At 70.4% G+C, this 56,179-nt stretch carries 53 protein-coding genes and 2 pseudogenes (1 of these 55 cut by a window edge); 25 read left to right on the top strand and 30 right to left on the bottom strand.

Annotated elements, in window-relative coordinates:
* Both AC07EQ_RS27970 and AC07EQ_RS27965 read right to left on the bottom strand, forming a co-directional pair.
* A protein-coding gene (locus tag AC07EQ_RS27970; protein ID WP_478390848.1) for an SGNH/GDSL hydrolase family protein crosses the window boundary here: on the bottom strand, positions 1 to 682 show its 5' portion. 131 nt of this gene lie to the left of the window's left edge; the window shows 682 of its 813 coding nt (coding positions 1-682); the start codon lies at positions 680 to 682; its stop codon lies beyond the left edge, outside the window.
* A complete protein-coding gene (locus AC07EQ_RS27965) occupies positions 669 to 1,238 on the bottom strand; it encodes a PadR family transcriptional regulator (protein WP_478390847.1) in 570 nt (189 codons plus the stop codon). Before AC07EQ_RS27965 ends, AC07EQ_RS27970 begins: the two co-directional genes overlap by 14 nt.
* Before the next feature lie 84 nt (positions 1,239 to 1,322).
* Here AC07EQ_RS27965 and AC07EQ_RS27960 point away from each other — a divergent pair, with 84 nt between their 5' ends.
* Positions 1,323 to 1,748, top strand: coding sequence for a nuclear transport factor 2 family protein (locus AC07EQ_RS27960; RefSeq protein WP_478390846.1), 426 nt, complete (start codon positions 1,323 to 1,325; stop codon positions 1,746 to 1,748).
* A gap of 313 nt (positions 1,749 to 2,061) precedes the next feature.
* On the opposite strand, the pseudogene AC07EQ_RS27955 reads toward AC07EQ_RS27960, so the two are convergent.
* A pseudogene (locus AC07EQ_RS27955) lies at positions 2,062 to 2,373 on the bottom strand (alcohol dehydrogenase catalytic domain-containing protein); the annotation flags it as partial.
* A gap of 95 nt (positions 2,374 to 2,468) precedes the next feature.
* Here AC07EQ_RS27955 and AC07EQ_RS27950 point away from each other — a divergent pair.
* Positions 2,469 to 2,633, top strand: a pseudogene (locus tag AC07EQ_RS27950) (helix-turn-helix domain-containing protein); the annotation flags it as partial.
* Positions 2,634 to 2,707: 74 nt separating this feature from the next.
* Here AC07EQ_RS27950 and AC07EQ_RS27945 read toward each other — a convergent pair.
* The 4 genes from AC07EQ_RS27945 to AC07EQ_RS27930 form a co-directional block, all read right to left on the bottom strand.
* On the bottom strand, positions 2,708 to 3,181 hold the full coding sequence (locus AC07EQ_RS27945) for a hypothetical protein (protein WP_478390845.1): 474 nt from the start codon (positions 3,179 to 3,181) through the stop codon (positions 2,708 to 2,710).
* A gap of 81 nt (positions 3,182 to 3,262) precedes the next feature.
* Entirely contained in the window at positions 3,263 to 3,529 is a 267-nt protein-coding gene (locus AC07EQ_RS27940; RefSeq protein ID WP_478390844.1) for a hypothetical protein, read from the bottom strand.
* 431 nt (positions 3,530 to 3,960) lie between these two features.
* The gene (locus AC07EQ_RS27935) at positions 3,961 to 4,983 is read right to left on the bottom strand and encodes an LLM class flavin-dependent oxidoreductase (protein ID WP_478390843.1); all 1,023 of its coding nucleotides are present in this window, start codon (positions 4,981 to 4,983) and stop codon (positions 3,961 to 3,963) included.
* A gap of 251 nt (positions 4,984 to 5,234) precedes the next feature.
* Positions 5,235 to 6,041 carry a MerR family transcriptional regulator gene (locus AC07EQ_RS27930; RefSeq protein ID WP_478390842.1) on the bottom strand — a complete coding sequence of 269 codons (807 nt, stop codon included), beginning with the start codon at positions 6,039 to 6,041 and terminating at the stop codon, positions 5,235 to 5,237.
* Positions 6,042 to 6,109: 68 nt separating this feature from the next.
* Here AC07EQ_RS27930 and AC07EQ_RS27925 point away from each other — a divergent pair, with 68 nt between their 5' ends.
* The gene (locus AC07EQ_RS27925) at positions 6,110 to 6,310 is read left to right on the top strand and encodes a hypothetical protein (protein WP_478390841.1); all 201 of its coding nucleotides are present in this window, start codon (positions 6,110 to 6,112) and stop codon (positions 6,308 to 6,310) included.
* 68 nt (positions 6,311 to 6,378) lie between these two features.
* On the opposite strand, the gene rox is transcribed toward AC07EQ_RS27925, so the two are convergent.
* Positions 6,379 to 7,806 carry a rifampin monooxygenase gene (rox, locus tag AC07EQ_RS27920; protein WP_478390840.1) on the bottom strand — a complete coding sequence of 476 codons (1,428 nt, stop codon included), beginning with the start codon at positions 7,804 to 7,806 and terminating at the stop codon, positions 6,379 to 6,381.
* A gap of 408 nt (positions 7,807 to 8,214) precedes the next feature.
* Positions 8,215 to 8,883 (bottom strand): esterase/lipase family protein, encoded by a 669-nt coding sequence (locus tag AC07EQ_RS27915; RefSeq protein ID WP_478390839.1) that lies wholly within the window; start codon positions 8,881 to 8,883, stop codon positions 8,215 to 8,217.
* A 135-nt stretch (positions 8,884 to 9,018) separates the two neighbouring features.
* On the opposite strand from AC07EQ_RS27915, the gene AC07EQ_RS27910 reads away from it, so the two are divergent.
* Complete coding sequence (locus AC07EQ_RS27910; protein ID WP_478390838.1) at positions 9,019 to 11,664, top strand: helix-turn-helix transcriptional regulator; 2,646 nt, start codon at positions 9,019 to 9,021, stop codon at positions 11,662 to 11,664.
* A 230-nt stretch (positions 11,665 to 11,894) separates the two neighbouring features.
* On the opposite strand, the gene AC07EQ_RS27905 is transcribed toward AC07EQ_RS27910, so the two are convergent.
* From AC07EQ_RS27905 to AC07EQ_RS27875, 7 genes are all read right to left on the bottom strand, one after another.
* The gene (locus AC07EQ_RS27905; RefSeq protein WP_478390837.1) at positions 11,895 to 12,272 is read right to left on the bottom strand and encodes a PH domain-containing protein; all 378 of its coding nucleotides are present in this window, start codon (positions 12,270 to 12,272) and stop codon (positions 11,895 to 11,897) included.
* A gap of 88 nt (positions 12,273 to 12,360) precedes the next feature.
* Positions 12,361 to 13,146, bottom strand: coding sequence for a DeoR/GlpR family DNA-binding transcription regulator (locus AC07EQ_RS27900; RefSeq protein ID WP_358581797.1), 786 nt, complete (start codon positions 13,144 to 13,146; stop codon positions 12,361 to 12,363).
* A gap of 191 nt (positions 13,147 to 13,337) precedes the next feature.
* A complete protein-coding gene (locus AC07EQ_RS27895) occupies positions 13,338 to 14,285 on the bottom strand; it encodes a 1-phosphofructokinase family hexose kinase (RefSeq protein WP_478390836.1) in 948 nt (315 codons plus the stop codon).
* A complete protein-coding gene (locus AC07EQ_RS27890) occupies positions 14,282 to 15,145 on the bottom strand; it encodes a class II fructose-bisphosphate aldolase (protein WP_478390835.1) in 864 nt (287 codons plus the stop codon). Before AC07EQ_RS27890 ends, AC07EQ_RS27895 begins: the two co-directional genes overlap by 4 nt.
* 15 nt (positions 15,146 to 15,160) lie before the next feature.
* Positions 15,161 to 15,595, bottom strand: a complete 435-nt coding sequence (locus AC07EQ_RS27885) for a hypothetical protein (protein ID WP_478390834.1) — start codon at positions 15,593 to 15,595, stop codon at positions 15,161 to 15,163.
* Positions 15,592 to 16,497, bottom strand: a complete 906-nt coding sequence (locus tag AC07EQ_RS27880; protein ID WP_478390833.1) for an ROK family protein — start codon at positions 16,495 to 16,497, stop codon at positions 15,592 to 15,594. The genes AC07EQ_RS27885 and AC07EQ_RS27880 overlap by 4 nt, the downstream gene beginning before the upstream one ends.
* Entirely contained in the window at positions 16,494 to 17,390 is an 897-nt protein-coding gene (locus AC07EQ_RS27875) for an SIS domain-containing protein (RefSeq protein WP_478390832.1), read from the bottom strand. The genes AC07EQ_RS27880 and AC07EQ_RS27875 overlap by 4 nt, the downstream gene beginning before the upstream one ends.
* Before the next feature lie 444 nt (positions 17,391 to 17,834).
* Here AC07EQ_RS27875 and AC07EQ_RS27870 point away from each other — a divergent pair, with 444 nt between their 5' ends.
* The 5 genes from AC07EQ_RS27870 to AC07EQ_RS27850 are packed head-to-tail and all read left to right on the top strand — an operon-like array spanning position 17,835 to position 23,312.
* Entirely contained in the window at positions 17,835 to 19,445 is a 1,611-nt protein-coding gene (locus tag AC07EQ_RS27870) for an ABC transporter substrate-binding protein (RefSeq protein WP_478390831.1), read from the top strand.
* 7 nt (positions 19,446 to 19,452) lie between these two features.
* The gene (locus AC07EQ_RS27865; RefSeq protein WP_478390830.1) at positions 19,453 to 20,379 is read left to right on the top strand and encodes an ABC transporter permease; all 927 of its coding nucleotides are present in this window, start codon (positions 19,453 to 19,455) and stop codon (positions 20,377 to 20,379) included.
* Positions 20,372 to 21,268, top strand: a complete 897-nt coding sequence (locus AC07EQ_RS27860; protein WP_478390829.1) for an ABC transporter permease — start codon at positions 20,372 to 20,374, stop codon at positions 21,266 to 21,268. The genes AC07EQ_RS27865 and AC07EQ_RS27860 overlap by 8 nt, the downstream gene beginning before the upstream one ends.
* Positions 21,265 to 22,287 (top strand): ABC transporter ATP-binding protein, encoded by a 1,023-nt coding sequence (locus AC07EQ_RS27855; protein WP_478390828.1) that lies wholly within the window; start codon positions 21,265 to 21,267, stop codon positions 22,285 to 22,287. The genes AC07EQ_RS27860 and AC07EQ_RS27855 overlap by 4 nt, the downstream gene beginning before the upstream one ends.
* Positions 22,284 to 23,312: an ABC transporter ATP-binding protein gene (locus AC07EQ_RS27850; RefSeq protein WP_478390827.1), complete on the top strand. Its 1,029-nt coding sequence runs from the start codon at positions 22,284 to 22,286 to the stop codon at positions 23,310 to 23,312. The genes AC07EQ_RS27855 and AC07EQ_RS27850 overlap by 4 nt, the downstream gene beginning before the upstream one ends.
* 176 nt (positions 23,313 to 23,488) lie before the next feature.
* Here the strand turns inward: AC07EQ_RS27850 and AC07EQ_RS27845 are convergent, their stop codons facing one another.
* A complete protein-coding gene (locus AC07EQ_RS27845) occupies positions 23,489 to 24,259 on the bottom strand; it encodes a TetR/AcrR family transcriptional regulator (protein ID WP_478390826.1) in 771 nt (256 codons plus the stop codon).
* A gap of 85 nt (positions 24,260 to 24,344) precedes the next feature.
* Here AC07EQ_RS27845 and AC07EQ_RS27840 point away from each other — a divergent pair, with 85 nt between their 5' ends.
* The 3 genes from AC07EQ_RS27840 to AC07EQ_RS27830 all read left to right on the top strand — a co-directional run bounded on the left by AC07EQ_RS27840 (position 24,345) and on the right by AC07EQ_RS27830 (position 27,465).
* Entirely contained in the window at positions 24,345 to 25,277 is a 933-nt protein-coding gene (locus tag AC07EQ_RS27840) for a zinc-dependent alcohol dehydrogenase (RefSeq protein WP_478390825.1), read from the top strand.
* 129 nt (positions 25,278 to 25,406) lie between these two features.
* Positions 25,407 to 26,180, top strand: coding sequence for an AraC family transcriptional regulator (locus tag AC07EQ_RS27835; protein ID WP_478390824.1), 774 nt, complete (start codon positions 25,407 to 25,409; stop codon positions 26,178 to 26,180).
* Positions 26,181 to 26,289: 109 nt separating this feature from the next.
* Entirely contained in the window at positions 26,290 to 27,465 is a 1,176-nt protein-coding gene (locus AC07EQ_RS27830) for a 4-hydroxybenzoate 3-monooxygenase (RefSeq protein WP_478390823.1), read from the top strand.
* A gap of 103 nt (positions 27,466 to 27,568) precedes the next feature.
* Here the strand turns inward: AC07EQ_RS27830 and AC07EQ_RS27825 are convergent, their stop codons facing one another.
* Both AC07EQ_RS27825 and AC07EQ_RS27820 read right to left on the bottom strand, forming a co-directional pair.
* Positions 27,569 to 28,753, bottom strand: coding sequence for a Gfo/Idh/MocA family protein (locus AC07EQ_RS27825; protein WP_478390822.1), 1,185 nt, complete (start codon positions 28,751 to 28,753; stop codon positions 27,569 to 27,571).
* 245 nt (positions 28,754 to 28,998) lie between these two features.
* Positions 28,999 to 29,913 carry a LysR family transcriptional regulator gene (locus AC07EQ_RS27820; RefSeq protein WP_478390821.1) on the bottom strand — a complete coding sequence of 305 codons (915 nt, stop codon included), beginning with the start codon at positions 29,911 to 29,913 and terminating at the stop codon, positions 28,999 to 29,001.
* Between the two features lie 30 nt (positions 29,914 to 29,943).
* Between AC07EQ_RS27820 and AC07EQ_RS27815 the strand changes: the two genes are divergently transcribed.
* Both AC07EQ_RS27815 and AC07EQ_RS27810 read left to right on the top strand, forming a co-directional pair.
* Positions 29,944 to 30,162: a hypothetical protein gene (locus AC07EQ_RS27815; RefSeq protein WP_478390820.1), complete on the top strand. Its 219-nt coding sequence runs from the start codon at positions 29,944 to 29,946 to the stop codon at positions 30,160 to 30,162.
* Positions 30,163 to 30,237: 75 nt separating this feature from the next.
* A complete protein-coding gene (locus AC07EQ_RS27810; protein ID WP_478390819.1) occupies positions 30,238 to 31,281 on the top strand; it encodes an NAD(P)H-dependent flavin oxidoreductase in 1,044 nt (347 codons plus the stop codon).
* Between the two features lie 127 nt (positions 31,282 to 31,408).
* Here AC07EQ_RS27810 and AC07EQ_RS27805 read toward each other — a convergent pair whose 3' ends face one another.
* Positions 31,409 to 32,593: a globin domain-containing protein gene (locus AC07EQ_RS27805; RefSeq protein WP_478390818.1), complete on the bottom strand. Its 1,185-nt coding sequence runs from the start codon at positions 32,591 to 32,593 to the stop codon at positions 31,409 to 31,411.
* A 74-nt stretch (positions 32,594 to 32,667) separates the two neighbouring features.
* Positions 32,668 to 33,114 (bottom strand): RrF2 family transcriptional regulator, encoded by a 447-nt coding sequence (locus AC07EQ_RS27800; protein ID WP_478390817.1) that lies wholly within the window; start codon positions 33,112 to 33,114, stop codon positions 32,668 to 32,670.
* Positions 33,115 to 33,265: 151 nt separating this feature from the next.
* Between AC07EQ_RS27800 and AC07EQ_RS27795 the strand changes: the two genes are divergently transcribed.
* The 8 genes from AC07EQ_RS27795 (at position 33,266) to AC07EQ_RS27760 (ending at position 41,878) form a co-directional block, all read left to right on the top strand.
* A complete protein-coding gene (locus tag AC07EQ_RS27795; protein WP_478390816.1) occupies positions 33,266 to 33,976 on the top strand; it encodes a GntR family transcriptional regulator in 711 nt (236 codons plus the stop codon).
* Positions 33,977 to 34,093: 117 nt separating this feature from the next.
* A complete protein-coding gene (gene solA / locus AC07EQ_RS27790; protein ID WP_478390815.1) occupies positions 34,094 to 35,230 on the top strand; it encodes an N-methyl-L-tryptophan oxidase in 1,137 nt (378 codons plus the stop codon).
* Between the two features lie 16 nt (positions 35,231 to 35,246).
* Positions 35,247 to 36,698: a sodium:solute symporter family protein gene (locus AC07EQ_RS27785; protein WP_478390814.1), complete on the top strand. Its 1,452-nt coding sequence runs from the start codon at positions 35,247 to 35,249 to the stop codon at positions 36,696 to 36,698.
* The gene (locus tag AC07EQ_RS27780; RefSeq protein ID WP_478390813.1) at positions 36,695 to 37,861 is read left to right on the top strand and encodes an NAD(P)/FAD-dependent oxidoreductase; all 1,167 of its coding nucleotides are present in this window, start codon (positions 36,695 to 36,697) and stop codon (positions 37,859 to 37,861) included. The genes AC07EQ_RS27785 and AC07EQ_RS27780 overlap by 4 nt, the downstream gene beginning before the upstream one ends.
* A gap of 402 nt (positions 37,862 to 38,263) precedes the next feature.
* Positions 38,264 to 39,460, top strand: coding sequence for an MFS transporter (locus tag AC07EQ_RS27775; RefSeq protein ID WP_478390812.1), 1,197 nt, complete (start codon positions 38,264 to 38,266; stop codon positions 39,458 to 39,460).
* 57 nt (positions 39,461 to 39,517) lie between these two features.
* Positions 39,518 to 40,336: an aldo/keto reductase gene (locus AC07EQ_RS27770; RefSeq protein ID WP_478390811.1), complete on the top strand. Its 819-nt coding sequence runs from the start codon at positions 39,518 to 39,520 to the stop codon at positions 40,334 to 40,336.
* A 285-nt stretch (positions 40,337 to 40,621) separates the two neighbouring features.
* Positions 40,622 to 41,164 (top strand): histidine kinase, encoded by a 543-nt coding sequence (locus AC07EQ_RS27765; protein WP_478390810.1) that lies wholly within the window; start codon positions 40,622 to 40,624, stop codon positions 41,162 to 41,164.
* A 306-nt stretch (positions 41,165 to 41,470) separates the two neighbouring features.
* Positions 41,471 to 41,878: a CAP domain-containing protein gene (locus AC07EQ_RS27760; RefSeq protein WP_478390809.1), complete on the top strand. Its 408-nt coding sequence runs from the start codon at positions 41,471 to 41,473 to the stop codon at positions 41,876 to 41,878.
* Between the two features lie 10 nt (positions 41,879 to 41,888).
* On the opposite strand, the gene AC07EQ_RS27755 is transcribed toward AC07EQ_RS27760, so the two are convergent.
* The 4 genes from AC07EQ_RS27755 to AC07EQ_RS27740 all read right to left on the bottom strand — a co-directional run bounded on the left by AC07EQ_RS27755 (position 41,889) and on the right by AC07EQ_RS27740 (position 46,407).
* Complete coding sequence (locus tag AC07EQ_RS27755; RefSeq protein ID WP_478390808.1) at positions 41,889 to 43,001, bottom strand: sensor histidine kinase; 1,113 nt, start codon at positions 42,999 to 43,001, stop codon at positions 41,889 to 41,891.
* Complete coding sequence (locus AC07EQ_RS27750) at positions 42,998 to 43,747, bottom strand: response regulator transcription factor (RefSeq protein ID WP_478390807.1); 750 nt, start codon at positions 43,745 to 43,747, stop codon at positions 42,998 to 43,000. The genes AC07EQ_RS27755 and AC07EQ_RS27750 overlap by 4 nt, the downstream gene beginning before the upstream one ends.
* 209 nt (positions 43,748 to 43,956) lie before the next feature.
* A complete protein-coding gene (locus AC07EQ_RS27745; RefSeq protein ID WP_478390806.1) occupies positions 43,957 to 44,637 on the bottom strand; it encodes a helix-turn-helix transcriptional regulator in 681 nt (226 codons plus the stop codon).
* A gap of 384 nt (positions 44,638 to 45,021) precedes the next feature.
* Positions 45,022 to 46,407: a helix-turn-helix transcriptional regulator gene (locus AC07EQ_RS27740; RefSeq protein WP_478390805.1), complete on the bottom strand. Its 1,386-nt coding sequence runs from the start codon at positions 46,405 to 46,407 to the stop codon at positions 45,022 to 45,024.
* Between the two features lie 500 nt (positions 46,408 to 46,907).
* Here AC07EQ_RS27740 and AC07EQ_RS27735 point away from each other — a divergent pair, with 500 nt between their 5' ends.
* A complete protein-coding gene (locus AC07EQ_RS27735; protein ID WP_478390804.1) occupies positions 46,908 to 49,565 on the top strand; it encodes an AAA family ATPase in 2,658 nt (885 codons plus the stop codon).
* Positions 49,566 to 49,573: 8 nt separating this feature from the next.
* Here the strand turns inward: AC07EQ_RS27735 and AC07EQ_RS27730 are convergent, their stop codons facing one another.
* The 3 genes from AC07EQ_RS27730 to AC07EQ_RS27720 form a co-directional block, all read right to left on the bottom strand.
* Positions 49,574 to 50,683 carry a sensor histidine kinase gene (locus AC07EQ_RS27730; RefSeq protein ID WP_478390803.1) on the bottom strand — a complete coding sequence of 370 codons (1,110 nt, stop codon included), beginning with the start codon at positions 50,681 to 50,683 and terminating at the stop codon, positions 49,574 to 49,576.
* Complete coding sequence (locus tag AC07EQ_RS27725; RefSeq protein WP_478390802.1) at positions 50,680 to 50,931, bottom strand: hypothetical protein; 252 nt, start codon at positions 50,929 to 50,931, stop codon at positions 50,680 to 50,682. Before AC07EQ_RS27725 ends, AC07EQ_RS27730 begins: the two co-directional genes overlap by 4 nt.
* A gap of 140 nt (positions 50,932 to 51,071) precedes the next feature.
* Positions 51,072 to 52,391 carry an aspartate aminotransferase family protein gene (locus tag AC07EQ_RS27720; RefSeq protein WP_478390801.1) on the bottom strand — a complete coding sequence of 440 codons (1,320 nt, stop codon included), beginning with the start codon at positions 52,389 to 52,391 and terminating at the stop codon, positions 51,072 to 51,074.
* Between the two features lie 84 nt (positions 52,392 to 52,475).
* Here AC07EQ_RS27720 and AC07EQ_RS27715 point away from each other — a divergent pair, with 84 nt between their 5' ends.
* A complete protein-coding gene (locus tag AC07EQ_RS27715) occupies positions 52,476 to 53,402 on the top strand; it encodes a LysR family transcriptional regulator (RefSeq protein ID WP_478390911.1) in 927 nt (308 codons plus the stop codon).
* Between the two features lie 311 nt (positions 53,403 to 53,713).
* On the opposite strand, the gene AC07EQ_RS27710 is transcribed toward AC07EQ_RS27715, so the two are convergent.
* On the bottom strand, positions 53,714 to 54,439 hold the full coding sequence (locus tag AC07EQ_RS27710) for a MerR family transcriptional regulator (RefSeq protein ID WP_478390800.1): 726 nt from the start codon (positions 54,437 to 54,439) through the stop codon (positions 53,714 to 53,716).
* Positions 54,440 to 54,547: 108 nt separating this feature from the next.
* On the opposite strand from AC07EQ_RS27710, the gene AC07EQ_RS27705 reads away from it, so the two are divergent.
* On the top strand, positions 54,548 to 55,456 hold the full coding sequence (locus AC07EQ_RS27705) for a lysostaphin resistance A-like protein (RefSeq protein ID WP_478390799.1): 909 nt from the start codon (positions 54,548 to 54,550) through the stop codon (positions 55,454 to 55,456).
* 80 nt (positions 55,457 to 55,536) lie between these two features.
* Here the strand turns inward: AC07EQ_RS27705 and AC07EQ_RS27700 are convergent, their stop codons facing one another.
* A complete protein-coding gene (locus tag AC07EQ_RS27700; RefSeq protein WP_478390798.1) occupies positions 55,537 to 56,004 on the bottom strand; it encodes a DUF6314 family protein in 468 nt (155 codons plus the stop codon).
* Positions 56,005 to 56,179 lie beyond the last annotated feature (175 nt).

The raw sequence follows: 56,179 nt of genomic DNA, 5'->3' as shown, positions 1-56,179 counted from the left end.
AGCGGAGCTCCGCCTCGGCTACCCGCCACGCCGGCAATTCCTGTTGCGCCGGAAGGGATTCGCTCCACGCATCGTCGCCGCCCGGAAGTTCCAGGGCGTGGGCGACGGCGGCTGCCAGTCGCGCGTGGCCGAGGGCGTTGAGGTGCAGCCGATCACCGCTCCACAGCCGGGGATCGGACGTCACGGCGTGGGCCGAAAGGTCCGCGACCACCGCCCCGTGGCGTTGCGCGGCCGCCCGGATCCGGTCGTTGAAGTCCCCGGTCCGCGCGGTGAGCAGCCGCCCGGCCCGCAAGCGCTGCCCGGGGTCGGGATAGGTGAAGGTGACGACGGTAGCCCCGGTGGCCGCGAGAGCGCTGAGCATGCGCTCGATGTGGCCGCACACGACCGCGGCATCGAAGCGCGGGCGGATCAGGTCGTTCACCCCGGCCATGACGGTGACCAGATCCGGGGCCTGCGCGAGCGCCGGCGACAACTGCTCCGCGCGCACCTCGTGGGCCAGTCGCCCGCGCACCGCCAGGTTCGCGTACAGCAGGTCCGGGTTCACGGCGGCGAGCTGTTCGGCCAGGCGGTCCGCCCAGCCGCGGTATCCCCGCGCGTCATCGCCGTCGTTGAGCCCTTCGGTCTGACTGTCGCCGAGCGCCACGAACCGGGCGTAGCGCGGAGTGCGGTCATCCCTGGACATCGGCACCCGCCCTGGCCCGCAGCACCGAGGCGGTCGCGTTGCACCAGTCGCGGTTCTCGCTCTCGAACCGCCGCCCCCGCAAGCACGTCAGGTAGGGACCGATCTTCGCAGCACTGGCAAGGAATTCCGCTTCGTCGAGCTCGCCTCGCATCTTGCGCAGGAGCTTGTCGAAGAGCTCGATCTTCGCCTCGGCGATCGCCGCGCGCTCCTCGAGCTGGCCGATCAGCTCGGCCGCATCGACCGAATCGGCCGCCGCGACCTTGACCAGGAGATCGTCGCGGATGAACGACGGCTTGGACGGGGCGGCGGCGAACCGCTGAAGCTCGGCCAGGCCCGCGTCGGTGACCGCGAAAAGCCGCTTGTTCGGCCGAGTCTCCTGCACGATCTCGCGGCCGGAGACCAGCCCGTCCTGCTCCAGCTTCGCCAACTCCGAGTAGAGCTGCTGCGGCAGCGCGTGCCAGAAGTTGGCCATCCCCACGTCGAACGACTTCGCCAGCTGGTAACCGCTGAACTCGCCGTCCAGCAATGCCGCCAGCACCGCATGCCGCAAGGCCATCGCACATCACTCCCTAGCCGAGACCGCCCCACGCCAACTATAGTCAATTTTAGGACTAATCACATCCTTGTCCAAGGAGCCCGCGTGGATACCATCGACCGCTTCCGCACCGCAGTGGAAGAGCGCGACGTCAACGCGCTGGAGGCGCTGTTCGCGCCCGAGCCGAGGTTCTTCAGCCCGATCAAGTTCGGCCCGTTCGAAGGGCGGGCCATGGTCCTGGGCGTCTTCGGCGTCCTCATCCGGCGCGTCTTCGACGAGTTCCGCTACGTCGGCGAGCTGCAGGGCACGGCGGAGACCGCGGCGGGCGCGGCGGCGGACTCCCACGTGCTGATCTTCCGCTCGATGGTGAACGGCAAGCAGATCCACGGAATCGATCTGATCCAACTGGACGAGAACGGCCTGATCGAAGAGTTCACGGTCATGGTCCGCCCCCTGAGCGCGGTAAAGACCCTGGGCGAAGCGGTACACGCAGCCCTCATCGCAGAAGGCCTGCTCCCCAACGGGAGCTGACGCATCCGGCTCACGAGCCGACCGCCCCGACAGACCCCTGGACCGGAGCGAACCGATCAAAGGCTTCCGGAACGGACTACGCGAGCAGACCGAGATACTGTCCTATGTGGAGTTCGCTCGAACAAGCGCATCCCCGCTGGGGTTGACGGCTTGGAACGCACACCGAACGCGAAACGCGTCTGCCCTCGTCGTGTTCTCGCTCGAGCGCGATCTAGCGGGTGGCTGAGCCATCCGCCAGGCCGCAGCGTGCGCTATCTCCCCCAGGCATGAGCACGATTCTGCCGAACACTTCGCCAACGTCCATTTTCCGCTGGGCTGGGGCGATCGCTTGCTCGGCGTAGCCGCCGCCCACGCCGGCGAAGGCCCACACGCGCTGACCGACCCATGATGTGTCGACACCATCGCCGACCGCGGCCACGGTGCCCGCTATCTCACCACCGAGGATGTGACCGTCCTCGAAGCCGTAGGCGCCGAGTGCGCCGCTTCGGATCACGGCGTCGACGCCGCCGACGCCGATCGCCTCGGTGGTGATCAGCACCTGACCGTCGGCGGGACTCGGGGTGGGGAGGTCGATGACTGCGAGACCCTCGGGACTTCCGAACGCCTGCACCGCAACTGCTTTCACTGTCGTCTCCGCGCACTGGGATCGATCGGGACTCGCCAGCGGACAGTAACGGACACTGCCGTCCGTTTGGCCAAAGTGAGAGCGTGCCCGATCGTTTGCCTCACATCCTGCGCTCCGATGCCCGGGACAACCGCGAACGCATCCTCGACGCGACTCGTGCGGTGTTCGCCGCCGAAGGCCTGAACGTGCCGATGCGGGAGATCGCCCGGCGCGCCGGGGTAGGCCCCGCCACCCTGTACCGCCATTTCCCCACCAAGGAGAGCAGGAAACCCGCCGGCCACCTGCCGGGGAAGTGATCCCACGTGCAGGTGGCCGGCGGGGTGACCAGGGTGCTTCAGCCGGTGACCGCGTGGTGCCCCTCGACGGCGACCGGAGTCGGCGCGACCGGCAGGTCTTCCGCCCCGCCCTGCGACCCGGCCGACGGAGTCGTACCCGACGGCGGCTGCACCACCGGCGGCTGACCTGCGGGCGGCTGGCCCACCGGTGGCTGCTCCGCCGGCGGCTGACCTGCCGGCGGTTCATCCGCCGGTGGCCCGGCCGCGGGCGGCTCGTCCGCACCGGGGCGATCCACGATGGGCGCGTTCGTGCACTCGGAGTTCTGCGGGGAGCCGATGGGCACCACCGCACCGAGAATTCCGACGTTGTTGCCGCACAGCTGGACCGGCAGCACGCTCAGGTTGTTGTCGTTGCCGATGTTGATGCCGTCGTTGTCGGCGCTGTCGGCCGACGCAGGCGTTCCGCCGACGAGCAGGCCGGCACTGGCGGCGAGAACCACGGCCCTGAAGGCCATCTTGCGCACAGATCGCATTGTTTTCCCCTCTTTCCTCTTTCCATGCGGAAATTCCCATCTGCGGCCGGGTCACCACAGGTGGACCTACGTGCCCAGCGGCTACGTCGCCGGCCAGGACAACGCGAGGCCGGGCGGAACGACTCCCCGGGCCGCCGAACCTGGCGCGGAATCGGTTGGCGTGGTGGGGAATTCGGCGGAGGCCGTGACCTCGACCCCCGCGCCCAGGACCGTCACGTGGACGGGGCGCTCGGCCGACGCGGTGCCCGCACAGGCGATGAGCGGCGGGGACTCCATGCCCGGCGCGACGGCGATCAGCGGCCGCACCGCGCGTGCGGTGCCGCTAACGACGATGCGACGAAGGCTCATGATCGGCTCCTTGCCACACTGGCGTACCGCTCGCAGCGGGCTCCGGCGAACCGCAGCCGGAAAGCGCCGGTGCGAACACCTGATCAGGATCAAGCGCCCGTGGAAGCTACCCCGCGTTTCCAGCGGTCGCCACGCAAGCGGAACAGCGCGTCCGGCGACCGGCCATTCATCGCCTGACCAGCAGAAATCAATGTGTGTCGCACTCAAATTCGGGACAGAAGTCCAGTTTTTGATCACCCGTTAGAGCGGCTCAGTTACCTCTCTTGGGCGACAATCACCGCATTCAAAATCCGGCAGGAAGGCGCGCCTGGCCGTGCGGACCGCTGTTCGCCGACGTCCTCGACCGGCCCCGTCGAGAGGGGACGTGCGGGGCCGGAGGACGGCTTCGGCAGCGGGATTCGCGGCCGAAGCCGTCACCTGGCAGGTGGCGGTCAGCGCCAGCCGAGGGCGGGCGCGACGTGGGTGAGGATGCTGTCCAGCACGTGGCTGTTGTAGTCCACCCCGAGCTGGTTGGGCACGGTCAGCAGCAGCGTGTCGGCCTCCGCGATCGCCTCGTCCTCGGCCAGCTGCTGCACCAGCACGTCGGGCTCGGCGGCGTAGGTGCGGCCGAAGATGGACCGCGTGTTCTCCTCGATGTAGCCGACGTGGTCCGCGCCGCCGCTGTCGCGGCCGAAGTACGCGCGGTCCAGGTCGTTGGTGAGCGCGAAGATGCTGCGCGACACCGACACGCGCGGTTCGCGCTGCCACCCGGCGCCGGCCCACGCCTTGCGGAACGCCCGGATCTGCTCGGCCTGCTGCACGTGGAACGGCGCCCCGCCCTCGTCGTCCTTGAGGGTCGAGCTCATCAGGTTCATGCCGAGCTCGGCCGCCCACACCGCGGTGCCGTTGGAGGCGGCGCCCCACCAGATCCGCTCCCGCAGCCCCTCGGAGTGCGGCTCGATGCGCAGCGGCCCGGGCGGGTTGGCGAACATCGGGCGCGGGTTCGGCTCGGCGAACCCCTTGCCTTCCAGCACCTTCAGCAGCACCTCGGTGTGGCTGCGGGCCATGTCGGCTTCGGTCTCGCCCTCGTTCGGCCGGTAGCCGAAGTACCGCCACCCGTCGATCACCTGCTCCGGCGAGCCGCGGCTGATGCCGAGCTGGAGCCTGCCGCCGGAGATCAGGTCCGCCGCCCCGGCATCCTCCGCCATGTACATCGGGTTCTCGTACCGCATGTCGATCACGCCGGTGCCGATCTCGATGCGCGAGGTCTTGGCTCCGATCGCGGCCAGCAGCGGGAATGGCGAGCCCTGCTGCCGGGCGAAGTGGTGCACCCGGAAGAAAGCACCGTCGGCGCCGAGCTCCTCGGCCGCCACGGCGAGGTCGATGGCCTGCAGCAACGAGTCCGAGGCGGTCCTGGTCTGCGAATGCGGAGTGTCGGACCAATGCCCGAACGACAGGAATCCGATGCGCTTCATGACACCTGCAACACCCCGACCCACGGGCTGATTCCGCAACTACCGAACGACGCCGCCACCGCAACCGGCAAGGGAACGCGCGACATCGTCAAGGCCCGAGAACGCCCGCATTCAGGGTTCGTCTCAACATGCTGCGCGGGCACTCGTGAGACGTGGCCGTCCGAGAGGCAGGGCGGCGATTTCGCGCGAAATCGCCAACCGGTGTCAGGCGCCGGGCACGTTCGGATGGGCCGCCCATGCTGAACGAGCTCTTAGCTCGCGGAGCGGTGCAGGGCGTCGAGTAGCCAGGTGTGGGCGACGCCGACCGGCGCGGGTTCGCCCGTGATCTCGCCGGCGAGGTGCCAGTAGCGGCGCAGCCGCGGATGCCGGTCGGCAGCGGTGCGCTGGTTCAGCGCACGGCGGAACTCCGGGGTGTCGCGGGCACCGCGCGCTGTGGCGTGGGCCGCGACGAACCGGTCGAGCGCGGGGCCCGGCTGTGGCCGAACCCCTTCCGCCACCTGGGGGAACGCCAGCTCGCAGGCCGCGGCGACGGCGGCGTGGAGCGCGCCGAGGTCGGCGATCCGGTCGTGATCGACGAGCGTGCTGGCCCGCAGCTGGGTGGCGAGCACGCGGTCGGCGGCGAGCATCGTCAGCTCGGCGTACGCGACGACCTGCGCCGGGCTCGGCAGTTCCGGCGGGCGCGGCGCGCTGATGTCGAGGAACATGCCGACCGCGTCCGGCGGGATCGGCCCGGTGATCATCGGGCGCCAGAGGCGGACGAGGGCATCGTGCGCGGAAAACCCGTCCTGCACCTCGGAAAGCAGTTCGAGCCGCGCGGCACGGTCGGCGGATGGCGCCTCCTCGACCGCGCGGAGCGCCGAGCGCCGCCAGGCCTGCGTCGCCACCTCGCGGTCGAGCGCGGCCCGCTCGGCGGCCACGGCATCGACGAGGGAACGTCGGCCGGTGAGGACGTCGTCGATCGACCGCAGTCCCAACCCGAGCCCGCGCAGCCTCCGGACCAGGTTCAGCCGGTCGACAGCTGCCGCGTCGAACCGGCGGTGCCCACCGACGCTGCGCACCGGTCAAACCGGCGTTCGCCGAACTGCGCGGCACCGGCCAGACCCTCCTGCTCCGCCCCGACACCGGCTTGGGCTGGCTGATCACCCGAACCTCCGACGGCGTTCGGTGGACGCGTGCCACGGACACCGCGGACACCGCGGACACGACGCTGGCCGGTCCGGCGAAGGACCTGCTGCTGGTGCTCACCCGACGACTGCCGATCGACCAGGTCACGATCACCGGGGACCGCAACCTGGCCGATCACTGGCTGGCACACACGGCGGCTTGACATCGGCGTGCCACCATCGTCCACAAGAGACGCCGACCCGTGCGGGGTCAGGACGTCGAGCCGCGAGGTCAGCCGACTGCGGCGCCGAACCAGCGCGGCAGTCGGCTGAGCAGATCCTGCTGATCGTCACCGACCCAGGCCACGTGGCCGTCCGGTCGCAGCAGCACGGCGGGCACGTCCAGGTCCGCGCTGACGTCGACGACGTGGTCGACCCGGTCCGCCCAGCCCGCCACCGAGAGCAAGCCGGTCTGGTCGAGCAGCAGGCCACGGCCACCGCGCATCAGCTCGTAGAGGCGCCCCTGCTTCAACGTCACATCCCGCAGCCGCCGGCCGAGCAGGTCATGCCCGTCGCCGAAGTCGTAGCGGATGTCGATCGCGGTCATCTTCTCGATCAGGTACCGGTTCACCTCCTCGAAGTCCATCAGTTCCGACACCAGCCGGCGCACCGCCTGCGGGCCGGGCTCGGTGGACAGCAGCTCCATCTGGGCGCGCGTGTTGTCCAGCACGGCAGCGGCCACCGGGTGCCGTTCTGCCTGGTAGCTGTCCAGCAGTCCCTCCGGTGCCCAGCCGGCGAGCTCGGCGGCCAGTTTCCAGCCGAGGTTGAACGCGTCCTGGACGCCGAGGTTCAGCCCCTGCCCGCCCATCGGCGGGTGGACGTGCGCCGCATCGCCGGCCAGCAGCACCCGGCCGACCCGGTATCGCTCGGCCAGCCGGGTGGCGTTGCCGAAGCGGGACAGCCAGCGCGGCGAGTGCACACCGAAGTCGGTTCCGGCGAACACCCGCAGCTGCCGCCTGATCTCCTCGAGAGTAGGCGGAACCGTGCGATCCTCGGCCACCTCCGCGGCGGGCACGACGACGCGGTACAAGCCGTCGTCGACGGGCCCGGCGCCGACCAGCCGATTGGTCTTGCGGATCTCGGCCACCACTTCGGCCACCGTCTCCGGCGGCGCGGTCACCTCCAGCTCACCCAGCAGCATGTCGGTCGTGGAGGGCTCGCCGGGGAAGGCGACGCCGAGCAACTTGCGCACTGTGCTGCGGCCACCGTCACAGCCGACGAGGTACCGCGCATGCAACTGCGTGCCGTCGGCCAGCTCGGCGGTCACCCCGCGGTCGTCCTGGCTCAGCCCGGCCAGTTCGCAGCCGCGCCGGATCTCGGCGCCGACCTCCATGGCGTGCTCGGCCAGCAGTCGATCGGTGATGGTCTGCGGGATGCCGAGGACGTACGAATGCGCGGTGTCCAGCCTTTCCGGCGACGGCTTGGCGATACCGGCGAAGAAGCCGTGGAGCGGATACTCCTGGCCGTGCGCGAGAAACCGCTCCAGCAGGCCGCGCTGGTCCATGATCTCGATGCTGCGCACGTGCATACCGAGCCCGCGGACGTACTTGGCCGGCTCCGCCTCCTTCTCCAGCACGAGCACGTGCGCACCGTGCAGCCGCAGCTCACCGGCCAGCATCGAGCCGGTCGGCCCGCCACCGGCAATGATCACGTCGAACATGAATCCCCGATTCAGCAAAGGTCGCGTTCGGCCAGCTGCCCCGCATAAATCCGGCGGCGCACTCCCGCGAGCACAATTCCGCAGGTTCTGGCTTCGGCGGGAAATTCTGCGGCACCACCTGGGTCTTGCCGCAAGCCCCCGGGTGCGCTATATGTTGAAGTGGGAGGGAAGCACATTCCCCACTTCTGCGTCCGATGTGGACAAAAAGATCACCTTGAAGTTCCGGGCTCAAGATCGACGGCGTCAGCTGCACCGCCGCGCAGGCCGGCAGCGAGGGCTGGACGATCGTCTTCTGAGCTCCTGCGGGCGACTTCCGCCGATTTGCGCCGAAATTGACAGTCACTGCCGCAACGGAGATCGAACGACGCCCCGAGCGGCGCTGGGGTCCCCAGCGCCGCTCCCCCGCGATCAGTCGGCCGCGAGAGTCTTGACGACCTCCTGCAGGATCGCGGTGTCCTCCAGGATGCCGAGATGCGTTTCGCCCTGGACCTCGGTGTTGCGCGCACCTTCGACGGCGGTGCTGGTGTGGGGGATGATGATGCCGTCGGTGGGCGAGTACCAGGTGCTGTACTGGATGTCGCCAGGCGTCTCGTCACCGGAGTTCAGCCGCTTGAGGAACTCCGAGCCGGGCGCCATCTCCTGGCAGGAGCTGAACGCCAGGCAGCCGTACGCCCACGAGGTGCCGTGGTTGGCGCCCGCGATCGACACCCAGTGCTCGACCGACTCCTGTCCGCCCAACTCCTTGATGTACCAGCGGCTCACCATGCCACCCATGGAGTGGTTGACGATGTCGACCTTCTCCGCGCCGGTCCTGGCGCGCACCTGCTCGACGAACTCGCCGAGCTGCGCCGCGCTCTTCTCGTTGGACTGGTGGTAGTCGAAGTTGAACTGGAAGAGTTCCTGATCCGTGTAGCCGGACTCGCGGAGCACCTTCTCCGGCGTGCCCCAGTTCCACGCGCCACCCAGGTATCCGTGCACGAAGACGACCGGGGTCTTCGCCTCCGCGTGGGCGATACCCGCCGAACCTGCCGCAGCGAGCGTCAAACCGGCGATGAGAGCGCCGAGTGTCCTTCGCATTGAGCCTCCTTGCTCGAACTCGGGGACCTCGGCAGTCTCGCGTCGGCAACGCCGCCGCCACATCGGCGAAATCGCCGGTTTCGGGGTCACGCAGGTCTCTTGTCCTGTTCGCGATCTGCCGTACACACTGTTGCGATGCCGCCGAGGATCATCGCCGCTCGCGATCAGATCGTGTTGCGCGGCCGGGATCGCGAACGGGAAGCACTGCACGCACTCGTCGAACGCGCCGGGGACGGCGCCGGTGGCGCGCTTGTGATCTCCGCCGGGACGGGTCTGGGAAAGACCGCCCTGCTCGACGTGGCGCGGGCCGGGGCGACCGGTTTCCGGATGTTGGGCGTTCGCGGGGTCAGGGCCGAGTCCGGGATGCCCTCGGCCGGGCTCCAACGCATGCTTCCCCAGGTCGAGCCCGATCTGACGCATCGGACCCTGATCGAGGAGTCCCACCGCTGTCCGGTGCTCTGCTGCATCGACGACGCACACCACCTGGACCTGAGCACGCTGCGTGCGCTCGCGTTCACCGCGCGCCGGGCCGAGGCGGAGCGGATCCTGATGCTCTTCACCGTCCGCCGAGACGTGGAAGCACTCTCCGACCTGCCTTCGATGTCCCTGAGCGAACTCGGAGTCACCGACAGCGTTCGGATCCTCCAGGACCGGATCCCGTACGGGGTCCCCCACCGCCTCGGTGCCGAACTGGCCGCGCTGGCCTGCGGCAATCCGCTCGCGCTGACCGAGCTCGCGGCGGACCTGACCCCGCAGCAGCTCGGTGGCGCGGCACCGCCGCCCGCCGCCCTCCCCGCGCGCAGCAGGTTGCGCGCGGACATGCGTGCCCGGCTGCACGAGCTCTCCAGCGGCGCGCAACTGCTCGTCCTGCTCGCGGTGGTCGACGAACGGCTCGACCTGGAAACACTGCTGCGCACAGGTGACCGCGTCGAGCTGCGCGCGCTCGACGAGGCCACGGCGTCGGGACTGGTGGTCGTCGACGGCGACGCCGTCCGCCTGCCCGACGAGCTGACCCGGTCGTGCCTGCGCGCCGAGACCTCGCCGGCGCGGCGGCAGGCAGCGCACCGGATGCTGGTGGAGGTGCTCGACCCGCAACTCCACCGGGCTCGGTGGCTCTGGCACCAGGCCGTGGTGACGGCGCGGCCCGGGCTGGCCGACGCCCTCGACGACGCGGCGGACGAGGTCGGCCGGTCGGGGGACCACGCGTTCTCGACGCTCATCCACCAGCGCGCCGCCGACCTCACCGCGCTCCCGGAGACCAGGGCCCTCCGGCTGATCAAGGCCGGACGGGACTCGTGGCTGGCGGGCGGGCGGGAGCGGGCCCGGACGCTGCTGCGGCAGGCCCGTCCGCTGGCGGCGCCCGGCGGGCCGCGCGGCACCGCCGACCTGCTGCGGGGCGGGATCGAACTGGCCGAGGGCAACCCCGCCATCGCGAACGGGATGCTGATGACCGCCGCCGACGAGCTGATCGGCAGCAACCACGACTTCGCGGTCTCGGCGCTGAAGCTCGCCGGTGCCGCCGCCTTCAACGCCGGCGACTTCTCCCGCTACCACCTCGCGGCACTGCGCGCCGAGGGCCTGCGGCACGACGACCACCCGCCGGCGATCCGGCTCCAGCTCGACCACCTCGCAGGCATGGACGCCACCTTCCGCGCAGATCACCGGCAGGCGGTCCCGCTGCTGCGGCAGGTCGTCCGGCTCGCCGAGACCACTGACGACTGCGGATCGGCCCTGTGGGCGAGCCAGGCCTGCTTCGTCCTCGGCGACGCGGCGCGGGCGCACGACCTCGCCACCCGGGCGCTGACCACCTCGCTGGACGGGCCGGTGCCGCTGCTCGGCCCCTGGGCGTCGGTCTACCGGTCGCTGTCCGCGCTGATGCTCGACCAGTACGCAGCCGCCGAGGCGGGCTCGCTCGAAGGACTCCGGACCGCGCGCGCGATCGGCCTGCACAGCTCCGCGATCAGCCACCTCGGCATCCTGACGCTCGTGTCCGCGCTGCAGGGCGACCGGGAGACCGCGCGGCTGCGCCTGGCCACCATTGCCGACGAGGTCACCGCGCACGGCCTGGACCGCCCCTGCGTGCTGACCTCGTGGGCGTTCGCCTGCGCCGATCTCGCCCACGGCCGTCCGACCGACGCCCTCGACCGGTTCCGGCTCACCACGGCGAGCGCGGATCCGGCGATCCGCGTCATCGCCGCGCCGCACTACGTCGAGGCGGCGGCGCACTGCGGGCAGCGGGAGAACGCCGGCCGGGCGCTGCGGATCTTCGACGACTGGGCGCACACCACCGGCAGCGTGGCGCGGATCGCCCTGTCCCACCGCTGCCACGCGCTGCTCGCGCAACGCGGCGCGGACGCCGACGAGCACTTCCGCGCGGCGATCCAGCTGCACGACCGGGCCGCCGCGCCGATCGAGCTCGCCAAGACCGAACTGCTCTACGCCCGCTGGCTGCGCCGCGAACGCAAACCCCGCGCAGCCAGGCAGCTGCTGGGTGAAGCGCTGGCGACCTTCCAGGAGTTCCAGCTGCCGCACTGGATCGAGCGCACGCGGTCAGAACTGCGCGCGGCCGACGGTCCGAGCAGCGGCGGCGTCCGCGGCTCCGTCGAGGAGCTCAGTCCCAGGGAGACCGAGATCGCCGAGCTGGTCGCGGAGGGCGCCACGAACAAGGAGATCGCCGCACGGCTGTTCATCAGCCAGCGAACGGTCGATCACCACCTGCGCAACACCTTCACCAAGCTCGGCGTCCGGTCCCGCGTCCAACTGAGCAGATTCTTCCTCTGAGGTGCCGGTGCGGACGGCCACCTCCCCCTCGCTGCGCCACCACGGCGGGGAAACCGGCGTCAGGGCGCGGTGATCTCGTCGATGACGTCAGCCGCCACGTGCGCCGCCGTGGTGCGGTAGTGCTCGGCCAGGCGGCGGAAGAGCTCCTCGGCGCCAGCGCCCTCTCGTCGATCACCGAATCGATCTCCAAGGCCCCGCGGCCCGAAGCCGGCAACTGCTTCGCGGCTCGATCAGCGCGCGACGTAGGCGCTCAGGAGGGCCTGGACCTCGTAGACGTCGACGCCCTTGCCGAACTGCTTCGTGATCGGCTCGGCCGTGCCGGACAGCCAGATCTTCAGCTCCGCGTCGAGATCGAAGGTGCCGGCGGTCTCGACGGAGAAGTGGGTGATGCTGCGGTACGGGATCGAGTGGTACTCGACCTTCCGGCCGGTCATGCCCTGCTTGTCGACGAGGACCAGGCGCCGGTCCGTGAAGAGGAACGAGTCCCGGATCAACTGGTACGCGGCATGGATCTCCTCCCCCTGCGCCAGCAAGCGCCCGAACTCCTTCGCCGCCGAACGGGGGTCGACCCGCGAAGCGTTGCCCATCATCCCGCCGAAAAGTCCCATGCTCGCCCTCCCCGGCGAAGATCCAATGCCCTGCGACCACACTAACGAAAACGCCGGATGCCGACGTCGCCCCTCCGGCCGGCGCCACTCAGACCGCTTTGACCGGTACTCCTGCGGCGTCGAAGCGCTGGATGAGTTCGGCGGGCGCGTTCGAGTCGGTCAGCAGCATGTCGATCGACTCCACCGGGCAGATGTGGGCGAAGGCGCTGCGGTCGAGCTTGGAGCTGTCGGCGACGACGACCACGCGGTCGGCGCGTTCGGTCATGAGGCGGTTGATGCTGGCTTCGGCCTCGTTGTGCGCGAACGCGCCGCGCGACGGGTCGACGGCGTCCACGCCGAGGAACACGATGTCGAGGGTGATCTCCTCGAGGAGGTGGGTGCCGAGCGGCCCGGTGAGTTCGAACGACTGCGGTCGCGCCACGCCTCCCGTCACCACGATCTTCACCTGGGGCCTGACGACGAGCTCGTTGGCGATGTTCAGGGCATTGGTGACGATGGTCAGCGAAGTGCGTTCACCGGAGTCGCCGATATCGGCGCGCGACACGAGGCTGCGCGCGATTTCGGTGGTGGTCGTACCTCCGTTGACCCCGACGACCGCACCCGGCGCGACCATCGCCGCAGCCGCGCGGGCGATGCGCCCCTTCTCGCGCGCGTTCCGGGCGGCCTTGTAGCGCAGCGGCAGGTCGTAGGAGATGTTCTGGGCGACGGCTCCGCCGCGCGTGCGGGTCAGCAGCTGCTGCTCCGCGAGGTGATCGAGGTCGCGGCGAACCGTGGCCGCAGAAGCGTTGAGCTCTTCGGCGATCTCGTCCACCGTGACCTTGCCTCGTTCCCCGAGCAGGTCGAGCAACGCGGACAGTCGCGCATGCCGGTCCACCGGTGTCCCCCATCCTTCGGCCGAACGCAGAATCGATCACTCCACGGCCAGTATCGCTCATAAACGCTCACGTGGTGACAGGTGTTCCACGCAGACCCGGTGCGAACGGCCCGCCGATCCGGCACCCAGCAGGTCCTGCTGCCCCGAATCCCGAGTCCCCATTTCCTGCCCGCCGAGTCGCTTTCGAGCAACTACCCGCGGTTCCGGCACGTCTCGTCGGCGGCCAGCGGCTCGATCGTGATGTTGCCGGCGATGTCCCGGAGCACGCGGTGGTCGAGCGTTCCCGCGACCGGCGCCGCCGCTGCGGCCGCAGACCACGCAACGGCGTTGCGCAGGCGCTCGGGCCAGGTCTCCCGGTGCATGATGCCTGCGGCGAACGCCGCCACCGCCGCGTCACCGGCGCCCGTCGGGTTGCCGCTCACCGCGAAGGGCGGCGCTGCGCGCCAGAACCCCTCATCGGTGGCCGCGAGCAAGCCGTCCGGGCCGAGGGAGACGATCACGGCTGCCGCGCCGCGGTCGCGCAGCTGCTGAGCTCCGCTGAGCGGGTCGTCATGTCCTGTCGTTTCGCGGAGTTCGGCGGCATTGGGCTTGACGAGGTCCGCGCCGGCTTCAGCCGCCGCCAGCAGCGCGGGGCCCGTGGCGTCGACCACCGCGGGCACCGAGCGGGCATGGGCATCCCGGACCAGCTCGGCGTAGCTGCTCGCCGCGCACCCGGGTGGCAGGCTTCCCGAGCACACGAGGACCGAAGCGGCGGTCAGCCGCTCGGCGACGAGGCCCCTGAGCCGCTGCCAGTCCTCGTCTTCCAGGTGGCTGCCGGGCTCGTTGAACAGCGTCGCCTCGCCTGCGTCCGCTTCGGCGATCACCGCGATGGTCTTGCGGGTGGGAGCGGACACCGGCAGCAGCGCGTGTTCGATCCCGGCAGCGGTGAGGTCATCGCGGATCACGTCGCCGAGGACACCGCCGACAGGGGCGGCGACGAGCGTCGGGACGCCCTGGCCGTGCAGCACCCTGCTGACGTTGAGGCCTTTGCCCCCGGCGCGTTCGTGGACGCTGCGGACGCGGTGCGATTCTCCGGGGTGGACGTGCTCCACCCGGTAGCTGACGTCCAGCGCGGGGTTCGGGGTGACGGTGATGATCATCCGGTCGCATCCTGGGGCGAGCCGGTGCCGAGCCGCAATACCCCGAGCAGGCGCGCGGTTTCCGCCGCGAGGGCGTCCTTGCCGGCGGTGAGGTACTTGCGCGGATCGACCAGGCTCGGGCTGTCCGCCAGGACCTGTCGCACCGACTCCGTGAACGTCTTGTTCAGGTGCGTGGAGATGTTGATCTTGGTCATTCCGCTGCGGATGGCGGAGCCGAGGTCCTCATCGGACACGCCCGAAGAACCGTGCAGCACAAGGGGAACGCTCAGCGCGTCGTCGAGCCGCTCGATGAGCTCGAAGTCGAGCGAGGCGTCGCGCGTCACCATCGTGTGCGAAGTGCCGACCGCGACGGCCAGCGCGTCCACGCCGGTGGCTGCGACGTAGTCGACGGCCTCGCGCGGATCGGTGCGGGCCCCCGGCGCGTGGACGCCGTCCTTGCCGCCGACCTCGCCCAGCTCGGCCTCGATCCAGAGCCCGGCGTCGTGGCACCTGGTCACGACGGCGCGCGTGCGGGCCACGTTCTCCTCGTAGCTCTGCTTCGAGGCGTCGAACATGACGGAGCCGAACCCGAGCTCGATGGCCTCGGCGACCAGATCTTCGGACTCGGCGTGGTCCAGGTGCACGGCCACCGGCACCTCGGCCCTGCGGGCGCGGGCGAGCGTCGCGCACGCGATCGGCTCCAGCGCGCCGTGGTAGCGCGCGCAGTTCTCGCTGATCTGCAACACCACCGGGGCCCCCGCGCGCTCGGCGCCGGCCACCAGGGAATCCGCGTGTTCGAGCCCGATGACGTTGAACGCACCGACCCCGAGACCGGTGCGGACGGCGGCGTCGACGACGCTGCCGGTGCCGACCAAAGGCATGGCTGCTACCTCTTTTCAGTGTGGTTGATGACCGGGTTGCCGCGCGCGAACACGGCGTCGACGAGGAGGTCGTCCGTGCGCACGACGAGGTCGGCCGGGCGCCAGCGAGCCGGCTTCGCCGCCGAGCCCGACGGCGCGGGCGGGAACGCTCGTGATCGCCGCGAGCGCGTCGAGGAACGGGATTCCGATGGCGACCGCGTTGCGCAACGCGCGATCGAGCGTGAGCGTGCTGCCGGCGAGCGAATCGCCTTCTGCCAGACGGGCTTCGCCGCCGTGCACGTGCATGTCGGCGAAACCCGGCACCAGCCACCGATTCCGCAGGTCGACGTCGACGGGCTTCGGCGCCGGCCCGGCCCCGATGGCGGCGATCCGCCCGTCGCGCACCTCGACCCAGCCGGGATCGAGTACGGCGGAGTCCGCCGCGACGACCTTGCCGCCGCCGAGAATCATCTCGCCCCCACCAGTTCGGCGGCGAGCAGCGCCGCGCCCAGGCTGCCCGCGCGATCGCCGAGCGCGGCGGGCACGATCCGCGGTGTGCGCTGGAGGTTCCAGTCCTCTGCCACGCGACGGGTGAGCGCGTCGAACAGCAGCGGCCCGGCTTGCGACAGGCCACCGCCCACCACGACGACCTCCGGCGCCAGCAAGGCGGTGAGCCAGATCAGCGCGCCGCCCAGCGCATCCACCGCCTCGTCCCAGACGGCGGCGGCGACCGGATCCCCTGCGGCGATCCGCCTCGCCACGTCCGCCGCGCCCGCCACCGGAGTCCCCGTCCGGTCCTGGTAGCGCCGGCTGATCGCGCCCGCGGACGCGACCTCCTCCAGGCGAATCCGCCGGCGTTCGCCGGCCTCGATGGGGACCTGCCCGATCTCCCCCGCGTATCCGCCTGCGGCATGCACCCGACCGGATTGCACGTGCGCCGCCGAGATTCCGGTGCCGACCGGGAGGAACACGGCGTCGCTCGCCTCCCGGGCGGCACCGAGCCGGTGTTCCGCCAGCGCCCCGGCCCGGACGTCGTGGCCGAAGGCGACCGGCAGCCCGATCCGCTCCGCGAGCAACGAGGCGAACGGCAGGTCCGACCACCCCAGGTTCCCCGAGAACACCGCGACGCCCCGGGACTCGTCGACGATCCCGGGCACGACGAAGCCGACGGCCGCCGGCGCGGTGCGTTCGGAGAGGTCGGCGACGAGCGAAGCCGTCAGGTCCAGCACTCGCCGGGCCGTGTCGGACGACGGCGGCGGCGTGGCGCGGCGCCGGTGTGCCAGCACCGTCCCCGATGCGTCGACCAGCACCGCTTTCGTCTCGGTCCCGCCCACGTCGACACCGACCACGGGGCCGCCGGCGTTGTCCGTCACATGTCGTCCAGGACGATCGACCGGGTCAGGTTGCGCGGGTTGTCCGGGTCCAGCTCACGCTTCACCGCCGCGGCCACCGCGACTCGCTGGGCGAGCACCAGGTGCGCCATCGGGTCGCGCCGCGCGCTGTCGACGAAGTCGGCTCCGGCCGAGGAAACCTCGGCGGCGAGCCCGGTCGGGGTCTCACCGAACATCCAGGTCACCCGGCCTGGTTCGGCGATGCTGATGGGGCCGTGCCGGTACTCCATGGCCGGGTACGCCTCCGACCACAGGCCCGCGGCTTCCCGCACCTTCAGCGCCGCCTCGTGCGCCAGCCCGACCGTCCAGCCCTTCCCGAGGAAGGTGATCTGTTCGCTGGCCGGGAGCGCGCCGAGCTCGGCGTCCAGCATGGCGCGGGCGTCCGCGACGGCCCCGGTCAGATCCGCTCCGAGCGAAGCGCGGAGCAGGGCCAGCGCGGTCGTCGCGAACCGCGTCTGCACCACGGACTGCTCGTCGGCGAACTCCAGCGCGACCAGCTCGTCGCAGGCCTCCGCGATGGGCGCGGTGGGGACGGCGGTGATCCCGACCGTGGGCACCGTCCCCTTCAGCCGCCGCAGGAGTTCGAGCACCTCCGTGGTGGTTCCCGAGCGGCTGATCACCACCACGCGGTCGTAGGCCCGACCGACGGGCATTTCGGATGCGGGGAACGCGTCCGTCACGCCCTCGCCGGCGGCCTCCCGCAGCGTCGCGTACGCCATGGCCATGAACCAGGAGGTGCCGCACCCGGCCACGGCCACCCGCTCACCGCGGGCCGGCAGCACGCCGGCGACCTCCCGGGCCAGCTCCGCGGCGCGCAGCCAGCATTCCGGCTGGCTGTCGATCTCGCCGTCCACGAGATATCCGCCAGACGCCATCAAGTCCTCCAAACCTGTCGTTTCCGCGGCGAGCTCGTTCTCCGGTGCGCCGCCGAACGACGGCGCAGCGGGAGGCCGGGCACTGCCGAACCGCCACGCGGAGTCCGTCGCAGCGCGCCACGCCGCCAGCCTAGATGCCCGAATTTGATCGAACAAGAGACTAATCAATCAATATCAATCATCTTATCGCCTCGGTCATCGCCGCCGCAGGAGCCGACGCCTTGCGATGACGACCACCGGAAAGAAGCCTTGCGTAGCGCCCCGACCACGCGGCGTCATCCAACCGAGAGTGCTGACCAGCACGTTCCAGGCAATGCAGACCGAGGTAGTGACAGGCACCACCGGCCGCGTTAATAATGACCGAACTTGCATGAAGTTGCTCGATAACTCCGACTTACGAGCACACATGCGCAAGCTGGTTATCTGAGTTAGGGAGAGCCACACATGCCCCAGAAGCTCCGGAGACGGCTGGTGCTCGCCGCCGGGATGTGCCTGGCACTGCTGACGAGCTGCGGCATGCCCGACACCGACGCCGGGCGAGTGCTGCGGGTCGCGCAGTACCCGGATCCGCCGGAGCTCAACTCGCAGCAGCAATCGGGCAGCCAGGTCTACATGGGACTGTGCGAGCCGCTGACCGGCCTCGGTTACGCCAGGGCCGGCGACCTCCGGATGCGCGGCGCGGAAAGCGTGCGCACCGCCGACGGTCGGGTGTGGACGATCGCGCTGCGCCCCGGCCGCACGTTCCACAACGGCGAACCGATCACCGCGCAGACCTACGCGGACACCTGGAACTCGGTCTCCTACGGCCCCAACGCGTACAAGGCGAGTTCCACCTTCAGCGTCATCGACGGCTTCGACGAGGTCAACGACGACCCGCCGGCGCGCGACACGCTGCGCGGGCTGGCAGTGCTCGGGCCGCTGACCTTGCAGGTCACGCTCCGGCAGCCCAACTACGACTTCCCGAAGATCATCGCCTCCTACAGCGCGTGCCCGATCCCGAAGGAGGGCCTGGCCGACCCCACCGCCTACTCGCAGGCGCCGATCGGCAACGGCCCGTACCGCTTCGTCCGCTGGGACCGCAACGAGAAGATCGTGCTGCAGCGCTGGCACGACTACCAGGGCGAGGTGCCGCCCGGGGCGGCCGAGGAGATCCAGTTCAAGATCTACCAGTCGCAGGACACCGCCTACCGCGACGTGCAGGCCGGGCAGCTCGACGTGCTGCGCAACCTGCCCGGCGGCCTGCTCAACGACGCCCGCACCCAGCTCGGCGGCTCCGGCCTGTTCGCGATCCCGCAGCAGCGGCAGATCACCCAGATGCTGGTGCCCGAGTACGTCGAGTCGCTGCGCGATCCGCGGCTGCGCAAGGCGATCTCGCTGTCGATCGACCGCGACGCGATGGCCGGTGCGCTGCTGCGCGGCTCGGCGACCCCGGCCCGTTCCCTGCTGGTCGAGGCGGTCGGCGCGCCCTACCGGGCGGATGCCTGCATGGCCTGCCGGTACGACCCGGACAAGGCTCGCCGCCTCGTCGCGGAAGCCGGTGGATTCCGGGAACCGGTGGTCATCTGGTACGCCAACACCGGGGGCGGGGGCGGCACCGAGATGTCGCAGATCGCGCTGGCCATCTCCAACGCGCTGCGGCAGGAGCTGGGCGCCGAGGTCAAGCTGAAGCCCGTGCTGCCCGCCCAGCTCACGCAGGCGCAGATCAGCGGCGAGCTGACCGGCCCGGCGCTGAGCCTCTGGGGCGACATCTACCCCAGCCCCGACCAGTACCTGGGCATGTTCCGCAAGGGCGGCGACGGCAACGAGTACACCCGCTACGACAACCCGCGCGCCAACGAACTGATCAACCAGGCGCTGGGCACCGGCGACGAGCTGGACGCGGCGCGGCTCTGGCAGCGCGCCGAGGACCTGATCCTCGACGACATGCCCGCGATTCCGCTCTACTACCCGGCCATCTACGCCGCGCACGCGCCGTGCGCCACGCCGGTCACGCTCGGCGGCGACCTCCAGTACTACCTGACCGAGTTCGAGTGCGGCCCCGGCCGCGAGGGGTGATGCCGACATGCTCGGATACGTCGTCCGCCGCTTCGCGGCGATGCTGCCGGTGTTGTTCGGCGTCACGTTCCTGATCTTCGCGCTGGTCTACGCGATGCCCGGCGACCCGATCGCCGCGCTCGCCGGCGACCGGCCGATGCCACCGTCCACTGTGGCCGTACTGCGCGAGCAGTACCACCTGGACGAGCCGCTGATCACCCAGTACCTGCTGTACATGACCGGGCTGTTCCAGGGCGACTTCGGCACCGACTTCTTCGGCCGCCCGGTGCTCGAGATGATCGCCGAGCGGTGGCCGACGACGCTGCAGCTGGCGCTGACCGCCTGGGTGTTCAAGCTGGTGATCGGCCTCGTGGTCGGGATCTTCGGCGCGCTGCACCGCGGCCGCTTCGGCGACCACCTGACCCTGGCGTTCACGGTGCTGTTCGTGGCGCTGCCCGGGTTCGTCATCGCGTTCATGGCGCAGCTGGTGTTCGGCTTGAAGCTGCAGCTGTTCCCGATCGCGGGCGTGGCCAACGGCTGGCCGCTGAGCTTCATCCTCCCGGCGCTGGTGGTGGCGCTGGAGGCCGCGGCGCCGCTGGCGAGGCTGACCAGGTCGAGCCTGGTCGACGTGATGGGCGCCGAGTTCATCCGCACCGCGCGGGCCAAGGGCGCGTCGGCCGGTCGCGTCGTGTGGGGGCACGCGCTGCGCAACTCGATGATCCCGGTGGTCACCTACCTCGGGCTGAGCCTGGCGGCGATGCTCGGCGGCGCCGTGATCGTCGAGAGCGTGTTCAACCTGCCCGGCATCGGCGGCCTGCTGGTGCAGGCGGTGCAGACCCAGCAGGGCACCATCGTGGTGGGCGTTGCCACCTTCATCATCCTGATCTACCTGCTGGTGAACCTGCTGGTGGACATCAGCTACGGAATCATCGACCCGAGGGTGCGCAATGGCTGACCGGACCGACTACTCCCCCGCTCCCGCCCAGGCCGTGCCCCGCCGGAGGTTCACCCTGGTCGGCCGGCTGCCGAGGCCGTTGCGCGCGCCGCTGTTCGTGGTGGCGGCGCTGATCGCCGCCGGCTACGTGCTGATGGCGGTCTGGCCGAGCCTGTTCACCTCCGCCGATCCGATGCACTGCGAGCTGCGGCTCAGCGGCGCGGGCCCGGCGCCGGGCCATCCGTTCGGCTTCGACATGCAGGGCTGCGACTACTTCGCCAACGTCGTGCACGGGGCCCGGCCGTCGATCGCGATCGGCCTGCTGGTCACCGCGGTGACCTTCGTGCTGGCCGCGGTGCTCGGCGCGCTGGCCGGTTACTTCGGCGGCATCGTCGACGGGGTGGTGTCGCGGGTCGCCGACGTGGTGTTCGGCCTGCCGATGATCATCGCCGCGATCGTGGTGCTCAACCTGTTCGAGGAACGCACGATCTGGACGGTGAGCCTGGTGCTGATCGTCTTCGGCTGGCCCGGCGGCATGCGCTACATGCGCGGCTCGGTGCTCAAGATCCGCAACCTCGAATACGTGCAGGCCGCGCGCGTGCTGGGCGGCAGCCACCTGCGCATCATGGGCACGCACATCGCGCCGAACGCGCTGACCTCGCTGATCGTGCTCAAAACCCTCGAGATCGGCGGTGTCATCGCCGCCGAGGCGGCGCTGACCTTCCTCGGCATCGGGCTCCAGCCGCCCGCGATCTCGTGGGGGCTCCAGCTCTCCACCGCCCAGCAGCAGTGGCAGGCCAGCCCGCACCTGCTGGTCTACCCGGCCCTGTTCCTGACCGGTGCCGTCCTGGCGTTCGTCGTACTCGGCGACAGCCTGCGGGAGACCCTCGACACTACGTTCCTTCGGTGAACGCGAAGGCGCGGTCCGCGCCGCACCAGGCCGAGGACGACCGGCGCACGGTTCTCGACGTGCGCGGCCTCAGCGTCGACTTCCACACGCCCGCCGGGCGGTTGCACGCCGTCCAGGACGTCAGCTTCAGCGTGGACGCGGGTGAAACGCTCGCCGTGCTCGGCGAATCAGGCTCGGGCAAGAGCGTCACCGCGCAGGCGATCATGGGCATCCTCGACACGCCGCCGGCCGAGATCGTCGGCGGCACCGTCGAGCTCGCCGGCCAGGACCTGCTCGCGCTGCCCGAGCGGCAACGCCGCGCGGCAACGGGATCGCGCGTGTCGCTGATCTTCCAGGACGCGCTCACGGCGCTGAACCCGGTGCAACCGGTGGCCAAGCAGATCGGCGAGCTGTACCGGCTGCACCGCGGCGCGTCGCGGAAGCAGGCGTGGCGGCAGGCCGTGGAAATGATGGACCGGGTGCGGATTCCGGCGGCGGCCAGCCGCGCCGGCGACTACCCGCACCAGTTCTCCGGCGGGATGCGCCAACGCATCCTCATCGCGATGGCGCTGGCGTTGGACCCGGAGGTCGTGATCGCCGACGAACCCACCACCGCTCTCGACGTGACCGTGCAGGCCCAGATCCTCGACCTGCTCGCCGAGCAGCAGGCCGAGCGCGGCCTGGCGCTGGTGCTGATCACCCACGACCTCGGTGTCGCGGCCAAGATGGCCGACCGCGCGCTGGTGATGTACTCCGGGCGCGTCGTCGAGCACGGGCCGATCCGCCGGCTGTTCACCGCGCCGATCCACCCGTACAGCCAGGGCTTGGTCGCCTCGATCCCGCGCCGGTCGCACCGCGGCGGCCCGCTGCCCGCGATCAGCGGCCTGCCGCCGAGCCTCACCGATCGCCCCGCGGGCTGTAGCTTCCACCCCCGCTGCAGCATCGCGCGCGAACACTGCGAGTCGGTCGAACCGGAACTGCTGCAGCTGGACGACGGCAGGCAGACCCGGTGCCACTTCTGGACGGAGGTCGCATCGTGACCGATCAGCACATCCTCGAGGTGCACGACGTCACCAAGCACTACCGCAAGCGCGGCGGCGGGCGGTTCGGCCTCGGATCCGCCACCGTCAAAGCGGTCGACGGCGTGAGCCTGAAGCTGCGCAAGGGCGAGGCGCTGGGCATCGTCGGCGAGTCCGGGTGCGGCAAGTCCACGTTGACCCGGCTGCTCACCGCGCTGGAGAAGCCCACCAGCGGGCAGATCCGCTACCGGGGCGTCGACGTTCACAGCGCGAAAGGCGCTGCCCGGACCCGGATGCGGCGCAACATCCAGATGGTCTTCCAGGACCCCTACGCCTCGCTCAACCCGCGCAAGACCGTCGGCTCGATCCTGGCCGAGCCGTTCCGGATCCATCGCGACGCGCTGCCCGGGTCGGGCCTGCGCCCGCGACTGGAGCAGCTCCTGGAACAGGTCGGCCTGCGGCCGGACCACCTCGACCGGTATCCGCACGAGTTCTCCGGCGGACAGCGCCAGCGCATCGGCATCGCCCGCGGCATCGCGCTGAACCCGGAGGTGCTGATCTGCGACGAACCGGTCTCGGCGCTCGACGTCTCGGTGCGCGCGCAGGTCCTCAACCTGCTCGCCGAGCTGCAGCGCGAACTGTCGCTGACCGTCGTGTTCATCGCGCACGACCTCGACGTGGTGCGGCACTTCTGCGACCGGATCGCGACGATGTACCTGGGCAGGGTGGTCGAAGAAGGCGACTGCGACGCGGTCTACGACCACCCGGCGCACCCCTACACCCGGGCCCTGCTGTCCGCGATCCCGCGCCCCGGTTTCGACGACGAACCGGAGCAGGAGCGCATCGTGCTCGAAGGCGACCCGCCGTCGCCGATCGCACCGCCGCCCGGCTGCCCGTTCCACACCCGGTGCTGGATGGCCCGACCGGACTGCGCGCACACCGTTCCGGCCGGGCACGACCTGGGCGAGGGGCACGTCTCGCACTGCCACTTCGCCGCCGAGGTCGCCGACGCCGATCCGCGCGCCGCGCTCGACGGATCGCGGTGACCGGTCAGTCGACCGCACCAACTCGTGTTGATCAAGGATGAGCGATCATCCGCGACGGACGAGTTGGTGCACGTCCGATGTGCACAACGGACTGCCGATTCACATCGGCGCGGCACTGTTGGGCGCGCGCGTCGGAGCCATCGCGGCGCGGCCGCCCTCCTCGCACCTGTTCCACATCAGTCGCGGGTGATGTCCTCGCGCTCGGTCAGGAGCCGGAATCCGGTCAACAGTGCGTTGAGGCCGACTTCGAACTCGTCGTCGCTGCCGACCTCCGCGAGGACATCGGCGTGCTGGACGAGCAGTGGAAAGGCCGCGGCGTCTCGTGAGCGGTACAGCATTCGCCGGTGACGGCTCTCCCCAGAATCCGACGCGTCCAGGCCGAGGTTGAAGTGCACCGAGCCGATCACGAAGGTGGCCAGCGCCGACGCGGCGGCGGCCGCGAGCCGTGGGCTGAGACCGGCGCCGATGAACAGTTCGAGGGAGTACTCCCTCCCGGCCAGCGAGTTGGGACCGAGCCGCTCGGTCCCGCGAAGCAGCGAGGCAACGCCAGGGTGCCGGAGCAGGTGCTCGCGGAACAGGCGTGCGGACCACGCCGCCTTCTCGGCCCAGTCCGCGCCGTCGGGCGGAACCGAACTCGCCACGTCGAGGGCCCGGTCGACGAGCAGGGTCACCAGCTCCTCGCGGTTGCGCACGTGGCGGTAGAGCGACGCCTGCGTGCAGTCGAGTGCCTCGGCGAGGTTGCGCATCGTCAGCGCGGCTGCACCGCGCGTGTCGAGCAGGGTCATGGACGCGTCGAGGATGGCCTCGAGGGTCAACGACCGGCGCCGCCGCTGCCGCGCGGGTTCCTGCTCCCGGGCGAGCCACCAGGCCGCCGAGCCCGGCCTCGTTCCCGGCTCGCTCTTCGGCGGCGGATCGCCCGTCCCGGCTGTCGTCATCGGTTCGCGCACCGGGCAAGGGTAACCGCTATGCGAACATCTATCACTTTAGTCTAAGCTAACGGCGTTCGCATAACTGGAGCGGAGAGGAATCACCATGCGCGCCGTACGAAACACCGATTCGGGCATCCTCGTGGCCGAGGTCGAAGAACCGGGAGTGCCCGGGGTTCGCCTCACCATCGCCTCGGCGGGTATCTGCGGGACCGACGTGAACTTCGCGACCGGTGGTGTACAGGGCTACACCTATGGTCACGAGTTCGCCGGCACCGCCGCCGACGGCACGTGTTACGCCGTCGAACCCACCGTCCACTGCGGAGAGTGCGACCAGTGCCGCGCCGGCCACGTCCAGCGGTGCGACGCGCCGGAGCACGGAACGCTGGGGATATTCAGGGACGGCGGGATGTGCGATGCCGTCACCGTCGCCGAGGACATGCTCGTCCGGCTCCCGTCCGGCCTGGATGTGCGCGACGCCTGCCTCGTGGAGCCGGCGTCGGTGGCTTGGCACGGTGTGCGCAGCGCGGCACTCGAGCCCGGGGAGCGGGTGGCGGTCGTCGGCGGCGGCAGCATCGGGCTGCTGGCTGCGGCGGCAGCCCGGCAAAGCGGCTTCGACGTCGACGTCGAGGTGCGCCACAAGCACCAGAGGGTCGCGGCGGAACGCCTCGGACTCGGCTCGGCGGACGGCGTCTACGACGTCGTGATCGACGCTGCGGGCAGCGAGGCCGGCCTGGCCCGGTGCGCCGAACTGGCCCGCGTCGGCGGTCGCGTCGTGCTGCTGGGCGTGTACCAGCACACCGCGCCCATCCCGGGAATCGTCAGCCTGGTCAAGGAAATCACCTACATCCACTCCATCGCCTACAGCCGGCACGACGGCGTCCGCGACACCGAACAGGCCGCGGCGATGCTCGCCGGCAACCCCGAGATCGCGCAGACGGTGATCACCCACCGCTTCCCCCTCGACGACGCCGCAGAGGCCTTCCGCGTGGCCGGCGACCGCGCCTCCGGAGCCATCAAGGTCGTCCTCCACCCCTGAACCCGAAAATGCCGCCCCGCCTTGAGGAACCGGAAGCGGATCTGGAGCAGCGGCGTCAGGGGCGGCTGGGTGAGCTCGAGGGAATCGACCGGACTCTCCAGTGCTTGCGCGCTCGGTAGGCTCGATATCGTGCCTGTAATCCACCAGAAGCCCGCTCTGGTCACGCAGATCGTGGAGAAGCGGGGGCAGCTCGCACACGGGGATGGCGTTGCGCCGCACCGTCATACCGATGGGCAGCTGCTGTATCCCTCGGCGGGCGTACTTGCCACCACGACAGAGCGGGGCACATGGGTTGCCCCGGCCAACCGCGTCGCGTGGACGCCGCCGGGTTTCGAGCACTACCACCGCGCGTACGGACAGACCGAGGTCCGGGTGGTGGAGGTTGCCGGGGCGCTGTGCGCGTCGTTGCCGGATCAGCCGATGGTGTTCGCGGTATCCCCGCTCCTGCGGGAGGCGTTGCTGGTGCTCACCAGTGGTCGTGAGCTTCGGCCGGAGGCGCGGGACCGGCTTCGCGGGGTAGTCGTGGACGAGCTGGTGGATGGCCACGAGGAGGCGCTGTACCTTCCGGAGCCGACCGATGACCGTCTTCGTGCGGTCACGAACCTGCTGCATGCCGATCCCGCGGCATCGTTGACGTTGGCGGAGTTGGGGCGGGCGGTCGGGGCCGGCGAACGGACTTTGAGCCGCCTGTTCCAGACCGAGCTGGGGATGAGCTTCCACCAGTGGCGGAGCCTGCTGCGTGTCCAGCATGCGCTCATCAGGCTGGCCGAGGGGGATGCGGTCATCGATACGGCTGCCCGGCTGGGGTGGGCCAACCCGACCAGCTTCATCGAAGCGTTCACCGCCATCGTCGGCCGGACACCCGGGCGGTATCAGCTGGAGCTGCGTCGCAGGGACCGGTGACCACCACGGGCTTGGCGGGTTTCCGGAACATCGTGTCGACACGCTGGTACCAGGCAGCCCTGGTGCCGGGTGACCATGGGGTATGCCAACGAACCGATCAACGTCCGAAGTGGACGAGAACGCCACCGTGGTGATCGTGGGAGCGGGAGTCGCCGGGCTCACGCTCGGCAATTTCCTGCTGCGGCGCGGGATTGGTTGCGTCATCGTGGAGAAGCACAGCCGTGATTACGTCGAGCAGCGACAGCGAGCCGGGGTCATCGACACCCGGGCGGCACGCATGTTCCGTGCGTGGGGGCTCGAAGACCGGGTGGTCGGCGGTGTCCCGACCGAGCCGGCGCTGAACTTCCGCGTCGACGGGGAGACACGCACCCTCACGTTGGACGCGAACGATCACGGCGACGGCCGTTTCTGCCCCCAGCAGGTCCTCATCCGCAACCTCATCGACGTTTTCCTCGGCGATGGTGGAGACCTTCGCTTCGACGCCGAGGTCTCGGTGGAGAACATCGCCGGTGACGAACGCCCACTCGTTCGCTACCGGGACAGTGCCGGCTCGACGAAGATGATCAGTTGCGAGTTCGTCGCCGGCTGTGACGGTGACCGTGGCGTCAGCAGGGCCGCCATCCCCAGCGAGTCTCTCACGCGCTACTCGCACGAGCACGGATACGCGTGGCTGACCATCCTGGCCGAGGTCCCCGCCAATCACCAGTCCATGATGGCGCTCCACCCGCGTGGATTCGCCGGACAGTTCGCTCGCGGTCCGCACGCAAGCCGGTTCTACCTGCAGTGCCCGCTCGACAGCTCCACGGCACAGTGGACGGACGAGCGCATCTGGGACGAACTCGAGACCCGCTTCGGTGAACCCATGGCCGCCAAGGGCCCGATCGCCGGCACGCAACTCGTGCCCTTGCGCAGCGTGGTGTACAGCCCGATGCGCTACGGCCGGCTGTACCTGCTCGGGGACGCGGCCCACATCGTTCCCCCGATGAGCGCGAAAGGAATGAACCTCGCCCTGCACGACGCCGAAGTGTTCGCCAACGCCGTAGTCCACTACCAGACCAACGATCACGATTTCAGCCTGCTCGACGGCTACTCGTCGACGTGCCTTCGTCACGTGTGGAACTACCAGGCATTCGCGACGTGGTGGACCGAACTGGTGCACAACGCCGGAGACGCCTCGCACCAAGGTGAATTCCGGCATCAGATCGCCCGAGCAGACCTTGCGCGCCTGTTCGAGTCCGGCTCGGCGAACCGACTGCTCAGCGAGTTCATCGCCGGGCTGACCTGACCACGCGTACGCGGGCAGGAAGCAGCTTGAAAACCTGTTTCACCACTGGCGCCGCGGAGCGTTCGCTGCGCCCGCCGAGGCGGCGGGCGCAGCGGAGCGCTGGTCAGGACGAGCTGACGTGGGGCCGCTCGAAGTAGTCGATCAGGGCGGCGTCCGGCGCGGTCACCTCGACCGGCATTCCACCGCTGCGCAGCGATTCCGTTGCCGCGCAACCGGTCGCGACCGCTTCCCGCGCCGCGATCGGCGAGGTGACGGTCGGCACGCCGGCGCTCACGAACGCCAGGAACTCGGCCACGATGCGCGGGTCCGCGCCGCCGTGCCCGCCGCTGACGCGCTCGACCTCCACCACCCGGTCGGCGTCGGGCGCGTAACCGCGGTGCCTGCGGTTCCACACCTTGACCACCGAGTCCGCGTCGTCGCCGAAGTTCTCCAGCCTGCCCTCGGTGCCGATGACGGTGTAGTTGCGCCAGTAGTCCGGCGTGTAGTGGCACTGCTGGTAGCTCGCCAGCACGCCGTTGTCCAGCTCCAGGTTGACCAGGCTCAGGTCTTCGACGTCCACGACCGGATTGAGGCCGGTCTGGCTGCGCGGCGGCCAGTTCTGCTCGTACTCGGCCCAGTCGTGGCCCGTCTTGTAGGTCTCGCGCTCGTTGCGGTCGGTGATGTCGCCGTAGACCGTCAACGCGCCCATCGCGTTGACGCGCCTGCTGTACCCGCCGGCCAGCCAGTGCAGCACGTCGATGTCGTGCGCGCCCTTCTGCAGCAGCAGGCTCGTGCTCTTGCTCCGGTCGGCGTGCCAGTCCTTGAAGTAGAAGTCGCCGCCGTGCCCGACGAAGTGGCGGCACCAGATCGAGGTGACCTCCCCGATCGCGCCCGAGGTGATGAGATCGCGCATCGTGCGGATCACCGGCATGTGCCGCATGTTGTGCCCGACGTAGAGCTTGCCGCCGAACCGCCGCGCCGCGGCGAGGACGCGGTCGCAGCCGGCCGTGGTGACCGCCAGCGGCTTCTCGAGGTAGACGGCGAGCCCGGCTTCCAGGCAGCGGATGGCGTGCTCTTCGTGCAGGTGGTCGGGGCTGACCACGAACACCGCGTCGAGCTCGCTTTCCAGCAGCTCGTCGAGCGTGTGCGTCTGCCGGACGTCGTCGCCGTAGCGCTGTGCGGCGGCAGCGGCGCGCGCCGGGTCCGGATCGCACACCGCGACGATCCGCGAGCCCTCACCAGGCCGGTGGGCGTGGTCGGCGATCCCCACCCGCAGCCCGCACCCGAGCACACCTGTCCTTACGTCCATGGGTCACCTTCCCGCACCGCGGCCACGTGCGCGCACCGGCAAGACTGCGCACTTTTGCTCCAACATGATTGTTTGCAGCATATATCGATCACTTTCGCGCAATCAACTCTATGTCGACCACGCCGCCGGCACCACCCCCACCACGGACACGGCACGCGCGAGCGGCACCACCGTTGCGACCGGGCGACGCCCGGCCTTCAGGCCGAATTCGCCAGGAGGGCAACAGACGACAGCCCCGGGAGGAGCTACCCGCCCTCTCCTGGCGCGACCGTGCGCAAGACCGCGCCGACGCTGCGGTCGGCCGCGGCGTGCAGGTGCCCGTGGAACTCGTTCAGCGCCATGGTGACGTGCGCGTCGCGACGACGCACGAACACGGTCGTCGCGGTCGCATCGGCAGGCGTTGTCCGGTGCAGGCGCAGTCGGTGGCGCAGTCCGGAATGCTCGACCAGCGCCCGGGGCAGCATCGTGACCCCGAGACCGGCGGCGACGCAGCCGAGGATGCCTTCAACAGTGCCGTAATCGAGGACCTTCGGTTCCACGCCGCGCGACCGGACGACGGCTTCGATCCTGCGCCGGTACGAACACCCCGCGCGGAACACGAGCAGCCGGGGGCCGTTCGGTCCGCGCAATGCGTCATCGAGGTCTCGGTGCCTCAGCGCGGTGACGACCACCAGTTCCTCGGCGAAGACCTCTTCTTCGTGCAGATCCACGTCGTTGACGGGGCCGGCGACGAGCGCTCCGTCGAGGGCGTGGTCCTTGACCATCGCCACCAACGACTCGGTGGGGCCGGTGAGCACCGAAAGGTCGACATCCGGCCAGGCCGCGGTGTAGGACTCGAGGACCGGCGGCAGCCGAATCCCGGCGGTCGTCTCCATCGCTCCGATCCGCAAAGGCCCGCAGGGCCTTTCGTCCCGAACGGCGCGGCGGGCCTCGTCCGCGAGCGAGGTGATCCGCTGGGCGTAACCGAAGAACTGCTCCCCGGCCGCGGTCAAGGCCACTCCCCGGGCGTGACGGCGGAGGAGGATCGCGCCGAGTTCTCGTTCCAGCCCCGCCACTCGCGCGCTGACGCTGGACTGCACGGTGTGCAGTTCCGCGGCCGCGCGCGTGATGCCACCGGCGCGTGCCACGGCGACGAACACCTGCAGATCCGACAACTCCACGTGCTCGCTCCCGGCTTTGAGGGTTCGTCGATGGCGATGGCGGCGTTCGCCACTCATCGTTGGACACGATGCCCAGCAGAGCTTAGCGTCCTTCCTGCACCGGAGACGCAGATCGACAACGGGGAGAGCGCGGTGATCCCGACCGGGCCGACGGCGGCAGTGGGCATCGAGCAACCGGTCGCGCTCGCACCGATGGACGCCGATGCCCGGCTCGCCGCATCCATCCGCCAGGCGCACCCTCAGACCTGATCGCAACCACCGCGGACAGGTCCCACACCGGTGACCTGGTCCGCCGCTCCGCAACACCCACGGGAGGAACTGCACATGCAGCAACGAGTCCGGGATTTCTGCGCGCGCTTCGGTCTGCGCGTGCCGATCCTGCAGGCGCCGACGGCCGGTGCCTGCCCGCCCCGGCTGGCGATCGCGGTGGCCGAAGCCGGCGGGATGGGCGCGAACGGGGTGGTGCTCGACCGGCCCGAACTCATCGGCGACTGGGTGGAGCGGTTCCGCGCGGGAACGTCCGGCCCGTTTCAGCTGAACACCTGGATCCCGGACGCGCCGGTCGACGACCCCGGGCGGCAGCAGGCGGCGGAGCAGTTCCTGACGCGATTCGGCGAAGCGGGCGAGGCCGGGTCCCCGAGCCCGGATTTCGCCGAGCAGTGCGAGGCAATGCTGGCGGCCCGGCCGACGGTCGTCTCGTCGATCATGGGGCTCTTCGCCGATGACTACGTCGAGCGGCTGCACCAGGCGGGCATCGCGTGGTTCGCCTGCGCGACCAACCTCGCCGACGCCCTGGCCGCCCAGGACGCCGGCGCCGATGCGGTCGTCGCCCAGGGCATGGAGGCGGGCGGGCACCGGGGCAGCTTCGACCCGCAGACGGCCGAGCAGACCGACGTCGGCCTGTTCGCCCTGATCCCGCATCTGGCCGACCGGCTGCGGATTCCGGTCATCGCGGCCGGCGGAATCGCGGACGGCCGTGGCGTGGCCGCCGCGCTGGCCCTCGGTGCGAGCGCGGTCCAGGTGGGGACCGCGTTGCTGCGCTCCCCCGAGGCGGGCATCGACGACGGCTGGTCGGCCGCCATGGAAGGGCTGTCGCCGGAGCGAACGGTCACCACCCGCGCGTACACCGGCCGACTCGGCCGGGCGGTGCCGACGCCATTCGTGACGGCGTGGACGAGCGACGAAGCGCCTTTGCCCGCCCCCTATCCCGTCCAGCGGCGGCTGGTTGGCCAGTGGCGCCGAGGCGGTGCGGCCGGTCTCGACCGGGTCAACCACTGGGCCGGTCAGAGCGCGGCCCTGGCGACCACGGCACCGGCGGGAGAAATCGTCACTCACATGTGGACGGACGCGCGCGAACTGCTCGCCTGATCGCAGACGCGCACCAGGTGGCGCCGACGATGCATCCAGATGTCCGGGCGTGGTCGGCGCCCTGGTGGTCGAGACGCGGTTCAGCGATGCGGGCTGGACCGAATCATCGGAGCACTGCCCGGAAACGTCAGTCCTGGCCGAGCCAGAGGTCGGGGCCGAAGACCTCGTAGTGGATGTCGGCCGCCGGGACGCCGAGTTCGCGGAGTTGGGTGCGGACCGCGCGCAGAAACGGCAACGGGCCGCACAGGTAGGCCGTGATGCCTTCCGGGATGCCGATCGCGGCCAGGTCGACCAGACCTGTGCGGTCGGCAGGCCAGGGACCTTCGGGGGCCTCGTACCAGACGTGGGCGGTGGCGTCGGGCAGCTTCGCGACGAGTTGGTCGAGGTCGGCGCGGAATGCGTGGCTGCCCTGGGCGCGGTCGGCGTGCACGGCGATGACCCGGCGCGACGAGCCGGCGGCCGCCAGGTGGTCGAGCATGCTGATCATCGGTGTGCAGCCGATGCCGGCCGAGGCGAGCAGGACCGGGCCGTCGCCGTCGCCGAGCGTGACATCGCCGAAGGGCGCCCCGATCCGGAGGACGTCGCCTTCGGCGACGCGCTCGTGCAGGTGGTTGGAGACCTCGCCGTCCGGGCTGCCGACGACCTTCTTGACCGTGAACTGCACCGCGTCGGCGGGCGCGCCGGAGAGGCTGTACTGGCGGATCTGGCGCGCCCCGTCCGGCAGTTCGACCTGCACGGACACGTACTGGCCGGGTCGCGACGCGGGTAGCGGGGAGCCGTCGACCGGGCGGGCGAGGAAGGTGACGACGTCGTTGTCGGGCAGGCGGCCCACGACGCGGTAGTCGCGCCAGACGTCGCCGTCGGGGGTGCCCGCCTCGGCGTACAGGCGGGTTTCGATCGCGATGAGCGCGTCCGCCATCGACCAGTAGACCTCGCTCCACGCCGCGGCGACTTCGTCCGTGACGGCCTCGCCCAGCACCTCGGCGATGGCGGCGAACAGGTTGGTGTGCACGATCGCGTACTGGTCGGGCGTGATCCCCAGGGACGCGTGCTTGTGCGCGATGCGGCTCAGCATCGTCTCGGGCGGGGTGCCGGGATGTTCCAGGAGCGCCGAGGCGAACGCCGCGATCGATCCCGCCAGGGCCTGCTGCTGCGCACCGCTCGCCTGGTTGCCCCGGTTGAACAGGTCGCGCAGCAGATCGGGGTGGGCGGTGAAGAGCTTGTCGTAGAACACCGACGCGATCTCGCCGATGGCGCTGCGGACCGCCGGCAGGGTGGCGCGCACCGTTTCGATCGATTCCTCGGACAACATCGGCCAACTCCAAACTGGTATCCAATATTCGTATTTTTGGCCGCACCGGATCACCGGGCGCGGCGCGTTCCGGGTCAGCCCGCCGGCGGCCTCGACGACAGGCTCAGCAGGATCGGTCCGGTGGGGGCGGCCACCAGGTCCTCGATGGTGATCGGGTCGAGCGCGACGAAGAAGGCTTCCTGGGCGTTGCGCAGCGCAGTGCGCAGTCGGCATGCCGACCGCAGCGGGCAGGGCGGGTCGTCCTCGCAGCCCACCACATCGCCCACGCCCTCGAGCTCGCGGACGAGTCGGCCGAGAGATCCGGTGCGCCCCGATCGGGTCAGAGCAAGCCCGCCACCTCGGCCCCGGCGAGCCTCGACGACGCCTAGGCGCTGCAGCAGCGTGACGACCTTCGCGGCATGGCTGTAGGGAACGGCGACCTGGCCGGCGACCTCGCGCGTCGTCGGCGCGGCCTCGTCGTCCAGGACCGCGAGGCGCATCGCTATCCGCAGCGCGAGATCGGTTCGTTTGGTCAGCCGCACGAGCACGACACTAGATAACTGGAATCTCAAAATCCAAATATCTCCCGCTTGCCTGTAAGGCAGCTCATACCCGGGCCCGCGGCTCGCAACGGTATTGACCGTGCAAATCTCTTATTGACCGGTCAATTGGTGCCCGCTAGATTCTCCTCCCATGGCAGTCCCGGCGTACTTGCGGATCCGCAACGAGCTGGAGCGGCAGATCCGCTCCGGCGCGCTGCCGCCTGGAACCCGGCTGCCGACCGAGTCCGAGCTCCAGCGGGAGCACTCGATCGGCCGCGCGACCGCGCAGCGAGTGCTGACCGAGCTGGCGCAGGCGGGCTTGGTGGAGCGCCACCGCCGGCGCGGAACGTTCGTCGCATCGAGTGCACGGCAGGAGAACCTGCTGCGCGTCGCCAACCCGGTGCTGCAGGGCCCGGAGATCCCGGGGCGGCACGCGGTGGACTCGATCACGCTGCTCCCGGCCCGGGACGCCGACGTCGACCTGCCCGGCGTGGCCGACGACGCGCCGGTGCACGAGTTGCGGCGGCTGAAGTTCGACGTCGACGACAACCCGATCGCCGTCGAACTGTCCGTCATCCCGTTCTCCTTGGCACCACGACTGCAGGACGAGGACCTCGTCCACCTGACCGTGCACGACTACTTCACCCGCATCGGCGTTCCCGCGGCGAAGTCCCGCGTCTACATCGACCCGATCAACCTCGACGAGGCGACCGCGGACCGGCTGCGGCTGCCCGCGGGCAAGGCGGTGATCCGGTTGCGGCGCCTGACCTGGCTGACCGACGGCGATCTCGCCGAAGTGGCGTGGTTGATCATGCGCCCCGACCTCGTCGAGTACTTCCTCGAACAAACGATTCCCCAGTAACGAGGAATCCCCTCTCAGCCGCCGATCCCCAGTGGATCGGCCGATACGCCGTGCGCATTTTCACGGACCTCCCATCCCCGGTGAACGTCGTCATCGGCGCACGAAGGAGCGTGACCATTGGCAATCCCGCGCATCGCGATCATCGGCACCGGCGTGATCGGTGCGATGACCGCCTGGCAGCTCACCCGTCGGGGGGCCGAGGTACTGGCCTTCGACGCCTACTCCCCCGGTCACGACCGCGGCGCATCCGCCGGTGAATCGCGGATCTTCCGGACCGTCTACAAGGAAGGATCGAGCTACGTTCCGCTGCTGCAGCGGTCCAACGGCCTGTGGCACGACCTGGAGCGAACGTCCGGATCCGGTCTGCTGACGATGTGCGGCGGGCTGACCATCGGCCGCGCCGACCATCCGGACGTCCAGGCCGTCCGGCGTTGCGCCGAAGAGCACGGGCTCGACCACGAAGTCCTCGACGCGAACCGGTCCCGAAAGCGCTTTCCCCAGCACGCTGTCGACGATGACGAAGTAGCGGTGTTCGATCCGGCCGCGGGCGTCCTCCGCCCCGAGCTCGCGGTGCAGGCAGCCCTGCACGCCGCCGAGGCATCCGGTGCGACGCTGCTGTCCCACCACCCGGTCCAGGAGGTCTCCGAGACCGCGCATGGATGGCGAATCACCAGCAACGGCAAGGACTTCGACGTCGATCACGTCGTCTTCGCGCCCGGACCGTGGGCGTCGCGGCTGGAGCCGCTGCGAGGACTTCCGGTCGAGGTCAGGTTGATCACCGCGTGCTGGTGGGCGGCCCGCGACCACGCCGCCCACCAGCCGGACCGGTTGCCGATCACCATCCGCCGGCACCGCGAAGCCGGGTTCTCCTGCTTCCCGTCACTGGACGGCGCATCCATCAAGACCGTGCCGCACCACCTCGGGTTCCCGGTGCTGGACGGCCCGGACGCCCTGCCCCGCAACGCTTCCCCGGAGTTCGTCCGCGCGGCATCGGCCGCCGCGGCCCGGCTGCTGCCCGGCGTCGTGCCGCACCCGATCCGGATCGGCACCTACGCCGAAGGGTTCACCCCGGACGACCACGCGCTGCTCGGCGCCCTGCCCGGCCTGCGCAACGCCACGGTCATGACCGGCTTCTCCGGCCACGGTTTCAAGCTCGCACCGGTCTTCGGCGAGATCGGCGCCGACCTGGTCCTGACCGGCGGCACCGCGCACGACATCGACCACCTCGACCCCAGCCGCTTCACCAACGCGTGATCACTGGAGGCACACCATGCCCACAGGTTCGACCGGACAGCTGGTCGGGATCGTTCTCACCAGCCTGCTCGTGATCGGCGCCGGCGCCGCCATGTCCGTCTACTTCGGACGCCGAGCGAAGTCGTCCCAGGACTGGCTCGCGGCCAACGAGTCGCTGCCGCTGTTCGTCGTCGTCATCACCCAGTTCGCCGCCGCCTCGGGCGGTGGGGTGCTCATCGCCCACGTCGGGATCGGCTACAGCTCCGGGTGGTCGGTGTTCATCTACGAAGGCTGCGTGCTGGTCGGGTTCCTGCTGCTCATGCTGATCGCGCGCTGGCTGCGCGAGCAGCGGTTCACCACCGTGCCCGACGTCGTCACCCGCCTGTTCGGCCAGAACCGGCTGCTCACCGCCATCGCCGCGCTCGCCGCGCTGGTGGTCCCGTTCGGCTGGATCGCGACGCAGTTCGTCGCCTTCGCCCGGCTCTTCGGCCAGCTGACCGGAATCCCCCTCCCCGTGCTCGTCGCGGTCATCGCCCTCGCTTCGCTGGCGTTCGTGCTGCCCGGCGGGCTGACCTCGGTGGCCTGGGCCGACTTCGTGTTCGGCCTCTTCAAGATCACCATGGCGCTCGTCGTCGCGCTCTACGGCATCCAGCTGGCCGGCGGCTGGACGCACGTCACCCAGGTCGTGCCGCAGCGGCTGTGGGGCTTCGAGGGCATCACGGCCGTGGGCTGGCAGCAGATCTGGCTCTGGGCGGCCGCGATCATCCCCGGAACGCTGACCAACCAGCTCTACTACCAGCGCGTGTTCGCGACCAAGCGGATCAGCGATGCGCGCCGCGGCCTCGGGCTCTCGGGGCTGACGATGCTCATCAGCGGCGTCTACGCCGGCTGCATCGGGCTCGCGGTGCACGCGATGAACCCGAACCTGGCCTCCCAGGAGGACGCCGCCGGCTGGCTGCTCACCCAGCTCCCGTCCTGGATGCTCATCGTCTTCGCGGCGTTCCTCGTCTCGACGATCGTCGCCACCAGCGGCGCCGCCCTGCAGTCGGTCACCGCCAACCTGACCCGCGACGTCTACCAGAACATCGCCGGCAAGCAGGCCGGCGAGCGCCGGACCGTCGCGCTGTCGCGGTTGCTGACCGTCGCGGTGTCGATCATCGCCGCCGTGCTGGCGGTCGTGTTCCCGCAGGCCCTGCCGTGGCTCGTGGCCACCTACGCCTACTCGGCGGCGGCGCTGGCCGCGCCGATCTTCCTCGGCTACCTGCTGCACCGCCGCCGCCACCTCACCCCGGCGACCGCGATCGCGAGCATGGTGGCGGGCATCGTCGGTTGCGGTGTCGCGCAGGTGCTGGACACCACCGTGCCCTACGCGGTGTACGGCATCGCCACTTCGGCCGTGGTGCTGCTGCTGATGACCGCCGCGACGTCCAGCAAGAGGGCCGACGCACCCGCGCCGGCCGTTCGCAGTGAGATTGTGAGGGAACGATGAGCAAGAGGATCGCCGTCGTCGGCCTCGGAGTGCTGGGCGCCAGCGTCGCACGATCGCTGGCCCTGCGGGGCGCCGAGGTGACCGTGTTCGAACGGTCCGCGGCGCTGGCCGGGACGTCGGGCACGTCGTTCGCCTGGACCAACTCGCACAGCAAGAACCCGCGCTCCTACCACGACCTCAACGTCGCCGGCCTCGCCGAACACGACGCGCTCGCCTCGGACCCCGCGCAGACCTGGCTGGCGCGCAACGGAAACCTCGAGTGGGCCGAAGGCGCCACGGGCGCGGACCGGCTCGCCGCCTCGGTCGCGGAACTCGCCGACCGCGACTACCCCGTCGGCTGGATCACCCCGCAGCGGGCCCGCGAACTCGTGCCCGACCTGCGCATCCCCGATCACGTCACCGACATCGCCCACTACCCCACCGAAGGACACGTCTTCCCGGCGCTGCTCGTATCGCGGCTGTGGGGCGAAGCACGCGACCACGGCGCACGCCTGCGCTGCCCCGCGACGGTGACCGGCCTTTCCGAGACCGACGGCGGGGTGCGGATCGAGCTGACCGACGGTGTCGCCGAGGCCGACGCCGTCGTCCTCGCGGTCGGCCGCTGGACCGAGGCGCTCACCGCGTCGGCGGGCCACCGCATCCCCGTGGCCGACCCCGACGCCGCGGGAACCGCGACCGTCGGGATGCTCGGCTACACCAACCCGCTCCCCACGAGGCTGGACCGCATCCTCACCACGCCGCGGCTCAACGTCCGCCCGGACGGCGGCGGCCGACTGATCGTGCAAGGCCTGGACCTCGACGCCGACGCCGACCCGGCCAACCCACCGGCGCTCGACGGCTACCACGCCGGGCAGTTGTGCAGCCGCCTCAACGACCTGCTCGACGGCACCGGAGGCGTCCACCTGGAATCCCTGCGCATCGGCCAGCGCGCCATGCCAGCCGACGGCCTGACCGTCGCCGGGTTCCTCGGCGAGAAGGGCAAGATCTACACCCTCTGCACGCACAGCGGCATCACGCTCGGCCCACTCCTCGGGCGTCTCGCCGCGCAGGAACTCCTCACCGGGAACGCCGCGGAGATCCTCGCGGACTTCCGCCCCCAGCGCCTCATCGGCCGCACCGACCTCCCCGCCCTCCAACCGGCCCGCTTCGCCGGCCAGCAGTAACGGAACCCGCAGTGCCCAGGCACTCGCTCGGCCACCTGGGCACTGCGCAGACCGGCACAACGGTGATCTACGTCCCGGTGGTCCGCAGTTTCAATGGAAACTGCGGACCACCGGCGTGTCAGGCCACGACACGCCGGTACCTGTGGACAACTCCCGCAATTTCAATGGAAATCGAACCTCTGATTTCCATTGAAATTGCGGACATCCGGGCACCGGAGCACCGGTGCATCAGGTGCGGACGGTCTTGTGTTGGGAGAGACCTGCAACACCGAGCTCGCACTCTTATGAGGCGCATGCAACTATCTGCCACGTCACATTGACTGCACATTGAACTAGCGCGCGTCTGCAACTATTGTCGACGCTCGTAAGGTTCAGACGCATTCATAACGGAAGGCCGTGCACATGCCTCTCGCGCTCCTGGCCCTCGCCATCGGCGCCTTCGGAATCGGCACCACCGAGTTCGTGATCATGGGTGTGCTTCCGCAGGTCGCCGGCGAGTTCGGCGTCAGCATCCCGGCCGCGGGCTGGCTGGTGTCCGGCTACGCGCTCGGCGTCGTCATCGGCGCACCGATCCTCACCGTCCTGGGCACCAAGGTCTCCCGCAAGAAGATGCTCCTGTTCCTGATGGGCATCTTCATCGCGGGCAACGCGCTCTCCGCCGCCGCTCCCACCTTCGGCGCCATGCTCATCGGCCGGGTCGTCGCCTCGTTCGCCCACGGCGCGTTCTTCGGCATCGGTTCCGTGGTCGCCGCCAACCTCGTAGCTCCCGAGAAGAAGGCCTCGGCCATCTCGCTGATGTTCATGGGGCTGACCATCGCCAACATCATCGGCGTCCCCGGCGGCACCTACGTCGGGCAGGCCGCCGGCTGGCGGGTCACCTTCGGCATCGTCGCCCTGCTGGGCGTGATCGGATTCCTCGGCGTCGCCATGCTCGTCCCGGAGCAGGGCAGGCCCGAGGCCGCGAGGATCCGCACCGAGTTCGCGGCGTTCCGCAACGTGCAGGTCTGGCTCGCGATGGCGATGACCGTCCTCGGGTACGGTGGCGTGTTCGCCGCGATCACCTACATCGCGCCGATGATGACCGACGTCGCGGGCTACTCCGAGGGCGGCGTGACCTGGCTGCTCGTGCTGTTCGGCATCGGCATGTTCCTGGGCAACCTGCTGGGCGGCAAGTTCGCCGACAAGGCCCTGATGCCCCTGCTCTTCGCCACGCTCACCGCCCTCGCGGTCGTCTTGCTGCTGTTCACCGTGACGGCGCACAGCCAGGTCCTCGCCGCGATCACCCTGCCCATCATCGGCGCCTTGGGCTTCGCCACCGTGCCCCCGCTGCAGAAGTGGGTCCTCGACCAGGCATCCGCCGCCCCGACACTGGCTTCCGCCGCCAACATCGGCGCCTTCAACCTCGGCAACGCCCTCGCCGCCTGGCTCGGCGGTGTCGTGATCGCCGCCGGGTTCGGCTACACCGCGCCCAACTGGGTCGGGGCCGTGCTCGCCGGCACCGCGCTGCTGCTGTCGGTCCTCGCGGCCTTCCTCGATCGCCGCAGCCGGGCGACCGATCCCAGCGCGGCCCCTAGGCCTGCCGAGCCGGTGGCCGCTTGACGCCGCTCCCGCGACAGGGACGCAAATCCGCAACCCCCACAAGGAGTTCCGCACATCATGGTTCCCACCACCGCCCTCAACAACGGCATCGAGATCCCGCAGCTCGGCTTCGGCGTCTTCCAGGTGCCGGACGCGGAGACCACCGCCGCGGTCGCGGCCGCCCTGCAGGCCGGTTACCGCTCCATCGACACCGCCACGATCTACGGGAACGAGGCCGGGGTCGGCCGCGCCATCGCCGAGTCCGGAATCGCCCGCGACGAACTGTTCGTCACCACGAAGCTGTGGAACGCCGATCAGGGCTACGACACGACCCTCGAGGCGTTCGACCGCAGCCTGGACTCGCTCGGGCTGGACCACGTGGACATGTACCTCATCCACTGGCCCACCCCGGCTCGCGACCTCTACCTGGAGACCTGGAAGGCCATCGAGAAGCTGGTGGCGGATGGGCGGGTTCGCGCCGCCGGTGTTTCGAACTTCCAGCCCGCGCACCTGCGTCGCCTGCTCGACAACAGCGCGCTCGTCCCGGCGGTGAACCAGATCGAGCTGCACCCCGGGCTCCAGCAGCGCGAGCTGCGCGCCCTGCACGCCGAGCACGGAATCGCAACCGAGGCTTGGAGCCCCCTGGCCCAAGGCGCGCTGCTCCGCGAGAGCACGCTGACCGATATCGCCGCTCGGCACGGCAAGTCGCCGGCCCAGGTCGTCATCCGCTGGCACCTGCAGCTGGGCAACATCGTGATCCCGAAGTCCGTCACCCCGTCCCGCATCCGCGAGAACATCGACGTCTTCGACTTCGCGCTGTCCGAGGACGAGATGACCGCGATCGCCGCGCTCGACCGCGGTCTGCGCACCGGACCGGACCCCGACACCCTGAACTGACGACCCATCGCACAGGTCGCACGGGCGGATTCTCCCCGCCCGCGCGAGGGCCCCAGGCCGTTGACCACGACCAGCCCGGCGACCTGCGGAACCGCGCCGAGGAGCGGCCGGATGTCGGGTCCCATCGGGCGGAACCCGATGCGGGTCTCCACGTGCGTGGCGATCACGGCGTCCGCGCCTACGCGGTCGTGGACCTGAAACGGCGCTGTGCTCGGGAGATGAGGGATATCCCTGTCCCTGCGGGTGTGCATTCTTGCTCCCGGTCTGCACCGGGACGATGCTGTTATGACGACTGAAATCGCGCGCAGGTTCACCGGGCCGGGCAGGCTGCTGCCCGGCTGGTTGCGCGCGCCCGGCCGCAGCACCGTCAAGTACCGCTACGAGCTGGAACGAGAGCTGCACGACGGACCGGCGGCGGGCCTGTCGGCACTGACCCCCCAGCTCGGGCTGATCTCCGCCACGGCCGGAGACCCGCAGCTCGCGGCCCGCATCGACGCGCTCCGGGACACCGTCTGCCTGCTCGTCGAACGCATGCGCCTGATCGGCGCGACCATCCACCCACCGGCACTCGCCGCCGGTCTTGAACCGGCGTGGATGTCCGTCGCCGAACACGGCGACCTACGCCTACGACTCGACCTGCCGGGACACGATCTCGGCACGCAGGTCTCGGGCCGGACGGGTCTCCTCGTCGCCGATCACCTGCGTACGCTGGAACCCGGCACCGCCGTGCAGGTGCGAGTGCGCGGCAAGAGGCTCGTGCGCGTGCACATCACCGAGCAGCGGCCGGGAACCGCACAGCAGCAACACTTCCGGGCGGTACTGGGATGAAAGCGGGCACTGTTTCGGGAAGAACTGCGGCGGGCAGTCGCACGCTGAACCTGTTGATGGGCAAGGGGATCAGACCCCACCGCAGTGTTCACCGCGCGGAAGTGAAGCCTGCCTGAGGCGATCGGTCCGCCCTTCATCGGTCTTCCGGTCGAAGCGCTGCCCGACGAGGCAACGGTGCGACCGGAACGTTGCCCGAAAGTCGCGGATTCCTGCCCGTTCGCCGACTTCGCGGCGCGACCTGTTCGTCCCCGCCCGTCGCACGGGCGAAGCTGGCGCCGGTCGGTGAAGTTCAGGAGGATCAGGAGAATGGCTTTAGGTTCCACCCGCGATCTGGTGCGGACCCAGACCGAGGACAAGGTCGTCCGGCTGGTGAACGTGGAGCGGGCGAAGCGGCGCCTCGGACCGCTGCACGTCGACGAGCGGTTGCGCCGGGCCGCGCGCGGGCACAGCGCCGACATGGCGCGGCGCGGCTTCTTCGCGCACCAGGCGACGCGCGGCCCGTCGCCGTTCGAACGGATGCTGGCCGCGGGTTTCGAAGACCCCGGCGGCGAGAACATCGCCGCCGGTCAGGAAACGCCCGCCGCGGTGGTGCACGCCTGGATGCAGAGCATCCCGCACCGCGCGAACATCCTGAACGCGGACTTCCGGTTCATCGGTGTGGGGCTGCACGTCGACGCCACCGGCCCGTGGTGGACGCAGAACTTCGGCTACTGACCGCGACGCCTCAGGCAGCGGGCAGCGGGAGACGCACCTCGAAGCAGCAGCCGCCCGGTACGTTGCGCACCGACACGTTCCCGTTGTGCGCCTGCACGAGACCCTGCACGATGGCCAGGCCGAGGCCGCCGCCGCTGCTGCCGCGCGTCCTCCGGTCCTCCCCGCGCCACCCCATGTCGAACACCGAGGCCAGGTCACCTTCCGGGATCCCCCCGCACTCGTCGCTCACCGCGACGGCCGCCCAGCCCGCGACCGCGTGGATGTCCACGGTCACGGTCGAACCCTCCGGGGCGTACCGGATCGCATTCCCCAGCAGGTTGTTGAACACCCGCGTGAAGGCGCGGTCGTCCACGTTGACCACGATCGGCTCGATCGTCCTCGCCCGCAGGCTGATCCCGCGGTCACCGGCCACCACTTCGAGCGCCGCCACCTCATCGCTGATGAGGTCGTCCAGCGCCACCATCCGCGGGGCCAGGCGCAGCGTCCCGGACTGGATCCGGGAGAGCTCGAAGAGGTCGTCCACCATCTCCGACAGGACCTCGGTGTCGCCGCGGATCTTCCTGCAGTAGTCCGGCAGGTCGTCCACCACACCATCCTCAATGGACTCCGTCACGGCGCGCAGCCGCGCCAGCGGGCTGCGCAGGTCGTGCGAGATCCAGGCGACCAGCCGCCGCCGGGACGCGTCCATCGCCTGTTCGCGGCGTCGCGACTCGGCGAGCTTGTCGCTGGTGATCCGGAGCTCCTGGGCGAGCTCGGCGAACTCGGCGCTCGGCAGGTCCGCCGGCTGCTGGAACCGATACCGCTGACCGAGCGAGCGCGTGGCGTCGGCCAGCTGCCGGCTGCCGTTCATCACCGACCGGCCGAGCACCAGTCCGATGCCGATGGCCACCGCCCCGGCGATGAGGACGACCGCGAGGAGCAGGTCGGCCGGCAGCTGCGCCGACCGCGCGACGAGCACCACCGTGAGGGCACTCATGTTGATCGCGTACACGGTGATGATGATCACCGCCACCAGCGAATATCCCACCGGGTACTTGCGGAGCAGCCGCAGGACCACCATGCCGACGAGACCCACGCCGACCGATTCGCACACCGCGATCAACGCGACCAGCAGCGGCGTCATGCTGATCCGGCGCCGGTCTCGGGGAGGTCGAGCCGGTAGCCGACGCCCCAGACGGTCTTCAGCAGCGCGGGACGGGACGGGTCGTCCTCGATCTTCTCCCGCAGCCGCCGGACGTGCACCGTGACCGTGGAGGCGTCGCCGAAGTTGTGCGCCCAGACCTCGCGCATCAGCTCGTCCCGCCGCACCACCCGGCCCGCGTTGCGGATCATGAAGACCAGCAGCTCGAATTCCTTGATCGGCATGTTCAGCTCGCGTCCGGCCTTGCTGACCACCCGCGCCGACCGGTCCACCAGGAGGTCGCCGACGCGCAGCACGCCGTCGACCCGGGCCGGCGGCATGGCGATCGTCCGGCGCAGCACGGACTGGACCCGCAGCACCAGCTCGCGCGGGCTGAACGGCTTGGTGAGGTAGTCGTCGGCGCCGGATTCCAGGCCCCGCAGCCGGTGCTCCTCCTCCCCCAGCGAGGTCAGCATGATGACCGGCACCTGGTTGGACGCGCGCAACTCGCGCAAGACCTGGATGCCGTCGAGCCCCGGCAGCATCACGTCGAGCACGACGAGGTCCGGCGACATCTGCCGCGCCAGTTCCAGCCCCATCGCGCCGTCCGAGGCGTGCACCGGGGTGTAGCCGGACCGGCGCAGGTAGCCGGTGACCACCTGGGCAACCGTCGGATCGTCCTCCACGACCAGGATCCGCGGCTCTCGCCCCCGGAATCGGTGATCCGCGCCAAGATCAGCCTGCGTCATCGTCGAAACCTGCTTCTTGCCGTTTTCATGCCACCCTAGTCCGAACCACCGAGCCGCGTGCAGGCGGCCGACGTGCGCCGTGCCGTGAGATGCGTGCGCTCCCGCAACCGGAAACCGCGGTCGAGCACGGGCGCGCTCGTACGAGCGACCGCGAAAGTCGTTCTCCCGCACGGACGACGTCCGTGCGCATCGCGACATCTCCGGATCGCTCAGATCACGCCCGTCCGCACGCAGTGGGCCACCAGCTGAGGCCGGTTGCGCAGTTTGAGCCGACTCGTCATGGCGTGGATGACGTTCTTCACCGTGCGCTCCGAGTAGCAGAGCTTCTTGCCGATCTCCTCGGAATCCCAGCCTTCCGCCAGCAGCCGCAACACGCCGATCTCCCGGGAGGTGAAGCCTGCGGAGTTCAGGCCGCGCGGCTCCAGGACCTCGTGGTTGAGGTTCTCCACCTGCCGCAGCAACTCGCCCAGCAGGTTGGCCGGCAGCACACCGCCTCCCTCGGCCACGACGCGGATCGCCTCGGCCAGCCGCTCGCCCGTGGCGACACCGCGGTGCACCACCGCCACCACGCGGCACTCGACCACCCGCAGCAGCACGGTGCGCTCCAACTGCCTGGCCACCAGCACCGCGGGCGCCGCCGACTCCGAGGCAGCCTTGCTCATGCTGGCCAGGACTTCCGGGGTCACCCGGTCCGCGGCGAACACGAGCACGTCGACGTCGGCGGGAAACTCGTCCGCCGCGACGAACACGTCCGCGATGCCCAGGAGCATTCCGGTCAGCCCGGTCAAGGTGATGGGGTCCTGCGCCCACACCGCGACCCGAACCTGCTCGCCGGGCTCCCGCGCTGCCGAGTTCACCGTGTGCGTTGCCGATTCGACCTTGGTCATCATCGCGCTCTTCCTCCGACTTGCATTGCGAGCGTGCTGTTCGACGCGACGCCCGACCTTCCGCTCCGCCCCGGCGCTCTCGGCGGCACAACGCGCGAGCCACATGATTCGAGTGTCCGGCGCCGGGAGGGCCGATCGCGGCCTCGGGGCGGGCTCGCGGGAATCCCCTCACCGGGTTTCCCCGGCCGACCAGCCGAGGACCGCGCCGATCCGCTTGTCCCAAGGAGACACCGCATCTCCTGCGGCGCCGCGAACGAACATCCTTGCGGGACATGACGAATCCGCAATGCGTTGTGGGTGAAACTCATTTCGAGACAAGGAATTCGTCCGTCCACGCCAGGATCCGACCAGTTCATCAACATGGCTTCGTGTCCACTTCGGACCTGCTCAGGCCGCGGACCGCCCGCGCAGCGCGGCGCCCCGCAGGCTTCCGGCCGAGTTCGCGGCCGCCACGAGCGCCACGCGGGAGCGGCAACCGGTCTTGGCGAACAACCGGGTGAGCTGGCTCTCCACGGTCTTCTCGCTCAACCCGAGCGCCGAGCCGATCCGGCGGTTGGTGAGCCCCATGCCGATCAGCTCGACGATGCGGGACTCGGTGGCCGACCAGGGTTGGGCGGCCGGGGGCTGCGCCGGGGCCGCCGCCAGCGGCGAACCACCGGTTTCGCTGAGCAGCGCCGGTTTCGGGAACTCGGCCGCCGGGCCCGCCAGGCACCGCACCGCGGCGCGCTCCTCGGCCACCGCGGAGACCGCGAGCGCCGGGCACAGGCAGCACAGCCGCCCCCGAACATCCCCCACCAGCAAGCCGTTCTCGACGAGCCGGTCCACGGTCCGGCCGCACTCGGCGACGTTCTCGCCCAGCGCGTCCGCGACCGCAGGCAGGTCATCGATGCCGAACGCCCCGAGCCAGGCCGTCGTGGCGAGCAGCCGCGGGCCGAGGCCGCCGAGCCGCCGGGCGCGCAGCAGCAGGTCGTGGTCGTAGGGCAGGCAGATAGATGCCTGGTCGTCGAGGCGGAGGCGGTCTCCATAGGCGATGAGCCGTCCCCTGTCCCGCAGCGCCTCGACAGTCGCCAGCACCGTGCCGGGGTTGCCGTACAGCGGCCCGAGCGCCGCGCGCAGAGCCGTGTGAACGCTCTCATCCAGATCATCGCCCGCGAGGGCCTCGATGTGCTCATCGGCGAGCGGATCCAGGTCGATCACCTCGTCCGCCAGGTCGAGCAGCTCGGCGGATGCCGACGCCGCCGCGTCGTCCGGCCGGATCGACGCGACGACCAGGCAACCGGGACGGCGGGCCGCCTGCAGCAGCGGGACGGGGTCGGCGATGTCCAGCACGTCGTCGACGAGCACCGCGACGGGACCACTGCTGCTGATCCGGCCGAACACCCAGTTCAGCTCGGCGGCCACGGCGGGGAACCGCGCGGCCGGCTCCTCGGGCCGGCGCTGCTGGAACCGGGCCAGCGCGCTGATCGCGTCGACCAGCCCGCAGTCGCCGAACCGGTCGAAGTCCTGCCGGAGCGCGTCGACGACCGCGCCGACCCCGTACCGGTCGGTGCCGGATTCCGCCGCCGTCGCGCGGGATCGGCCGCGAACCTGCGCCACCCGCGTGCCCCTGGTCCGCCAGCGGCGGCCCGCCGCGTCCAGCAGTCGCGTCTTCCCGATACCGGCATCACCGCGGACGATCAGCAGGCGACCGCCGGGCGCGCTGGTCCGCAATGCGGACCGCAGCGCCGCCAGCGCGTCATCCCTGCCCTCGATCGCCATCTGTTCCCGCCCCATTGCCGTCCGTCCCCGTTCCCGGCGCCGTCGCGCCAGACTCGATGCACTTGCCGCGTCGGGGCGGACGCTAATGCCGGATGACCCGTGAACCGGGGCCTGGAAAGGCTCCTGAACGACAGAATTCAGAAATGCGCAAGGATTCCGAACCAGTGAGCGTTTTTCATCCTGGTCGGCCCGCAGCCGCGGGTCGCAAAGCCGCACGACGGTGGGGTGTCGCATGCGCCGCAGGCGCATAGCCCACCTACGGCACCGGCACCGCCGCGGGTTCACTGTGCCCACCCCTCCGGGGTTCTCCCGGCGAGGACGGCCCTGACGCCGTGTATTGGGCATACATAAGTCAGGGCACCCACAGTCCAGGGAGCCTCTGAGGTTCCGCCACCCGCACCGCCACGCACAACGAGGTTGGAAAACCTCAGCGGGTGGCTTGGCAAGAAAAGCTTAAGAATCTCCTCACGACTTGGAACTCGATGTGCCGGGGCGGGCTGGCAATACTCGGGTTCGTGCTGAACTCGCGACCGACGATCCCCACGCCCCACCGGACGATCCCGACTCTTCCCGAGATCGCGGACCGGCGGACACCCCACGCCGCCGACGCTGCCCGAGAAGCCGGGCTGGATGCCCGTTCGTCCGGCCGCGAGGAACTGATCGCCCGCGTGCTCGACGTCTGCACGGGCCGCCCGGGGCGGCCGCTGGTCGTGATCACCGGTCCGGCCGGGATCGGCCGCAGCCGGGTGCTGGCGCAGCTGCGGGCGCGGCTGTCCGAGCTGGACGTCTCCACTGCGGACGTCAGGGTTTCCGCCGGAGATCGCGATTTCCCCGGTCTCGTGGGCAGGATCGCCGACGAGCTGGGTGCGCCGCCGGTCCGCGGCGAGTCCGGCGCGGCCGCGATGCGGCGGCTGTCATCCGCCCCGATCCGGGGACGCCGGCTCGTCGTCCTCATCGACGACGCACACCGGCTCGACCCCGAATGCCTCCCCGCCGCGCTCGACGCGCTGGCCGGCGACCGGATCACGTTCGTCTGCACCGCCACCACGCCCAGCGACGGCAGCGGCGCCGACCTGGCGGCGCTGCGCTCCCGCGGCCTGGTGCACGAGGAACGGCTCCGGCCGCTGCCGGTGTCCGCAGTGGACCACATCCTCACTTCGCTGCTCGGGGCCAAACCCGCGCCGGGGCTGGCCGCCGAACTCCGCGACGCATGCCGGGGCGTGCCCGCCCTGGTGCACGCCGCCATCGAGGGCTACCTGGCGGCCGACCGGCTGCGGGTCGTCGACCGCCGGGCACACCTGATCGGCACCGGTGCGCCCCGGCTGCCGATCACCCACCCGCTGTTCGCGGCCCTGCGCGATCCGGCGACCTGGCCCGTGGCCAAGGCCCTGTCCGTGCTGCATCCGCTGGGCGCGGCGGCGCCAGCGCTGATCGCCGCGACTGCCGGGATCGGCGAAGACGAGGTCCTCGACGTCCTTCGCGAGCTGCGCGCTTCGGGAGTGGTCACGTTCCGGAGCGGGTGGCGGTTCCGCATGCCGATGCTCGCCGCGTTGCTGACCGCGTGCCTCGGCCCCTACGAGCGGAGCAGGAGCGCGCAGCTGGCCGTGACCGCGATCTGGGAACGTGCCGCGACCTGCCCCGATGACGGCTACCTGCCGGATCGGATCGTGGACGCGGGCAGGCTCGTGGATACCGAGCGGGCGGCGGCGGAGCTGCTGGCCCACGGCGAGGCCGCACCGGAGGACGCCCGCGCCGTCCGGTGGCGGTGGGCGGCGTGCGGGCTGATCGCCGATCCCGCTCGCCGCGCCGCAGCGCTGCACCGGCATTCCGTTCTCTGCGCCCAACACCAGAGGCTGGCCCCTGCCGCCGAGGCGGCCGAGGCGGCGCTGCGCGACCACCACGACTGGCTCGCGGTGGATTCCGTGCAGGAGCTGCAGATCATCGCCACCGCCGGGCTCGCGAGCACCGGGAACACGGCCGCGCTGCGAGACATCGCCGTGCTCGGATGGCACTCGGGTGGCGACGCGACCCGGCTCGTGACCCGCGCCGCCGCGCTCTGCCTGCTCAACCGCTGGTCCGAGGCGCGCGACGAACTCCTCGCCGGGTACGGCACGTGGCACGCGGGCGGCACCGGCCCGGCCGCGTTCGGGCAGGCCCTCACCGAGGCCGCTGTGGCGGTCGCGGGCGGGACGGCTCCGACTGCCGCCCCACCCGCCGTCGAAGCGGCCCGGACGCTGCTCCAGGCGCTCGGCTTGGGCTCCCCCGACGCTCCGGCCGATGGCGGGGCGGTCCGCGCCGGCCTGTCCGGGCAGTGGGACCGCTCGCTGGACCTCGCCCGGTCGGCCATCGCCACGGCGTCCCAGCACGGCGATCCGCCCGGGCAGGCCGCGATGTTCCGGGAGATGGCGACCATCCTCACCGCGCGCGGCCAGCTGAACCGGGCCCGGGCCGCCATCGAGGACGCCCGCTCCCGGCACCTGCTGCTGCCGCACCGGCTGGCCCTCCCGGAAGCGTTGCTGGACCTGACGATCGGCGCGCACCAGCAGTCGCGCGCCGTCGTCGAGCAAGCGCTCACCGCCGCCGCCGAAACCGGTGCCATCGCCGGTACCGAGGAGTTGTGGCTGCACATCGCCGAAGCGGAAGCGCGGCTCGGCAACCGGGACGCGGCGAGGCTGTGCGCGGAACGGATCGAGCGGATCGCGGACGAGCTCGGCACCGCCGAGGCCCACCAGAACCGGCTGCTCGCACGGGTATTCGTCGAAGGCGACCCCGACGCCGCGGCGGAAGCCCTGGAACTCGCGGCGGAGCGGGGCCGGCCCTTCGAGTTCGCGACCACCGTCACCGCCTTGGCCGAACGCGGGTTCACCGACCGGAAGCTCCTGCTCGCGGCGTACGAGGCTTTCGGCGAGCTCGGTGCCCTGATCCCCCGTGCGCGGCTGCGGTTGCTGATGCGGGAACGCAACGTCGCCGTCCCCGGCCGCAACGCGACGGTCGCGGAGAACGAGCGGCTGCTGGCCACCCTGATCACCGAGGGCCTGACCAATTCGCAGGTCGCCACCGTGCTGGGGACCAGCGAGAAGAGCGTGGAGGGGCGACTGACCAGGTTCTTCCAGCGCACGGGTTACCGGTCGCGCGCCGAACTCGCGACCGCGACGCTGCGCGGCTGCGCGTGACCGGCGGCTCAGCGGATCAGGGGCAGCCGGACCTCGAAGCAGCAACCGCCGGGCACGTTGCGCACCGACACGTGGCCACCGTGGGCGTGCACCAGCCCGTGCACGATGGTCAGCCCGAAACCGCCGCCCCGCTCCGCCCCGGTCTTCGCCTTGCGGCCACGCCATCCCATGTCGAAGACCGAACCGAGATCCTGCGGCGGGATCCCGCCGCACTCGTCCGACACCGACACCACCGCCCAGCCGTTCACCGCGCGGACGTCGACCACCACCGTCGTCCGCTCCGGGCTGTACCGGATCGCGTTCGACAGCAGATTGTTGAACACCCGGGTCATGGACCGGTCGTCCACCCGGACGGTGACCGGCTCGACCGACCTGGCGCGCAACCGGACCCCACGGCCGGCGGCCAGCACGTCGAGTCCGGCCGCCTCGTCGCTGACGAGATCGTCGAGGGCCACCTCGCGCGGGTTCAGGTGCAACGTCCCGGTCTGGATCTGGGAGAGCTGGAAGAGGTCGTCCACCATCGCGGTGAGGTGCTCGGTGTCCGCGCGGATCCTCCCGAGGTAGTCGTCCAGGTCGCCGACCACACCGTCCTCGATGGACTCCGCCACGGCCCGCAGCCTCGCCAGCGGGCTGCGCAGGTCGTGCGAGATCCAGGCGACCAGCTGCCGCCGGGATTGCTCGACCGCCCGTTCCCGCCGCCTGGAAACCACCAGCTTGTCGCTGGTGATCCGCAATTCCCGCGCCAGCTCGGCGAGCTCCGCGCTCGGCGGGTCCTCCGGCAGCCGGAACCGCTCGGCCACGCCGAAGGTGCGGGTGGCGTCGGCCAGCCGCCTGCTGCCCTTCATCACGGACCTGCCGAGCAGCAGGCCGATCCCGAGCGAAACCGCGCCGGCGACGAAGTTGACCAGCAGCGTCACCACCACCGGCACTTCGGCGGACTGCGTCACGAGGACGACTGTGATGGTGCTCGCGTTGGTCCCGCAGACGGTGATCACGATGACCACGATCAGCGAGTTCCCGACCGAGGACCGGCGGAGCAAGCGCAGCACCACGGCGCCGACGAGTCCCACGCCCACTGACTCGCACACCGCGATCAGCAGGATCAGCGACGGATTCACCGCAGGCCGCCCGCGGGGCCGGGCGGGCCGAACCGGTGGCCGATGACCGCCCGCGGCACGAGCTCACGAGAGCCTGAGCGTGACCGATCATCCTCGGCCGGCTCCTGCCCCGCGCCCGAAACTGCGACCGGCGGGAAGCCGGTCCGTCCCGGGCGGCCGGTGAGCACCTGAGCGACCACGAGGTCGTCCAGGATTCGCTGCCTTTCCTGGTGGGAGCGGGGATCCGCGGCGTGATCCGTCTGCGTCATGTTCCGAACCTGCTTCAGAGCGTTGATCGGTCCACACTAGTCACCGATCAACACGACCCGGAAACGCTCTTGCCGTTGTGGCAAGTTCGACCCGCAGCGGGGCGGTTCACGCACGAGGACGCCGGATCATCCGGCGGCCGTCAGCGGCCGGTCGTCTCGGCCAGCGCGGTGTCGAGGATCGCCAGGCCGCGATCGATCTCGGCATCGGTGGCGGTCAGCGGCGGCGCGATGCGGAACGTCCCGCCCATGCCGGGCAGCTGCACGATGTTCATGTGCAGCCCGAGCTCGGTGCAACGCCGGGTGACGGCGGCGCCGAGCTTGTCGGCGTCCTCGCCGCCCGGCCCGTCGACCAGCTCCAGCCCGACCAGCAGGCCGCGCCCGCGCACGTCGCCGATCACCGGATGCCGCGCGGCGAGCTCGTCCAGCCCGCCGCGCAGCCGCACGCCGAGCTCGCGGGCGCGCACGTCGAGGCGGTCGCGGCTGAGCACGTCCAGGACGGTGTTGCCGACGGCCGCCGGAAGCGGGTCGTTGACGTGCGTGGTGAAGAACAGGAATCCGCGGTCGTGGGCTTGCTGCTCGATCTCGGCGCTGGTCAACACCGCCGCGAGGGGCAGCCCGGCGCCGAGTGTCTTGGACAGGACCAGGATGTCCGGGACGACGCCGTCGCGCTCGAACGCGTACCAGTCACCGGTGCGGCACAGCCCGGTCTGGGCCTCGTCCAGGATCAGCAGCATGCCCCGCTCGCGGCACTTGTCCCGCAGCGCCGCCAGGTAGCCCGGCGGGAGGTCGATGACGCCGCCCGAGCTCAGCACGGGCTCGACCAGGCAGGCCGCGAGGCTGCCGACCGACTGGGCGTCGATCAGCTCGAAGCCGAGGTCGAGCTGCCGGCGCCAGTCCAGGTTCCCGTCGGCGTCGACGATTCCCGGCCGGAACCGGTCGGGGACCGGCAGGGCGAAGTTCCCCGGGGCGGCGGGCCCGTACCCGACCCGCCCGGCGCTGTAGGTGGCGTTCGCCGCGGCCTGGGTCATGCCGTGCCAGGACCGGGCGAACGAAACGACCTCGTGCCCGCCGGTGACGAGCTTGGCCATCCGCAGCGCGGCCTCGTTCGCTTCGGCACCGGTGGTCAGGAACATCGCCTTGTCCAGCGGCTCCGGCAACGTCCCCGCGAGCCGCTCGGCGAGGTCGAGCACCGGGCGGCTCAGCATCCCGCTGTAGAGGTGGTCGAGCCGGGCGACCTGCTCGCGAACGGTCGCGACGATCTCCGGGTGGGCGTGGCCGAGGATCGCGCTCATCTGCCCCGACGTGAAGTCGAGCAGCTCGCGCCCGTCCTCGGTGAACACCGAACTCCCCTCGGCGCGGGCGATGATCCCGGGGCTGAAGGCGCCGCGACCCGAGTAGCGGACCAGGTGGCGTTCGGGTGCGGTGTTCGCAGTGTTGTTCAACGCGGTGTCGTCCAGCATGGCCCCGACGCTACGAAGGGACGTAGCAGCGCGTCCATCACACGATTTCGACGATCCTGTTCGATGGAACTGCACAATGGTGGCATGCTCAACCCGTGGCGCCTGCGCCTGCTCGGGCTGCTCGACAGCCTCGGCACCGTCCGCGCGGTGGCCGAGACGCTGCACATGAGCCCGTCGACGGTGTCCCAACAGCTCGCCGTGCTCGAAACCGAAACGCGCAGCCGGCTCATCGAGCGGTCCGGGCGCCGGGTGCGGCTGACCCGGACCGGGATCGCCCTGGCCCGCCGGGGCCGCGAGATCCTGGACCAGATGGCCGAGGCGGAGGCCGAGCTGCGCGCCCTCAACGACGAGCCGATCGGCACCGTCCGGCTCGGGGTGTTCCAGAGCGCGATCTACACGCTCGCCGTGCCGGCGGCGGCCCGGCTGGCGGACTCGCACCCGCACCTGCACGTGGAGCTGATCGAGTCCGAGCCGCACGAGAGCGGGGCCGCGCTGCGCACCGGCGAGGTGGACGTGATCGTCACGACCACGGACTACGTCAAGTTCCCGTGGGACCGGGACCTCGAAGTCGTCCCGCTGGGGACCGACCCGGTGGTGCTGGTCCTGCCGCCGGACCATCCGCTCGCGCGACGCAGGGTGATCGACCTCGCCGCATGCGCGGAGGAGACCTGGGCGTGCGACCGGCCGGGCTCCTACATGGCGGAGCTGACCCAGCGGCTGTGCCACGAGTCCGGCTTCGAACCCCGGGTGGCCTGCCGGTTCAGCAATTGCCTGCTGCTGCTCCAGCACGTCGAGTCCGGCCGGTCGGTGGCGCTGCTGCCCGCGCTGGCAGTCCCGCCCGGCACCCCGGTCATCACCCGCGAGCTCAGCACGCCGGTGCACCGCAACGTCGCGATCGTGCGGCGCCGGGAGGCGGGGCTGCGCGCGGCCGTGGACGCCGTCGTCGAGACGCTGCTCGACCACCCGGACATCCCGGCCCTGTCCGCCCCCGGCTCCGCCGGACACCGGTAACACCCCGCCTCGGCCCTGATCCATCCGCAATTTCAATGGAAATCGGACCTTCGATTTCCATTGAAATTGCGGAAGTTGTCCACAGGCATCGGCGTGTCGTGGTGAGACACGCCGATGATCCGCAAGTTCCATTGAAATCGAATCTTCGATTTCAGTGGAAATTGCGGAAAGACAGGGCTCCTCCGTGAACTTCTGGTCCATTGTGGACGATTGGCTCGAACCCGACGAGGTCTTCGCCGATCTCGGCACGGGTGGCATCGGCCCTCGCGCTACCGCCGGCCGGGGCGATATGAGCGGCCCGGCGACGGCGGCTACTGCGCGATGCGGACGAAGGTGTCGAGCTGGGCAGCGTTCAAGTACTGCTCCAGCAGCTGGCCGATGAGCGGGGCAGCTCTCGCAGGCAGCGAAGAGCTCGTGCCGGACCGGATGGCCTGCACGTGGGTCCGCAACTCGTCCGCGACGCGCTGCCTGCGCTCGTCGGTGGCGTCCGGAGGCATTTCGGCCAGGCATCTGAGCGCATCCAGGAACTCCGTGCTCTGCGCGTGCTCGCCCACGGCCGCAAGCTCCTCGCGACGCGCACGGACGTCGGAGCCGGGCAGGTGCCCCATCAGTGTGGCGACGTCGAGGTCCAGTCTCGTCGCATCGGGCGGGAGGCGGGCGACGTCGTGCAGCCGGGTGAGGTCGCCGTGGACGTCGGCCGGGATGCCGGGGCTGCGCCCTTCCACGCGCAGGGCGCGCACGAGATCGCGTTGCGCCTTCAACCGCTCGATCTGCGAGTCGATGCCGGCTTCGACTCGCTCCAGAATCGTCGCGCTCGTGTCCGTCGACTCATCGTCCAGCATGGCCGGCACATCGACGAGGCTCACCCCGAGCTCGGCGAGATGCCGGATGCGCAGAAGCCGTACCAGGTGGACCGCGGTGTATCGCCGGTAGCCGTTCGAGGACCTGGGCGGCTCGGGGAGCAGACCGATCTGGTGGTAATGCCGAAGTGTCCGCACGGTCACACCGGCAAGATCCGCGAGTTCCTGCGACCTCATGGAAGGCCCTCCGTTCCAGCCGGCAACCTTGACTCCGACGCTACGTCGTAGTTTTTCCTCGGTCCAGACATCACGCGCGATGACGTGAGCACGGACCGAGGAGACGACATGAACCACGCACCGCCGGCCCGCGACGGCAACATCGACGAACGCGGCAAGATCCCGCAGTCGTTGTCGTACGTCCAGGCGTATCGGGACCAGCAGCAGGTGTGGCGCACGATCCTGGCGATGGTGGCCGGCCTTGGCGCGCTGCTCGCCGTGCTCTTCGTCGCCGCCGCCCCGGCCGGAACCGCGCTCGACCGCCTCCTCGGCGTGACACCGTTCGATCCGGCTGCGCCGTCGTTCACCGTCGGGTTCTGGATCGCCGGCAACCTCCTGCTCGCCGCACTGATCCCAACGGCGGGGTTGCTGCAGTGGTCGATCTACCGGCAGAAGCCTCGATGGCTGTCGTCGTCGGCAGGTGGCTTCCGGTGGCGGGTTCTCGGGCGTGCCGCTGTCGTCATCGTCCCGTTGTGGGCCGCGTACATGGTCGTTCTGCAGTTCGTCATGCCGACCGGACCGATCCGGCTGACCGCGACGACGATCGCACTCTCCGCCGTCGCGGTGATCACCGTGCCCCTTCAGTCCGCAGGTGAGGAGTACCTCTTCCGCGGCCTGCTCTCCCGCGCGATCGGTGCGCGCTTCCGCCGCCCGGCCGCCGCGTTCACCGTCGCCACTGCCGTCACCGCTGTGCTGTTCGGTGCGATCCACGGCGGCGCGAACGGCTGGACCCTCGCCTACTACATCATCTGCGGGGCGGCCCTCTCGGTGGTGGTGCAGCGCACCGGTGGCCTCGAAGTCGCCGTCCTCGTCCATGCGGTGAACAACACGATGCTGCTCGTCCCGACGATCCTGGCCGATCGCCTGGGCACTCTGTCGGCCCCCACCGGTCCGGTGCTGATCATCCCCATGGCCGTCATCGCCCTGGCCGCCGCCATCGTGTGGCGGTTGGCACCGCGGATCACCTCGCTCAACTGACGGAACCACCCGGCGGTCGATCCGGTGCCGGCCCGCCCCGCACGCGTCGATGGACGAAACACTGTGACCAGCGACCGCGGTCAGGTTTCGTCCTCGACCGACAGGCGGCGGAACGCAGTGGTGGACGTATAGCTCTTGGCCGGGCCGGTGACCGTCCACACCTGACACCAGTCATCCGGGCCGTGGATGACGACCTCGCCATGGTAAAGATCATCGCGGCAGGGATGGCGCACCGACCACCGGCCGTCGCGCAGGTCGAGATCGTGGAAGAAACCGCCGTGGTCGAAATGCACGTCGGCCAGCCCCGGGCCACGCACCCGGAAGTGCAGGACCCGGGTCGCCGGTCCCTGGTACTCCCCCATGACCAGCGTTCCACGTTCCCGGTAGACGAGCGCGTCGTCGTCAGGGGTGAAGCTCGCGACGCCGGTGAGCGTAGCCATACGCGCACCGGCGGAATCGACGATCTTCCGGTCCAGCCCCCACCGCCCGGCGAAGTAAGCGACGAGGTCGGTAACCCGGAAGCCGGTAGCGGTGCGCACGGAGTCCACACGTGCATTCTGCCGCACAGGGGCGGATCCACTTGCCGAGCCGGGTGGCCTCAGCGGCCAGGGGATTCCAATTTTGCCTAAGGGGTCGTTTCAGAATGGGGTGAGTTTGCGGGCGAGGATCATGCAGTGTCCTAGCTGGAGGAAGGCGTCGTGCATGAAGTCGTGGGCTTCCCAG

It is taken from the genome of Saccharopolyspora sp. NPDC045839 (assembly GCF_056431645.1).
The sequence above is the reverse complement of the archived record's forward strand: the minus strand, read 5'-3'. Positions and strand labels throughout refer to the sequence as shown.

Coding starts and splice junctions, on each gene's coding strand:
- AC07EQ_RS27770 (WP_478390811.1), top strand. CDS start 39,518: ATGGTTCCCACCACCGCCCTCAACAACGGCATCGAGATCCCGCAGCTC.
- AC07EQ_RS27815 (WP_478390820.1), top strand. CDS start 29,944: ATGGCGATGGCGGCGTTCGCCACTCATCGTTGGACACGATGCCCAGCA.
- AC07EQ_RS27740 (WP_478390805.1), bottom strand. CDS start 46,407: ATGGGGCGGGAACAGATGGCGATCGAGGGCAGGGATGACGCGCTGGCG.
- AC07EQ_RS27935 (WP_478390843.1), bottom strand. CDS start 4,983: ATGAAGCGCATCGGATTCCTGTCGTTCGGGCATTGGTCCGACACTCCG.
- AC07EQ_RS27725 (WP_478390802.1), bottom strand. CDS start 50,931: ATGACGCAGACGGATCACGCCGCGGATCCCCGCTCCCACCAGGAAAGG.
- AC07EQ_RS27825 (WP_478390822.1), bottom strand. CDS start 28,753: ATGGACGTAAGGACAGGTGTGCTCGGGTGCGGGCTGCGGGTGGGGATC.
- AC07EQ_RS27875 (WP_478390832.1), bottom strand. CDS start 17,390: ATGGCGTCTGGCGGATATCTCGTGGACGGCGAGATCGACAGCCAGCCG.
- AC07EQ_RS27760 (WP_478390809.1), top strand. CDS start 41,471: ATGGCTTTAGGTTCCACCCGCGATCTGGTGCGGACCCAGACCGAGGAC.
- AC07EQ_RS27840 (WP_478390825.1), top strand. CDS start 24,345: ATGCGCGCCGTACGAAACACCGATTCGGGCATCCTCGTGGCCGAGGTC.
- AC07EQ_RS27910 (WP_478390838.1), top strand. CDS start 9,019: ATGCCGCCGAGGATCATCGCCGCTCGCGATCAGATCGTGTTGCGCGGC.
- AC07EQ_RS27710 (WP_478390800.1), bottom strand. CDS start 54,439: ATGAGGTCGCAGGAACTCGCGGATCTTGCCGGTGTGACCGTGCGGACA.
- AC07EQ_RS27905 (WP_478390837.1), bottom strand. CDS start 12,272: ATGGGACTTTTCGGCGGGATGATGGGCAACGCTTCGCGGGTCGACCCC.
- AC07EQ_RS27720 (WP_478390801.1), bottom strand. CDS start 52,391: ATGCTGGACGACACCGCGTTGAACAACACTGCGAACACCGCACCCGAA.
- AC07EQ_RS27780 (WP_478390813.1), top strand. CDS start 36,695: ATGAGCAAGAGGATCGCCGTCGTCGGCCTCGGAGTGCTGGGCGCCAGC.
- AC07EQ_RS27890 (WP_478390835.1), bottom strand. CDS start 15,145: ATGCCTTTGGTCGGCACCGGCAGCGTCGTCGACGCCGCCGTCCGCACC.
- AC07EQ_RS27810 (WP_478390819.1), top strand. CDS start 30,238: ATGCAGCAACGAGTCCGGGATTTCTGCGCGCGCTTCGGTCTGCGCGTG.
- AC07EQ_RS27915 (WP_478390839.1), bottom strand. CDS start 8,883: ATGCGAAGGACACTCGGCGCTCTCATCGCCGGTTTGACGCTCGCTGCG.
- AC07EQ_RS27895 (WP_478390836.1), bottom strand. CDS start 14,285: ATGATCATCACCGTCACCCCGAACCCCGCGCTGGACGTCAGCTACCGG.
- AC07EQ_RS27795 (WP_478390816.1), top strand. CDS start 33,266: ATGGCAGTCCCGGCGTACTTGCGGATCCGCAACGAGCTGGAGCGGCAG.
- AC07EQ_RS27865 (WP_478390830.1), top strand. CDS start 19,453: ATGCTCGGATACGTCGTCCGCCGCTTCGCGGCGATGCTGCCGGTGTTG.
- AC07EQ_RS27945 (WP_478390845.1), bottom strand. CDS start 3,181: ATGCGATCTGTGCGCAAGATGGCCTTCAGGGCCGTGGTTCTCGCCGCC.
- AC07EQ_RS27745 (WP_478390806.1), bottom strand. CDS start 44,637: ATGATGACCAAGGTCGAATCGGCAACGCACACGGTGAACTCGGCAGCG.
- AC07EQ_RS27765 (WP_478390810.1), top strand. CDS start 40,622: ATGACGACTGAAATCGCGCGCAGGTTCACCGGGCCGGGCAGGCTGCTG.
- AC07EQ_RS27940 (WP_478390844.1), bottom strand. CDS start 3,529: ATGAGCCTTCGTCGCATCGTCGTTAGCGGCACCGCACGCGCGGTGCGG.
- AC07EQ_RS27870 (WP_478390831.1), top strand. CDS start 17,835: ATGCCCCAGAAGCTCCGGAGACGGCTGGTGCTCGCCGCCGGGATGTGC.
- rox (WP_478390840.1), bottom strand. CDS start 7,806: ATGTTCGACGTGATCATTGCCGGTGGCGGGCCGACCGGCTCGATGCTG.
- AC07EQ_RS27965 (WP_478390847.1), bottom strand. CDS start 1,238: ATGGCCTTGCGGCATGCGGTGCTGGCGGCATTGCTGGACGGCGAGTTC.
- AC07EQ_RS27705 (WP_478390799.1), top strand. CDS start 54,548: ATGAACCACGCACCGCCGGCCCGCGACGGCAACATCGACGAACGCGGC.
- AC07EQ_RS27805 (WP_478390818.1), bottom strand. CDS start 32,593: ATGTTGTCCGAGGAATCGATCGAAACGGTGCGCGCCACCCTGCCGGCG.
- AC07EQ_RS27755 (WP_478390808.1), bottom strand. CDS start 43,001: ATGACGCCGCTGCTGGTCGCGTTGATCGCGGTGTGCGAATCGGTCGGC.
- AC07EQ_RS27775 (WP_478390812.1), top strand. CDS start 38,264: ATGCCTCTCGCGCTCCTGGCCCTCGCCATCGGCGCCTTCGGAATCGGC.
- AC07EQ_RS27785 (WP_478390814.1), top strand. CDS start 35,247: ATGCCCACAGGTTCGACCGGACAGCTGGTCGGGATCGTTCTCACCAGC.
- AC07EQ_RS27885 (WP_478390834.1), bottom strand. CDS start 15,595: ATGATTCTCGGCGGCGGCAAGGTCGTCGCGGCGGACTCCGCCGTACTC.
- AC07EQ_RS27715 (WP_478390911.1), top strand. CDS start 52,476: ATGCTCAACCCGTGGCGCCTGCGCCTGCTCGGGCTGCTCGACAGCCTC.
- AC07EQ_RS27860 (WP_478390829.1), top strand. CDS start 20,372: ATGGCTGACCGGACCGACTACTCCCCCGCTCCCGCCCAGGCCGTGCCC.
- AC07EQ_RS27750 (WP_478390807.1), bottom strand. CDS start 43,747: ATGACGCAGGCTGATCTTGGCGCGGATCACCGATTCCGGGGGCGAGAG.